Here is a 57,293-nt window from a genome sequence, read left to right as displayed (position 1 = left end):
CCCGACCATGTTCAATGCCGGCGCGCCCTGCTCCAGGCGCGCATAGGTGAGGATCTCGTCCACTAGTTTGTCCAGCTCGCTGAGATCGCCATCCATTCCCTGCATATAGCGATTCAGGTCCGCGTCGTTATCTGCGGTTTCGACCATTTCCAGGCCAAAGCGCAGGCGCGCGATCGGCGTACGCAGCTCGTGGGAAACCGCGCCGATCATCTCGCGCTGAATAGCCATTAGCCTTTGCAAGTGGCTGGCCATATCGTTGAACGCCTTGGCCAGGCGACCCACCGAGTCCGGTCCCGACGCATCCACACGTACATCCAGATTACCGCGGGTCAGTTGGGTGGCGGCGGCCTCAAGAACCATCAAGCGCTGTTCCAGTTGCCGCACCAGCAGATAAATCAGCAAACCGGACAGGGTCAACACCAGTACCCCGACTATCAGCAGCATGGGCGCTGGAAACTCCTTCATCTGGTACAGCGGCCCCAGGCTGAGCACCCATTCGGTATCCGGCACTTTCATGTACAGCATTATCGAATCGCCGTCCGGCCCCAGGGTCATCAGGGTGTCCAGCTCTTCCAGGCGCCGACGCTGGTCTGCGTCCAGATCAGCTTCGTTCATACGCGTCAGCACCAACGGGTAACCGAAACCTTTCTCGCGGCGCAGTTGCTGCAAGCGCAATGGCATATCCGCCTCGGGGGCCCGCACCAGCTCATCGGCGATCAGAAACAGCGTGGCCCGGCCAAGCTGCTCGGTGATGCGCTCAATCGTGGTGGCCAATACCATCTGGCTTTGTAACTCCACCAGGCTGTAGACCCGCACGTCCTCCACGCCGTTCTGCTTGACCAGCACCTGCCCACGGATCAGTCGCGACCAGCTGCTGGAATCCAGATCCAGATCATCCAGCTCATTCAGCTGCAGCGGCACACCAATCAGACGCGTCCAGGCCGCCAACGCGCGCAAGCGCTCGGCATCGTCCATGGGTTCGAGGTTGTCGGCCATCAGCCGGAAGGTGCCACTGGCGATGCGCTCGCGGTAGTCCTCGGCGCGCACATCGTTTATCAAGCGAATACTCAATAACGCCAACAGTGACACCGTGATCAGAATCAGCAGCATGCCGCCATAAATGCGCAGGAAAATGGAGTTCATTCAGGGTTGCACGGCGACAAACAGGTAGCCCTTGCTGCGCACGGTCTTGATGATGCGAGGCAACTCAGGATCGTCACCAATTTTCGGGCGGATCCGCGAAATGCGCACATCAATCGAGCGATCCTGACCGTCGTATTCGATGCCACGCAATGAATTGAAAATCTCCTCACGGCTGAGCACCCGCCCGGCGTTGCTGGAGAGTAACCAGAGCAGATCGAACTCGGCGCCGGTCAGATCAATCAACTCATCATGCAGCCAGGCCTCGCGACGCGCATGGTCAACTACCAGCGGTCCGAACGTCAGCCGGGTGGCCTCGCGTTCACTGGCCGAGTCCATATCCGAACTGCGGCGCAGCAACGCACGAATACGCGCCAACAGCACCTGTGGCCGAACCGGTTTGTTGACGTAATCATCCGCGCCCAGCTCCAGCCCCTGAATATGATCCTCATCATCACTGCGCGCGGTCAGCATCAGGATCGGCCGCGCATAACTGGCGGCACGCAGCCGTTTGCAGATAGACAGCCCGTCTTCGCCGGGCAGCATCAGGTCCAACACCACCAGATCGGGATTGCTGGCGAGAATGTGCTCTACCGCCCCGCTGCCGTGCGTCAACAGCTCAACGTCCAAGCCCTGGGAGATCAGAAACGCCTCGATCAAGGCCGCGAGCTTGAGGTCATCCTCAACAATCAGTATTCGCCCACCTTCCACATTTGACACAACACCAACCCCGATTTGCCGCGAGTAAGATCGGCGATTGTAGCAACCGCAAAGCAAAACACCTACCCACGGTTACCGGTAGTGAGTGGGCAACCTGATAACACAATATATTGTGTTTATTTTTCGTCTGGCTCCGCCTGTTGATAACTCGCCAGGAAGCCTGAAATAAGCGGTTTAGAGCGGCATTTTCCATACCGCTGCCAGTAGATGGCCAGCATAAAAAATTCAAGTCGCAGGCTTGCACAACAGCCATCTACACACTATCTTGTGCCTCACGGCATTTTAATCACTAGATGTTGTTTTAATCGCAACGGTCTCCGCAACAGTTCCAAGCCTGTAGCGTAGAACCACCATATATAGTACGCAGGCCCGGCCAAGGAGATTGCCCATGCAGCCCACCCCCAACCCCACCGAGACCATTGGGTCTCGCGCGCCGCAAGGTGAGCAGCACGAGCAGGATCTGAACCTGACCGCGCCCGGTCAGATTCGCGTGATCAAGCGCAATGGCACTCTGGTTGGTTACACCGATGACAAGATCAAGGTCGCCATCACCAAGGCGTTTTTGGCTGTAGAGGGTGGCCAGGCCGCTGCCTCAAGCCGCATTCATCAGACCGTGAACCAGCTCACCGAGACCATCACCAATATCTTCAAACGACGCATGCCCTCTGGCGGCACCCTGCATATCGAAGAGATTCAGGACCAGGTAGAACTGGCACTGATGCGCGCCGGCGAACAGAAAGTCGCGCGTAGCTACGTGCTCTATCGTGAAGAGCATTCCCGCCAGCGTCAGGCGCGTCAGCCGGTGGAAGCGCATCCCACGCTGAACGTCACCCAGGCCGACGGCAGCCGCGTGCCGCTGGACATGGGCCGCATGCACACCATTATCGACGAGGCCTGCGAAGGCCTGGCCGAAGTGGATGCCAAGCTGATCGAACGCGAAACCCTGAAGAACCTCTACGACGGCGTTACCCAGCACGACGTCAACACCGCCCTGGTCATGACTGCACGCACACTAGTCGAGCGTGAACCGAATTACAGCCACGTGACCGCGCGCCTGTTGATGGACACCCTGCGCGCCGAAGCCCTGGGCTTTCTTGGCGTTGCCGACAGTGCCACCCATCATGAGATGGCCGAGCTGTACGCCAAAGCCCTGCCCGCTTATATCAACAAAGGCGCCGAGCTGGAGCTGGTGGACTCACGCTTGAAGGAGTTCGATCTGCAGGCACTGGGCGCCGCACTGGATCATACCCGCGATCAGCAGTTCTCCTACCTCGGCCTGCAGACTCTGTACGACCGTTACTTCATCCACAAAGACGGCGTGCGCTTCGAGCTGCCGCAGATTTTCTTTATGCGCGTAGCCATGGGTCTGGCGATTGAAGAAGCCGATCGCAACGCCCGCGCCATCGAGTTCTACAAGCTGCTGTCCAGCTTCGACTATATGGCCTCCACGCCAACGCTGTTCAACGCCGGCACCCTGCGTCCGCAACTCTCCAGTTGCTACCTGACCACCGTGCCGGATGAGTTGTCCGGTATTTACCATGCGATCCACGACAACGCCATGCTGTCCAAATTCGCTGGCGGCCTGGGCAACGACTGGACCAACGTCCGTGCACTGGGCTCCTATATCAAAGGCACCAACGGCAAATCCCAGGGCGTCGTGCCCTTCCTGAAAGTGGTCAACGACACCGCCGTCGCGGTAAACCAGGGCGGCAAGCGCAAGGGCGCGGTCTGTGCCTATCTGGAAACCTGGCACCTGGATATCGAAGAGTTTCTCGAGCTGCGCAAGAACACCGGGGACGACCGTCGCCGCACCCACGATATGAACACCGCCAACTGGATCCCCGACCTGTTCATGAAGCGCGTGTTCGAAGACGGCAAGTGGACGCTGTTCTCCCCGTCCGACACCCCGGACCTGCACGACCTGACCGGCAAAGCTTTTGAAGAGCGCTACGAGTATTACGAAGCGCTGATCGAGTACGGCAAGCTCAAGCTGCACAAGACCATCCAGGCCCGCGATCTGTGGCGCAAGATGCTCAGCATGCTGTTCGAAACCGGCCACCCGTGGATCACCTTCAAGGACGCCTGCAACCTGCGCAGCCCGCAGCAGCACGTTGGCGTGGTGCATAGCTCCAACCTCTGTACCGAGATCACCCTGAACACCTCGGCCGATGAAATCGCCGTGTGCAATCTGGGCTCGGTCAACCTGCCCAACCATATCGTTGACGGCAAGCTGGACACCGCCAAGCTCGCGGCCACCATCAAGACTGCCGTGCGCATGCTGGATAACGTCATCGACATCAACTACTACTCGGTGCCGCAGGCGAGAAACTCCAACCTCAAGCACCGCCCGGTCGGTCTGGGCATCATGGGCTTCCAGGATGCGCTGTACCTGCAGCATATCGCCTACGGCTCCGATGCTGCTGTCAGCTTTGCCGACCAGTCCATGGAAGCGGTCAGCTATCACGCCATCCAGGCCTCCTGCGATCTGGCCGAGGAGCGCGGCAGCTACGCCACCTTTGAAGGCTCCCTGTGGAACCAGGGCATTCTGCCGCTGGACTCGCTGGACATCCTCACCGAGCAGCGTGGCGCCAAGTACATTGAAGTGGACCGCAGCCAGACCCTGGACTGGGAGCCGCTGCGCCAGCGCGCGAAGAAAGGCATGCGCAACTCCAACATCATGGCCATCGCCCCGACCGCGACCATCGCCAACATCACTGGCGTGTCCCAGTCAATCGAGCCGACGTACCAGAACCTGTACGTCAAATCGAACCTGTCCGGTGAGTTCACCGTGATCAACCCCTACCTGGTCCGCGACCTAAAGGCACGCGGCCTGTGGGATCCGGTCATGGTCAACGATCTGAAATTCTATGACGGCTCGGTACAGCAGATCGACCGCGTCCCGGCCGATCTGAAGTCCCTGTACGCCACCGCCTTTGAAGTGGAAACCAAGTGGATCGTCGAAGCCGCCAGCCGCCGTCAGAAGTGGATCGACCAGGCCCAGTCACTGAATCTCTACATTGCCGGCGCCTCCGGCAAGGCACTGGACGTGACCTACCGCATGGCCTGGTACCGCGGCCTGAAAACCACCTACTACCTCCGCGCGTTGGCGGCCACCAGCACCGAGAAATCCACCGTGGATACCGGCAAACTCAACGCCGTATCCAACGGCGCCCCCGCCGGCCTGACCGCCGCCGGCCCGGCCCCGGTGCCCAAGGCCTGTGCGATTGATGAGCCGGATTGTGAGGCGTGCCAGTGAAGCAGCCGCAAGTTTCAAGCTGCAAGCGACAGCAGCCCGGGGCTTGCCCGAGAGAGAGACGCCCAGGTAGGAGCGACGGCCTCGTCGCGAAAGCGTGGTCCGTTTGAGCGAATGGGTTGAGCTGTGGCCATGGCGCGTTGACCGCCACTCCGCCTGGATTCCCGCCTTCGCGGGAATGACGGGAAAGGGAACGAGAATGAGGATCCAGATAGTGCGTTCTTCTCGTCCCATCATTCCCGCGAAGGCGGGAATCCATTTTGACCTTGGGGGCCCTGGCATTGCGCATTACGTAAACAGCCAACCCCAAAATGGATCCCCGCGTTCGCGGGGATGACGGAGCAAGAACTGAGTACTAACAATGTCGTCATTCCCGCGAAGGCGGGAATCCAGGCGGACTACCGGCCAAAACCGGAGCAGGACAACGAACACCACAGCCGCACCGAGGCGAACCAGAACAATCGCCCGAGCCGCTACACAAAACAACTTGAAGCTTGAAGCCTGCCGCTTGAAGCTGCGACCAAAGGGAGCCAACCATGCTCAGCTGGGACGAACTAGACACACCAGAAACCACCACCCCCGCTCACCGTGCAGCGTCCAATGCAGCAACACAGGCCGATAACGCAGACACGCAACTCGACCAACAAGCCGTTGCAGCGGTCGACAGTGCACGCCACGTCGGCAACGATGACTCCGACGCCGTCGCTCGCGCCAAAGCCGCACTCGACCAACTGGACATCCAGGAAGGCCTGGACGAACTCGAGGGCTCCGCCGCCCGAGTCAACGTCGATGCCAAGCAGATGATCAACTGCCGTGCCGACCTTAACCAACTGGTGCCGTTCAAATACGAATGGGCCTGGCAGAAGTACCAGGACGGCTGCGCCAATCACTGGATGCCGCAGGAGGTCAACATGACCGCCGACATCGCCCTGTGGAAAAACCCCGAAGGCCTGACCGATGATGAGCGCCGCATCGTCAAGCGCAACCTGGGCTTCTTCTCCACCGCCGATTCCCTGGTCGCCAACAACCTGGTGCTGGCCGTCTATCGCCTGATCACCAACCCCGAGTGCCGCCAGTACATCCTGCGCCAGGCCTTCGAAGAGGCGATCCACACTCATGCGTACCAGTACTGCATCGAGTCACTGGGCATGGACGAAGGCGAGATCTTCAACATGTACCACGAGATCCCTTCGGTCGCGAAAAAGGCAGCCTGGGGCCTCAAGTACACCCGCTCGATCTCCGACCCGACCTTCAACACCGGCACCGTCGAGACCGACAAGGAACTGCTGCGCAACCTGATCGCCTACTACTGCGTACTGGAAGGCATCTTCTTCTACTGCGGTTTCACCCAGATTCTGTCCATGGGCCGGCGCAACAAGATGACCGGCGTCGCCGAGCAGTTCCAGTACATCTTGCGTGACGAGTCCATGCACCTGAACTTCGGCATCGACGTGATCAACCAGATCAAGATCGAGAACCCGCACCTGTGGGATGCCAGCATGAAGGACGAAGCCACGCAGATGATTCTGCAAGGTACCCAGCTGGAAATTGAATACGCCCGCGACACCATGCCCCGCGGCGTGCTCGGCATGAACGCCGCAATGATGGAAGACTATCTCAAATTCATCGCCAACCGCCGCCTGACTCAAGTCGGCCTGAAGGAAGAATACCCAGGCACCGTGAACCCCTTCCCGTGGATGAGCGAAATCATGGATTTGAAGAAGGAGAAGAACTTCTTTGAAACACGGGTAATCGAGTATCAGACTGGCGGGGCGTTGAGCTGGGACTGAGTGAGCAGGGGCGCGCGCATACCGTGCCCCTAGATTTTCACACAGGCAAATAACGCATTACCTGAGATGCCATCCCAGGCAGAGAGGGTCTCATAATCATGCTCAAGCATATGAACGTCAAAGTGCGGTTGTAACAGCGCCATCAATTCGCTGAAGCTCACCGCCACCATGGCATGTTCGTCGTGCCACACCTGCTTTTCACCAGCGACGCTTTTTTCGATCCGCAGCTTTAAAGCCTGCCGCTCGCCCTCACCCGAATAGTGCCAACCGGAGCTGAAACTGAACCGGGCCTGCGCCTGGCTGACGTTGTGCGACACCCATGAGCCATTATCAATCCGCTGCCGGTCAACCGCGTTAAAGCAGAACAACCCACCTTGCGCCAACGCGGCATGCACACTGGCGATACAGGCGTTCAATCTGTCGAGCCCGGCGCTGTAGTGAATCGAATAGAGAAAACAGGTAATCAGATCGACCGGTTCACCCAGCGTGAAACCGCACATATCCTGCAGGGCAAACTGCGCTTCGGGACAGCGCATCCGCGCCAGGTCCAGCATCGGCTGATTGATATCCAAACCACTGCTTTGGTAGCCCGCATCAAGCAGATGCCGCACATGCGGCCCGGTCCCACAGGCCAGATCCAGATGCGTCTTCCCGCCATTCCCGAGCAACTGCTGCAGCCGGTGAATACAGTGGCTCTGGGCGCGGTAATCGATATCCGCGCACATTAAATCGTAGTAACCCGAAAGGTCAGTATAAATAGCGTTGCTGAGCATGATGGTCTGGTGCTGAGAGGTGGGGCGCGAATCATATCCCGGCTTTATGAAAAGCGCTCGCGAATCAATAACGCAAGGGCAGAAAACCCGTCGAATTTCTTTGAAACACCTGCGATGAAGCACTCAACCGGCACTACGTTAAGCTCGGGGAAACCAACCAAGGGACAAGCATGATGGACGCGGTAATCACTTCCAGGGCGACTGCCGCCCTGCACAATCTGTTTATCGGCGATGCACTGGCCATGCCGGTGCATTGGTACTACCGCGTCAGTGACATTGATGAGGCGTTCCCGAACGGGATCAAGACTTTTGAAGCGCCGCCCACCTTCCATCCGTCCTCGATCATGTCCCTTCATTCGACCAGCGGCGGCGGCCGCAAGGCTGCCGCGGCCCAGAACCAGACCAGTATCGTCGGCGACGTGATTCTCAAGGGCAAAGCCCAGTACTGGGACCGCCCCAACGTGCATTACCATCAGGGCATGCGCGCCGGTGACAACACCCTCAACGCCCATTGCGCGCTGACGCTGATAGAGGTGATGAACGCCGCCGGCGGGCATTATGATCGCGATGGATTTCTGCGGGCCTATATTCAGCTGATGATGGCAGACGACTCGGCCCACCCGGATACCTACGCTGAATCCTATCACCGCGGCTTCTTTGCCAATCTCGCTAAAGGGTCCCCGCCTGATCAGTGCGCTGCAGTTACTCACGATACGCCATCGATTGGCGGCCTGGTGACCATCGCCCCACTCGTGATCGGCGAACGATTGCGCGGCACCTCGTTGGCAGACACCCGTCAGCTGTGCCGTGAGCATCTGGCATTGACCCACCCGGATGATTTTCTCGCCGATGTATGCGACGCCTATGTGCAGTTGATTGACGGCTTGCTGTTTCGTGAGGACGACACCCAGGTGCGGGAGTTACTGCTGAATGCAGCGCGGGGAGTGTCACGCCGGGATCTGACCAAGCTGGTAGAAGGCAGGCACGCGGAGCGTGAGGTGATCGGCAATGTGCTGTCCCCCGCCTGTTACATCAGTGACGCATGGCCTGCGGTGTTGTATCTGGCCTGCAAACACCAGCAGGATCCACTGCAGGCCTTGCAGGTCAATGCTGAAGTGGGTGGAGACAATGTACACAGGGGATCGGTATTGGGCGTACTGCTGGGCCTGATCCAGGGCGAGGCGGCCGGAGACCTGTTTGATCAGCTCAGCAAACAGGCCTCAATCAACCGGGCTATTGAGCAACTGGTCAGCCCTGATGCTGCCGGCCTGTGATGGATATGAGCGGCTAACGCTTCTCCCGGCGAATGGTAGAGGTCATAAAGAAATTGGTGTCATTCATTTCATCCACCATCTTGCACAGCCGGCGGCGTTGCAGGAATGAAATGCTCTGACGGGTTCGCCAGGAGGCGGGTGTCAAGGTCCCGCCGTACTTGCTGCTATCAATAATGAAGTCTCGTCTGGCGCTAACGGGCTTGGGCTCCGGTCCGTACAACGCGATAAGCTCAATGGTCAGACTTTCCAGCTGAATATCCTCTTCTGGGCTATTCCCCTGCATCGGTATGCCACCTTGCCTAGCCAGACGCTGGACCAGTCCGCTAAAGGTCCCGATATGCATGAATTCGCCTGAGAGCAACGGGCCTTGCCGGGTGTTTTCGCGAATGTTCGTGGGTGTCACCGCAACAGTTTGCCGCTCGCCCGCACCGTTCTCGCGTTCTTCTGTAGGGTGCTGTTCAAAATCCGTGACGTCCATCGTCACAGAGCCGAGCGAGGTTTTCAGGGTAGCAATGATATATTCCACATAAATCGCTTCCTGACTCATATTGCTGACGATGCACAGGGCATCCAGGTCTCTTTTGCTACCGCGATTGATGATTACCCGAGCCGTGCGCTGCCGCCGAAATCCGGAATACAACAACTGGGCGTATATCACCCAGACAAGCAGGGTAGCGAAGCTGACGCATACACTCAGTACCGCCTGGTTTGTTTCAATCCAGTCGATCATGGCCTTAAACGAAATCTCCTTTGTCACAAGTATGGGGGCAGTGAAGTACCGTGGGGGTGTGACAAGGAAAAGGAAATTTGATTCACAAGATGTGTCAGACCAAAGTGAATGAACCAGAAGGCCTGTAGCCGAAAACCGGCCCGGCACCCACCATCCAACAGGAACCCCTTAACATGCAGACAATCAGTTTGGGCGGAGTAAACGTACCGCGTATAGGCCAGGGCACATGGCGCATGGGCGAGGATGCCGGGCACCGGCAGGCCGAGGTTAGAGCTTTGCGTGAGGGCCTGGATCTGGGCATGACGCTGATCGACACGGCGGAGATGTATGCCGAAGGCGGTGCGGAAGAGATCGTCGGCGACGCCATTCGGGGCCGACGTGACGAGGTGTATCTGGTCAGCAAGGTCTATCCGCACAACGCCAGCGCCAAGGGCGTTCAGACCGCCTGCGAGCGCAGCCTGCAACGCCTGGGCACCGAGACTATTGACCTCTACCTGCTGCACTGGCGCGGGCAATATCCGTTGGACGAGACAGTCGCCGCCTTCGAACGTTTGCGCGAGCAGGGCAAGATCCTGCGCTGGGGTGTGTCGAACTTTGACGTGGCCGATCTGCAGGAACTCGATACTCCGGATTGCGCGACCAATCAGGTGCTCTACAATCCCGAATCGCGCGGCATTGAATACGACCTGCTGGGCTGGCATGCGCAATACAACATGCCGATTATGGCCTACTGTCCAATCGGGCAAGGCGGAGCCCTGCTTCAGGACGCTGCACTGCAAAGCATAGCCGACAAGCACGACGCCACACCCGCGCAGATAGCGCTGGCCTGGGTACTGCGTCACCCCGGGATGATCGCCATTCCCAAGGCGGTGAATCTGGTTCACCTCAAACAGAACGCAGGGGCTGACAAGCTCAGACTCGATAACGAAGACCTTGCCCGGATAGATGCTGCCTATCCACCGCCTACATGCAAACAGTCACTGGAAATGGTGTGAGCTAGGCCCGGGTGATCTTTTTCTTAGCGCTCAGGTAAACATTTTTTGAATTATTTCTGTAGAGATCAGCCTGGCTCATTGAGCATCCAACGGGCTCACACCAGCTAGACTGCGTTACAGTCAGAGATCAAAGAGTCAGGTCACGACGGCCTGGGGACAGGAGCGCTGTAATGTCACTGCCCACCCGACAACCAGCAAGCGCCTGGTTCAGCTTTCTCGCCCACGCGCTGTTTATCCTCGCCGCCTGGACGTTGTTCATCAAATACCTGTTCCCCATTGGCTATGCACTGTTCTACGGGGAGCCTTGGACGCGTTATATCTACTGGGATCTGTGGCCACTGGCGCACGTCTGGCTAGGTTGGGCGCTGCTGGTACGCCCTCGTTACACACGTGCACTGGCGGTGGGTATGTCGGTGATTGAAATCCTCATCATCTGCACTCTGTTCGGCCGTTTTCTCGCTGACCCGGAGTGGTCGATCTGGCGCACCAACTGGTTTGTTAACAAGGTCTTCGTGCTGACCTGCTTTGTTCTGGTGTTGGCCACCACGGTGCCTATTCAAAAAAATCTGAAAGAGCGACCGCTATGAACCGTCCCATCACGCGCAGACACAGCCTGAAAATCATCGGCGCCGCGCTGGCGGCCGTGATGCTGCCATCGGCCGCCCTTTTTGCCAACGCCAACGGGCTTAGGCAGAAAGCCTTTGCGGGAAGCGACAACAAGCTACCCGTCATCGGTATGGGTACCTGGCGCACCTTCAATGTCGGCAGCGATCCAAAGTTACTCGATGCCCGCACCGAGATCGTTAAAACGTTTTTCGAGCTGGGCGGAGGGCTGATTGATTCCTCGCCCATGTACGGTTCCGCGCCGGATGTCATGGGCTACGCGTTACAACAACTCGGCACCCCAGAGAACCTGTTTTCCGCAGAAAAAGTCTGGAGCCCGGCCGGGGGCTCAGCCCGCGAGCAGGTGGCTGAGCTGGAAGAACGCTGGAACCTTGAGCAGTTTGATCTGGTGCAGGTGCACAATCTGACCGACTGGCGCGAGCACCTGGCAGCCCTGCAGGAGATGAAAGCCGAGGGCACCATCCGCTACATCGGCATAACGACCTCGCACGGACGCCGCCATAGCGAGATCGAGCAGATCATGAGTTCGGAGGATATCGACTTCGTCCAGCTCACTTACAACATCACCCATCGCGACGCAGAGGACCGGCTGCTCCCACTGGCGGAAGAACGCGGCATTGGCGTGATCGCCAACCGGCCTTACGATGGCGGCAACCTGATCAAGAGCCTCAAGCGCCGTGAGGAGCCATTGCCCGAATGGGCGCAAGCGGAATGCGGTTGCAGCACCTGGGCGGACTTTCTGCTGAAATTCATCGTCAGCCATCCGGCGGTCACCTGCGCCATCCCCGCAACCAGCCAGGTCGAACACTTGCGCGAAAATATGCACGCCGGTCGAGACCCGATGCCCTCGGCCGACGCGCGGCAACGAATGGCAGCCTATATCGAGTCGCTATGAACGGTTGGGCGAGTTACCAGCTGCAGGACTTTGTTCCCTTCACGGCGGAAATTTACTTCCGCCTGTTGGAGCGCATGGGGGAGACCTTCTGGCCGCTGCATCTGATGTCCCTGGCCCTAGGCGCGGCCGCGCTTGGGCTGGCATTGACGCAGCGCACGCGGCTCGCTTGCTTGATACCCGCACCGCTCTGGATCTTTGTCGGCTTCATGTTCTTTATCCAGCGTTACGCAGAGCTCAACTGGGCAGGAGCCTACCTCGGCTACGCTTTTATCGCCCAGGCCGTGCTTCTGGTCGTGATTGCGTTTACCCGGTGTGGCCTGGACAGAGCGCCGCGCCCTACCAGCCCACCGGTCGTAATCGGGTCGGCAATTGCCCTCTTCGGTCTGATAATGTTGCCTCTGATGGCGCCACTGAGCGGCGGCTCCTGGTACCGGGCAGAAGTGGTCGGCATCCACGCCGATCCCACAGCCATCACCACGCTCGGCCTGGCACTGATTATGCTGAGAGGTTGGGCTCTCTGGGCGACCGCCATTATCCCGGCATTCTGGGTACTGATTTCCGCTCTAACTTTGCAAGTACTGGATGCGTCGGGCGCCGTCGCGCCGGGCGCCTTAGCGTTATTTGCAGTATTGCCTATCACGCTGCTCGGCCTAATTTGGAAGAGCGTCGAGTCTCGGTCCGCGAGAGCAAAATAGGCTCTTTTAACACGACTCTGTCGGCCACCGCGCAGATAACTGGTAACCTTGGCGGCTACCAAGTCAGAGCATAAGAGAGCCCCGATGTCCCAGAGTGCGATGCGCCCGAACATGGTGATTACCGTGCTGTGCGGTACCCTTACGTCCCTGGTGGTGATTGGCTTTGCGCGCCTGGCTTACGGCGTCATCCTGCCAGCGATGCGTGCTGATCTGGGGCTGTCCTACCAGCAGGCGGGGATTCTCAGCACCGTTACCGCCCTGTGTTATGTCTGCTTCGTCCTGGCCGGTGGCCTGGCGGCTGCCCGCTGGGGCGCGAAGGCGTCAATCATGTTCGGCATGCTCACGGTCACAGCTGGGTTTGTCGGTCTGGCCTTTGCCGCCAATTTTTGGCTGGTTATGGCGCTAATGGGTTTGCTGGGCTTTGGTACTGCCTTTGCATTTGCGCCCATGGTGGCGTTGCTGGCTACCTGGTTTCCCGAGAAACGCGGCTTGGTAATTGGCTGCATGACGAGTGGTGTGGGTGTCGGCGTTCTCGTGTCTGGCGTTCTCGTGCCTTTTTTGTTCGCCACATTTGGCGAGCAGGGTTGGCGAGTCAGTTGGGGTGTATTTGCTGGCGCGGCACTGCTCGTGGCAGTGATGGTCGGGTTATTCGTGCGCAATCCGCCAACCGCTAAAGCCAGCGATGCCGGACACCTGCCAGCGGATGAGAAATGGCTGATTTACCGCAATCCCCGGGTACTGATCGTGGCCACTACCTACGGCATCATTGGCATGAGCTATATCGTTCAGACGGTGTTCATGGTCAGCTTCATGGTAGAAAGCGGCCACAGCGCATCCATAGCCGGCCGCTATATGGCAATGATGGGCCTGATGTCCATTGCCGCCGGTCCGCTCTGGGGCTGGCTGTCAGACTTCTGGGGCCGCGGGAATGCACTGGCAACGTGCATCTTCCTTGTCATCATGGCCATGACATTGCCACTTATAGAGCAGAGCCTGCCCTACTTCTTCTTCCACTTCCTGGTGATGGGCGCCTCGATCAACGGCGTGTTTGCGATGATTCAGACCAGCGCGACGGATCAGGTCGCACCGCGTTACATCCCCATCGCATTCAGCTTTGCCACACTGTTCTTTGCTTTCGGCCAATTCCTCGGCCCAGCCATCGCCGGCTGGCTGATCGAAACCACCGGCGGCTTTACCGTCGCTTACAGCTTCACCGTGCTGGTGCTTTCGGTGGGCTTCGGCTTGACACTGCTGATCCGCCGTTTTCCCAAAGAGCTGGCGGTCGGTGAACCGAGCGTTGGGGCAACCCCCTCTGCGGAAGGTCCAGCGGAAGCCAAATGATCGCCAACCTTCGCTAGAAATCCTGTGACTCGCCAAGCCACAGGAGAGTGTTGCCAATGGTGTCTGCGCGTCGCCGGGGCTGCTGCTGGCATGGCATAGTGCGGGCTGACCCTGTCTAGCCAAAGGAAGCCCTGTGTCCACCAGCGTGCAAATGAGCGACATCCACCTCAGCTACCCCACAGAATCAGGAACCGTCGCAGTACTCAACAACGCATCGTTGACGATTCCACCGGGCGAGACACTGGCAATCACTGGCCCCTCCGGCAGTGGTAAGACCTCACTCCTGCTGTTGCTCTCCGGTCTCGAACGCCCGGACCAGGGCGAGATACTGGTCGGCAGCCGGCGCCTGGGCGATATGGACTCCAATGCACTAGCTGACTGGCGCAGCGAACACCTGGGCATTATCTTCCAATCCTTCCATTTGTTACCCGGCCTCAGCGCGCTGGGCAACGTCAGCCTGCCACTGGAAATCGCCGGGCAGGCGCACGCACGTGAGCGCTCGACTGCCATGCTGGAAGCCGTCGGGCTAAGCCATCGGTTGCAGCACTACCCCACTCAGCTTTCCGGTGGCGAGCAGCAGCGTGTGGCGATTGCCCGGGCGCTGGTGCACCAGCCGAGCCTGCTGCTGGGCGATGAGCCCACCGGTAACCTGGACCATAAAACCGGCGAGAAGATACTCACGCTGCTGTTCGACCTGCACAAGGAAAGCAAGTCCACGCTGGTGCTGGTGACCCACGACGAGCGTGTCGCCGAGCGCTGCCAGCACCGCGTGAGAATGGATGCGGGACGCCTGCATGCGCTCTGACACAACCGCCAGATTACCCTGGTCAGCCAGAGCCCTGTGGCTGCTGAAATTCGCCGTCACCGACCTGCGCTCACGCATCTCCGTACTCAAAGTGTTTCTCGCTTGCCTGATCCTTGGCGTCACGCTGGTCGCCGCCACGGCCAGCCTTTACCGAGTGATCGAGCAAAGCTTGCTGGAAGATACCCGCGCGCTGTTAGGCGGCGATGTCGAGCTGGATACCAACGAGCCAATGCCCGATGAAGCGCTTGAATGGATTCGCGCCAGCGGCACTATTTCGCTGGTGCGTGAGCTCGACACCATGGTCAGTGATGCCAACGGCGAGAACTTCTTCAGCGCCGAGATTCTGATTCCGGATGCCGCGTACCCGCTGTATGGCGAGCTACAGCTGACACCAGATCAACCGCGCGCAGAACTCACTGCCCAGCAGGACGGGCTCTGGGGCGCGATCATTGATCCCCTGCTGGCTGAACGTCTGGGCCAAACTGTTGGCGATCAGATACAGATTGGCGCCGCGACCTTTCGCATCAGCGCTCTTATAGAAGCGCAGCCGGATCGCAGTCTGAATGCCAACTGGCGTGGCCTGCCGATCATGATCTCCGACGAGGCCTTGCAAGCGGCTCAACTGATACAACCTGGCAGCCGCGTCGACTATGAATATCGTGTACAAACCGACCGCGATCTGACTGTTTGGCTGAACGAGCTGGAGCAGGCCTTCCCCGATGCCCGCTGGGATACCACCACCTTTGCCGAACGCAGCGAGCGGCTGGCCGAACGGCTGGACCAAATCGCCACGGCGCTGATTCTGATTGCCTTCACCACACTGTTTATTGGCGGCCTGGGTGTCGCCAACAGCATCCATGCCTACCTGGATGAAAAGCTCGGTACCATCGCCACCCTGCAGACGCTGGGGTTACGGCGCGCGCCGCTGGTGATCATCTATCTGCTGCAGATCGGCGTACTCGGCAGCCTGGCCGGAATCATCGGCGGCGCCATCGGTCTGGCGCTCTCCGCTGTGGCCCTGACGCTGGCCGGCGATGCCTTCGCGATATCCGGCTCTGGTGGAGCTGGGCATTGGATTACGTTGTGGGCCATACCTTTGCTTCTAAGCTGGCTGTTTGCGGTATTGACCGCTTACGTCTTCGCGTTACCGGCACTCGCCAGAGCACTGGCTGCATCGCCGGCAGGGCTGTTCAGAGGCAAGGTTCAAGCCGCCCGGCATGAGCCACGAAGTTGGCGCGTAGCCAGCTATCTGCTGCTGGCGGTGTATATCACCGCCACGCTGTTCTGGCTGCCCTCCTCGCAACTTGGCTTTATGTTCCTGCTCGCGGTGGTCGTACTCTGGGGGTTACTGGAAGCGCTGATCAAGGGCTTGCAGCGCGGCGCCAAAGCCCTGGAAAACGGCGGCTTTGCCGAGCGCAATTTTGCCCGACGCCTGGCATTGGCCAATCTGCACCGGCCGGATTCACCACTGCGGGCAACGCTGCTGTCGCTGGGTACCGCGCTGACGCTGGTAGTCGCCTGCACCCTGCTGGTCAGCACGCTGCTGCGCGCACTGGAATCAACCATTCCCGCCGAGGCGCCGGCGCTGATTCTCTATGAGGTGCTGCCTGATCAGATCGACACGCTCAACGCCGGCCTGGAGTCACTTGACCCCAGCGCCGAGACCGAGCTTCTGCCCCTGGTACGGGGGCGCCTGGGCGCGATTAACCAGGAGCCGATCGCCGAGATGCTCGCAGACGATTCCCGCGCCAGACGCGAAGCCATGGGTGATGAATACAAGCTCAGCTATCTGTCCGGCAACCCGGAAGACCTGGAGTTGGTCTCTGGAGAATGGTGGACATCACCAGCACCTGACGGCCAACCCGCCTTTATGGCCATGGAGGATCGGGAGGCTAACGAGCTCGGGCTGACCGTCGGCGATCGGGTCGAGTTTCTGGTCGAAGGCCAGACCATTGCCGCTGAAATAAGAGCCCTGTACCGGCAGAAAGGCCTGCAGACGCGCTTCTGGTTTGAGGGTGTGTTGCAGGATGGCGCGCTGGATGCCTTGATCGGCCGCTACGTCGGTGTGGTCTACCAGAGCGACTCGGCCGCCCAACAGTCCCAACAATGGCTGGCCAGGAACATTCCCAATGTGATCACCCTGAGCACTGCCGACTGGCTCAAGACCGCAGGCGACCTGCTTGGCAAAGCCACCGCCGGTCTTGCCGCCGTCGCCCTGATCAGCCTCACGGCGAGCTTGCTGGTGCTCTCCAGCGTGGTCAGTGTCAGCCGCCGGCGCCAGCTCTATGAGGCCAACCTGCTGCATTGTCTGGGTGCCCGGCACCGCGCCATTCGGCTGTCCATGCTGCTGGAAACCGGGTTGCTGACTTTTATCGCCACCCTGTTCGCCACCGCACTCGGCGCGCTCATCGCCCTGCCCCTGGCAACCCTACTGTTGAAACTGCCGGCAGGCGATCTCTGGTGGCTTGGCGCGCTGGTGGCAGGTGTAGTCAGCTCGCTTGCCCTGCTGGGCGGGCTGCTGCCAACACTGCAGGCCTTGAAGCAGAACCAGGCCATGTTGCTGCGCGAGGGCTGAATAGGTGACCTACGGAACCTGAGACGCGCAGCGGTCTCTACTGCTGTGTATCGGTAAACATAAGGAGTCGCACGATGAAGTTAGCCCACGCCTGCGTCGTGATTGCCTGCATGCCTGCCGTCGCCTTAGCCGCGCCACAGGTGCTGCTGGACAGCGAGCTCAACGAGTTGGACATTCGCACCCTGGTCATCGATCCGGAAGACTCGACTGGCCCGGCCCGCGCCGATAATCCCAAGCATCTGCGCCTGACCAATAACCACAGCAGTGCGGTGGAATGTTCGCTCAGGCCAGAACCGGCAGAACAGGCCTGGACCTTTTTCCCAGAAGCGACCATTCAGCCCGGCGAACAAGCCGAGCTGCGCATTGGTGGGGACTACTCCACGGAAACCATTCGCGTGAAGTTGATCTGTGAAGATACACAGCTGCTTTGACCAGCCCCTAGCTCCACCGAGTTGCCTACAATACTTACCGCAATAGGCAAACGCGTCGCAGGCACAGGCACCACTGCCTGCGCTAGGCGGCTATAACGCTCTAGTCGCGGACACTTTGCTGGTCAACACCCTTTTCTTCCTGCATGCATCCCCGCAGACCGTCTTGAAAAGACTCGCAACAAAATGCAACACACCGACTCTAACCCACCCTAACGAACTTTAATCCACGTAGAAACGCGAGATGAAATAATGGGTGCAGGTACAGCTTTTGTGGCGTTGGCGGCTCTGTTCTGGGGATTGTCGGGCGGGATTGGCGCTATCCTCATGGGCGAAGGCTGGGACGCGTCTGTCGTGTCATTCTACCGGGGCGCAATCGGACTGTTCTGCGTCCTGGTCTGGTTGGTGCTGCGCCCAGACAAAAGCGGACTTGCAAGCCGCAAGCTCTGGTTCTGGTCAGTGGTTGGCGGCCTCGGTGTAGCAGGCAACTTCTCGTTTTATTTCCTGAGCATCGAGCACGGCAGCGTTGCAGTAGCCGCTACGCTGATGTACTGCGCACCAGTTTTTGTGTATCTCGTGTCATTTGCTCTGAATCTGGAACGCCCGACGCCGTTCAAGTGGGGCGCGATCGCGGTAGTGATTGTCGGCGTCATGCTGCTTACCCAGATTTACGACATCGGTGCCAGCGATCTCACGGCAATCGGTGTGGCCGCCGGCCTGCTTGCTGGCGTGTCCTACGCCATGTTCATTTTTGCTTTCAAGTACGCGAGCCCCCACGGCCGCCCGCAAACCATTTTATCCGTAGCCTTCGCGGTACTTGTGGCCATACTCATCTGGCTGGGCGATACCGGCCAGAAGACGGCGGCCTTAGGCACATCGGATTGGCCGCTGTTCGTAGCACTCGGCGTGTTCGGTGCGGGGTTGTCGTTCACTCTTTATGTCATCGGCCTGGGTCGCACTTCTCCGACCGTGGCTTCCATTGTGGCGATGGTAGAACCGGTAACCGCCACGCTGTTCGGCTTCGCCGTGCTGAATGAAGACCTGGCGGCTACACAGATGCTGGGGATGGGGCTAATACTGGTGACAGTGACGGCATTGAGTGCCTATTCCAATTCCGCGCGGTCCGCCTCTGACAGCTCTACGCGCTGAGAGGCGGATCAGTTGAGGCAGAAACAAAAGCCGTTCTCCGCTGGTGTCCGATTTACTACTTAAAAAACCCGAACCGCCGAACACATACATCCACATCAAATGCCTCGCCAATCGCGATAACAGCCACGCTGCGGATCTTCGCCGGGTCAAGCTCGGCATCTGTGCGGTGCGGGCTCAATTGCGCATAGGGCACAACAAAGCGCGTCCATTCTGGCTCGACCGGCAAGGTGCAGCGAAAGGATTGCCAGGGCTTGTCCAGCTGCGTGGTTTTGACGTTCAGGTTGTAGTCGTGTGCTGGGCCGCAAAGCTCGATAAAGAAGCCCGCGTACTCAGCACACGGCCAAGCTGGCTCAATCTCAAGCTTCATCTGCACAAAGCCGCCGTTGTTCTCCAGGCTGGTGCGGCCTGTCAGACAGGTACAGGCCGAGCCATAGCGCCCATCCTGCATCACTTCAGCGGTGGAAACGCCGCCCATGACCTGATCGGTGATGGCGGTCCAGGGCGATGGCTCGCCCGGACGTGCCTGGTAGATATCAGTCAGTGACTCTGCTGAGGGGCCTTCAGTTTTCATGTGCTCGCTCACCAGGTGGCTACCCGTGTATTCATGGCAGGAAAATCGCCTTTACGTTGACGAACTCTTTCATGCCGAAGCCGCCGTGTTCGCGTCCGTACCCGGAATCCTTGACTCCGCCAAATGGCATATTCGGATCAGCAGCACCGAATGAGTTGATACGAATCATGCCCGTCTCGAAGTGATCACGGGCCAGCTTGATGGCGCGTTCCTCATCCTTGCAGAAGATCCCGCCACCCAGACCGTAGCGACTATCGTTCGCCAGTCGCATGGCATCCTCGTCATCTTTGGCGCGGATGACTGCCGCAACAGGCCCGAAGATTTCATCGTCATAGGCCGGCATTCCGGGAGTGACTTCCGTCAACACGGTGGCAGGATAATAAGCACCCTTGCGATCCGGCACCTCACCACCGCAGAGGACTTTCGCACCCTTTGCGACGCTGCTCTCCACTTGTTCTTTGACCGTATCGAACTGGTCCTGGCTGGAAAGCGGACCCAGCTGTGTGTCCTTGCTCGTGGGGTCGCCCATGGTAATGGCTTTCATCTGAGCCACGAATGCTTCAACAAAGGCGTCATAGACTTTTTCCGTGACGATGAACCGCTTGGCAGAGACGCAGGTCTCGCCATTGTTGTATAGCCGCCCCATCACTGAATATTTCACCGCCGTTTCAATGTCGGCATCTTCAAGTACCAGATAGGCGTCGTTGGATCCCAGTTCAAGTACCGTCTTCTTCAGCGCTTTGGCTGCCGTCGCGCCAATGTGCCGCCCTGCTCCGTCGCTGCCGGTCATCGTAACGCCACGGACCTTGGGGTGGGCGATCAGCTTGTCGCTGGTGTCATGGCCGATCACCACGACTTGAAACAGATTCTCGGGCAGTCCCGCTTCAATGCAAATTTCCCGCAGGCGCAAGCCTGATCCGGTGCAGATGCTGGCATGCTTGAGCAAACAGCCATTACCCGCCATCAGGTTGGCGGCCAGCACTCGAACCACCTGGTAGCAGGGAAAATTCCAGGGCTGAATCGAATAGATCACCCCAATGGGCTGATAGCTGACGATGCCACGCTTGCCGCTAAGCCCCTGCTTACGCTCTTCATCGGCCAGCAACTCGGGGCCGTTCTTGGCGCTGTATTCGAACAGGGCCGCACAGAGTTCGACTTCAACGCGGCCGTCCTTTAGCAGCTTACCGGTTTCACTGGTCATCAATGCAGCCAGCTCATCCGCATGCTCACGCAGCTTTTGCGCGATCTTCGCCAAGTAAGGCGCCCGGTCCTGGGGAGTCAGTTCACGCCATTCCAGAAAAGCAGCATGACAAGCTTCCAAACGCTCAGTGGCTTCCTCTTCGGACATGACATCGTAGGTGTGGAGTTGTTCTTCAGTGGCGGGGTTAACAGTAGTGATGGTCGACATGGTCGCTCCTACGGGGTCGAATAGGTTGGTACAGCGGGCGCCGTCGGCATGATTCACGCATCAGCACTCATCTGCTTGGCCGCGAAGACACCCTTGGCTGTCTGCCACAATGGACCAGCAGGCTTTTTCAGTAGTTCCTGGCCCATTGAGTCAGGAAATGTCCGTGGTGGTGGAGCTAGGTGGCAACGGCAGTCTGGCTGGCTGAACAGCATTGAAGGACTGCGGCCGCTCTTGCTTCAGGACACGCTCTTGGGCATGGGCACACTGCGAATATGAATATCCTGCTGAGGAAAGGGAATTTCCATCTCGGCTTCTTTGAACGCGCGGGTGACCGCCGAATGCAACTCATGTGACAGCGGCATGAAGTCCAGAAGGTCTTGCACGAATACCCGTACTTCGAAATTGATTCCGCGCTCCCCCAGGCCCACGCAAAAGACTGCCGGGGCCGGGTCGTTCAGAACCCTTTCGTTATTTTCCGCTACTTCCTGCAGCAGATCCCGAACCTTGTCCACATCCGAGCCGTACGCCGCCATCACTTGAATGATCACGCGGGTTATCGGATCGGTCAGTGTCCAGTTGGTCAGATCCTGGGTCACAAAGGTCTTGTTGGGAATAATCTGCTCCTTGCGATCCCAATCCACCAGAGTGGTAGCACGAATGCGGATACGGGACACAGTGCCAGTTGTTCCGCCGATAGTTACCGTGTCGCCCACACGAATGGGCCGTTCGAACAGCAGGATAATGCCGGAAACAAAGTTGGCAACAATCTCCTGCAACCCGAACCCCAAACCCACGCCCAGGGCAGCGATCAGCCACTGCAGCTCGGACCACTGCACGCCGATAACGGCCAGTGCCGTGATCACACCAATAAACACAATGACGTAGGTAACCAGTGTCGTGATCGCGTACCCAGAGCCAGGCTCCAGATTGACCCGACTCAACACCATCACCTCCAGGGTACCCGGCAGGTTGCGAACGGCCAGCAGAGTGCCAACGCCGGCCAGCAATGCCAACATCAGATCACCCAGGGTGATGGCCACTGAAGTCTCGCCCTCCGCTTCGCCACCGATGCTCCACAGCGTGATGTTATCGAATATCTGTAGAGCGGGAATGACGTCGGCCCAGAAGCCCCACAGCACATAAAGCGCAAGGGTCACGGCCAGTATGCGTATCAGTGATTTACTTTGCTGACTGATGTCTTCCAGGTCCATTTCGGGCATATCGAAAGCCACGGGGACGCCCTCGCCAGAATTCTCCGCAGCTTCACGGGCTTCAGCCATCTTGCGTTCGGCAATGCGTTGTTCCCGCAGCCGCTTGAGGGTCATGCGTCGCTCGCGCACGGACAAGCCGCGAAGACACAGGTAGTACAGCAAAATGACGAAGGCTACCCAGCAGATGCTGATGAACATCAGCCCCTGCAACTGGACCGCCGTATAGTAATAGCCCCCGAGGGCTGCTACGGCGAGCGCCAAGGGCGTAGCGACGGCAAGCACTTGTGCGCTTTTCAGGAATTTGCGGTGGAGCGCAGCGTGCAGTACAGCCCTCGTCACCCGCCAAGCGAACCAGGCCATTGCCACCGAAGTGGTTATGAACAGCAATCGCCCAAGGCTGTCATCGAAAGCGCCTCCCTCCTGCGCGTCCATTGTTGGCAGTACGATCACTACCGGAGTAAGCACCGCTAACAGTATCGGAATTTGACGCCGAATAGCCGCCAGCGACGGACCATTCCATTTGAAGTGACGCTCACCTAACCCGTCCCTACGGGCTACCGAGCGCAGCGACTCCAGGAGCAATGTGACAAAGGCGGCCGAGCTAAAACCGGAGGATAAGGCAGAGAAGAAGCTGTTGCCTTCCTTGAGCATCAGTGCTGCGAGCAAGAGTACCAGGACCCCTGGTAATGCGAGGATAAGACTCACACCCCCTGCGGTGAAAGTGGCGGCCATGCGATCACGACCCACATTGCCGACGTCTTTCCCGCAATCCACCAACTTCTGCCGCAAGACTCGGCGCCGCGCCAACAGGACTATCAGCGCGGCCAGCACCACCAGTATTCGAATGGTTCTTTCGGCAAAGGAATGACGCAGGGCGTCCGTGACGGGCTCCAGATGAAAATTCGATACAAACCAAATGCTGCCCTGATACAAATCCATGACGGTCTCAGGACCCACCCGCTCGGTGCTGGGAAGCCAGAACAGGCGTTGTTGAAGCAGCTCCTGGTAGGCGTCGAAACGTGTCCGTAGCTCGGTCACGGTGTTGTAATACTCGTTGAGAACATCGATGTGTTCTGTGACGACACCGTGAAGCTGAGTAATCAGCTCCTGGCGTACCTGTGAAGAATCCTCCTGGGCATCGTTATCGCTGAGGGCCTCATACTCCTCTAGACGCAGCTGCTCTTCACGGGCGGCTGACAATCGGCCGCTGATGCCATCGGTCAGCTCGACAGCAATGGTCTGGCTATTGAGCCGATCCAGCCGTTGGCGTAGTAGACGGGCATAGTCCACGGTCAGGTTCAGCCCTGCCTTCTCAAGCCGCAACTCGAAACTGCGGTACTCGTTATCCAGTCGTTCCAGCAGAGTTTGGGCATGAGCCAGCCGCCGGCGGCTGCCGTCCAATGCAGCCTGACGGTTACTCAGTGACTCACGCAGAATCTGAATTTGCTGGGGAGCATCACCTGACTCTGACGTCGAAAAATCACTCTCCAAAAACTGATCTGGCTCCGCCTCCAATATGGGCTGGACCGGATTGGCGGACGGCTCAGGCGGGGGTTCCTCTGCCGACTCTTCGGATTCCTTCTGGTCATCGGATGCTTCGCTGGCACTCTCCTCCTGCCCCCCGCTGGTGGCCGCATTCAACAAATCGGTAACCGACGCCATGGCGGGCGACACCAACAGACAACTCAGAATGAGACTGGTGAAAAGGAGCCAGCAAGTGGAGGGAAACCGTCGTTCAGTCATGGATAGCAGGGCCTGTTTAAATCAAACCACCGCAGTGTAACGGAAAAACAACAACCAGAAAGCCAACCGGGGTTGGCTCTGCACTTGGTTCAACAGTCGTTGCTCTAGGCTAAAGCGGGGCCGATTTGCAGGCGATCCGCCAAGACCGGACGTGCTATTACCAGGTTTCTCTGGAAATATTCAAAGCGCCTGACCCGCAAAAACAGTCACGCAGTATCAGTATCGTCCACCGGTCGCCTATCACGGACAGCAGCTCTCATCGGCTTGACAGACGCAAAAGAACTTGTAACTCTCATAATAAGAGTAACCAAGAGAATCTCAAATGAAAACCAAATCCTTTGCGGGTATGCGCTGCTCGGTAGCGGGTGCGCTGGAAATCATCGGTGATCGCTGGACGCTGCTGTTGCTGCGCGATCTGGGCCTGGGACTGTCGCGCTATGACGAGTTCAGAAAGAGCTGCGGCATCCCCACCACCACCCTGTCCAAGCGGCTGCAATCGCTGGAGGAGCACGGTGTGGTCAAGCGCACCCGCTACAACGAGCGGCCGCCACGTGATGAATACCACCTGACCGACAAAGGCCGGGATCTGTGGAAAGTCACCACCGCCCTGCGTGAATGGGGGGATCGCTGGGATGCCTCTGGCTATGGTGCGCCGACTATCGAATTGGTTGATCGCGAGACCGAAAACGAATTGCGCCTTGCTCTGGTCGATGCAAAAACCGGCAAGGTCGTTCCGCGCGAAAGAATATGGCTGCGTCCCGGACCCGGCGCCGATGCGCATGTCCACGCCATGTTGGCCCCTTTCAAGGCCAAGTCCGATACCTGAGGGACTATCCCTCAACTCTTTCTTCAGGAGCCACAGATGACAGATACAACGCTCGAATCCCTGGTCGTAGGCAAGCACAGAAGCGCGCAGAACATTGCTCGCAACGACGCGCGGCACCCGGTCGAAACGCTGAATTTCTTCGGTTTGCAGCCTGACATGACAGTACTGGAAATCCTGCCGGCCCTGGGTTGGTATACGGAAATCCTCGCGCCCTACCTGGCAGACAAGGGGCGCTTGTACGTCGCGCATTTCTCACCGGATGGACTGATGCCATACATGCCCAAAGTGCTGGAAATGTATGAAAGCCGCGTAATACGCCAGCCGGAGATTTTCGGCAAGGTCACGGTGCGGCACATCAACCCACCCAAGGAAATCAGCGTTGCGCCTCCGGGCAGCGTGGATCTGGCCCTGACCTTCCGTAATGTGCACAACTGGATCATGGCGGAACAGGAAGATGACTATTTCGCTGCGTTTTACCAGGCGCTGAAACCCGGCGGCGTGCTCGGAATAGTGGAGCACCGCGCCCGGCCCGATGCCGATATGCAGACCATGCGCACCAGCGCTTATGTCACCGAAGCCTACGTCAAGGAGATCGCCCAGCGTGCCGGTTTCGTGTTCGACGGCGCCAGCGAAATCAACGCCAACCCGCTAGACAGCAAAGATCACCCGCATGGCGCCTGGTCCCTCCCCCCTGCCCTGCGCTCGGGTGATGAAGACAAGTACAAAGCCATCGGCGAAACCGACCGGATGACGCTGAAATTCCGCAAACCCCTTGATTCCACCAGCAAGTAAACAATGGAAAGGAGCAGCAAACTCATGAACAATTCTTCCGAACAGCCTCTGGCGCTGATCACTGGCGTAGGCCAAGGAGTGGGTACATCTCTGGTTCGTCGCTTCGCCGAAGCCGGTTATCGCGTCGCAATGATCGCACGTGATGTTGACCGGCTTGCCAAGCTTGAAGCAGAGGTGCCCGGCGCTTTCGCCATGCCCTGCGATGTGACCGATACCCAGGCCCTGCAGCAGGTGATCGACAAGATCGGCGCGCCCAAGGTGGTTGTGCATAATGCCGTCGGCGGGTCTTTCGCATCCTTTCAGGAGACCGACCCGGCTGTGCTGCAGAAAAACTTCGAGATCAACACCATGACCCTGCTGCATCTGGCGCAGATGGTTGCACCCGGCATGATTGAAGCGGGTGAAGGTTCGATCATCGTCACGGGCAACACCTCGGCGTTGCGCGGCAAGCCTAATTTCGCCGGGTTCGCCCCCACCAAGGCAGCCCAGCGCATTCTCGCCGAGTCGCTGGCCAGAGACCTGGGTCCCAAGGGCGTGCATGTGGCCTATCTGGTAATTGATGCCGTCATTGATGTGCCTTGGGCGCGCAAGATGCACAGCGAAGCCGCGGATGACTTTTTCATCCAGCCCAAGAGCATTGCAGCAGAGGTCTTTCACCTGGCTCATCAACCCAAAGACGCGTGGTCTTTCCTCGCTGAGGTGCGCCCTTACCATGAAAAATGGTAGGCGGAGCTGGCAACTATTCCAGCCCCAGCTCTTCCAGTAGCCAGGGATCATCGAAATGCCTGTAACCAATAAAAGCGATAGCGTGGGTGCCGTGAATGCGCATCGCGCCTGGGCTGGGAATGCCCATGGGCCAGAATACCAGGCGCTCGGGTCGCCTGGACTCAGGCACCAATCCTTGCGCATCGAATGGACTGTAATAGTGCCCGTCCGGGCTTTCCAGCGCTCTTAATTGCGCATAGGGCTGCACAGTCAGAGGCTGCGTGGCGCGCGGCGCGTTAGCAGCCTGTACGCCAAGCAAGTGATGCGTGTTCGCTGCCAGCCATAAAGTATGCCGCTGCTCCGGGTGTAGCGTTCGCCCAATATTGAACGGCTCCTGAGTCCGGGGCAAAGCGGGCTGGGCATCAAGCCCCTCGGCCGGAAAAAACTGATACCAGCAACCGCACTGATGCATCTTGTCGTAGCCCAGAACAGCGCCTGACGGCAGCAGATGAACCCGCCAGGTAATGCCGTCGAACTCGCCAGCGAGCAAGTCCAGCGCCTGCTCCGCCTTGCGCTCGGCAAACCAGACACTGTAATTCAGCTGCAGGGTTACCTGGCCCTGATAGCGACCATGGCTGACATGGGTATAAACCGTGGGTTGGGTCGTGTCACGCTGAATGGCTCCGGAAGCGTCGGCGATCAAGTGCGCGGGTCGGTCATTGTCGGCAGCTGCGCCATGGGTGTTCTTGATCGCCAGGGCCGGCATAAAGGCGTCAAGTAACTGCTCCTCTATGGCTGAGCCCAACAGCGGTATGCCCAATTCATCCAATGGTTGCTGGCGTAATAATTCCAACGCCTCGGCAGGAGACGGCGTGGGTAGCGGTTGCAGGTAATGCGTCCACTGCCCTGCCCGTTCAGTATCATTATTGGCAAACTCGCGCTGTTGTTGTTGCAGGTTCCGGTGTTCGTTTACCACGCCCAGATAGAACGGCATGACGGCCAACGGGTAAAGACCTGCCCAACGTTTCCAGTTCTGATACTGACCGTCAGTGGTCATGCCGGTCAGGCGTGGCAACTCAGCCTGGTGCGCTACCAGCGCGCCACCGCAGTCACTGAGTGCACGTTTTACCGCTGCCTGGTCGCCAGGCCAGTAGTGGCTCAGCTGCTGCTGACTGGCCGGCGGCAGACGCAACCACTCGATGAAAAGCCCCTCCACAGCATGCGAGTTCTGATGCTTAAGCCAACGCTGATACGCAGCCTCAGACAGCGCAGCAACATCAAAACTGGCGAGAAACCGTGAGGTGCGCAAATGAGCAAGACCTTCTACGCGCTGGTATCGCGCATCCACCGTGCCGAGGTCCCGCGCCATGGCATCCAGAGCGTCATACCCGGCGTGGCAGTCATGAAGGCTCGCCTTTATCGACGCCCGGCTCTCCCTCACGGCAACCCGGTCAACCTCAGCAACATTGATTCCGGCACAGCCGGCCAGCGCAGTGAGCAACAAGGTCAGGGCCAACTGGAAGCACAATGGTCTGGCAGCATATGGCATCAGCGAAAAACCTATCGAAGCCCTGGATCGGAAGCATCATCACCGCACGTCTTGCTGCGGCTGTCGGCAGCATAGTCGCGCAGAGATTGCAGCAGCTCAGCCACCTCGGTCATACCGATACGATCAGATAACCATTGCGATACCTGCCCGCCGGGTTCGACACGCTGTACATAATCGATACGAGTGGTATCGGCCCGCTCGGCGTACAAAGTCCAGCTGCCTTCGCTGAATGGGATTCTCTGGTAGCCGTCAACGGCCGGCACGCTATCGGGCCTGGACTGCATAGTCAGTGTGACCGGCGGCCCTTCGCTGCGGGTAAAGAGTGTGACACTGTCACGGAGATTCATCGGCCAACCCAGCTCCGTCGCCATATACACCAGCGTCTGGTTTTCACCCGGCTTTGCCAGAATCGTCAAGGAGCGCAGTTTGGGTACCCACTCTAGCAGGTGGCAAGGTTTCTCAAGCAGCGTTAAAGCCCGCGTCAACGGTGCCGCAACCGAGACCGTAGCGCGGAGTTCATCTGGGCCGTCACGGGAAACACGTTCAACTTCCACCGCTAACACCCGGCCGGAAAGGCTGAGCGCCAGTGTCGTCAGCAAGAAAAGGCCCGCGCGCAGGCATAGGCCGCAATGAGATCGGCGAGATACCTGGAACAGCCGGGCCTTGATATCGCTGATAGCCACTGGTCGTCATCCCGTGCCGCTTTCAGGAAAGTGCTGAATCTGAATACCATTCAAAGTAGCACATCGAAATCCAACGCAAAGGTTACTCCGACCCACTCCCCCCTTAACGCAAACCAGCCAGAAACTCCAACAGCTTGTCCACCACCAGTTCAGGTTGCTCCTGCTGCACCCAATGCCCCGCGTCCGGCAACAGATCGCAACTGCGAAGGTCTGTGCACGCACGGCTTTGCATGGCCTCAAAGGCGCCGGGGCTTTGGTAGATACCCCAGTCTTTTTCACCGGCGATAAAGCAGGACGGCACGCTGACGGTATTGCCGGCAAACAACAACAGTTCTGCCTGGGAAGCGGCTGAGGCGAAGGCGCGATACCATTGCAGCCCGCCCTGGAATCCGGTTTCAGCAAACAGGCGGGCATAGCTTGCCAGCTCATCGTCAGGCAACCAGTCACAGGCACTCACCTGCTCCGGCGTGGGCATCGCGGAGGCGACCGTCTCCGGCATGGTCTTGCCGGCCTGCATCACGTAATACTCAGGCATTCTCGCCAGCTCCGCAGCGCTGGCCGATGCCAGCGGCGCGGGCGTGTTGCCCGGCCAATCAGCACTTTTCATATGAAAATAGGCGCGCAGAAAATCGTGCAATCCTTGCGGGCAATCGAGCATGTCGCCATTGGCCTGCGGTGCGCAGAAATACCGTTGGTAATGCAGACGCGACGGGGTGAGCGCTGCCAGATCCTCATGCAAACGGGCAGCCTGCTCAGCACTCTTACGGCCATCAAAGCGAAAGTCGGGTACGCCAGGATAAGGAGCACTCATCAACGCGACGGCGCGGAATACATCCGGCCGAGTCAGGGCGCAGGTCGCAGCAACCGGCGAGCCGATATCATGGCCCACAATCGCTGCCACAGCGCTATGGCCCAGCGCAAACACCAGCCCCAGGGCATCGCGCACCAGATTGAGTAAGTGGTATTGGCTAAGCTCGCCGTCAAAGCGCAGATCCGCCCCTTCGGTCAGCCCGTAACCGCGTTGATCCGGCGCCACCACGTGGTAACCCGCAGCCGCCAGCGGCAACATCACCTTGCGCCAGGTAAAGGCCAGCTCCGGGAAGCCGTGCAGCAGCAATACACACTCGCGGCCGGGTTGTTCAAAACCCGCCTCAAGAATATGCATATCAAGGCCATTGCCATTGTTCAGCATGCGCGAACGGATGCCAGGCGGCAGTTGTTCGGCCAGCTCGGTCACGGTCATGTGGGGCGGGGTATCGTGTTTGGGTGCGGGCATATTGGTTTTACATTTTTGGGTGGGTTTACGCAGTTTAGTCGCTGCTGGCCATGTGCAGAGCAGGCTGAAGCACAGGTGAGCTGGCTATTCATCACTAAAGCCAGGGCGTCAAGGTAATCACCATCACCGGCAGCGCGACGGCGGCAATCAGGGTCTGGGCGGCAATAATGCCGGCCATCAGCGGCGCGTCGCCGCCCAGGTGGCGCGCCAATATGTAGGACGACGAGGCAGTCGGTAACGCCTGGAACAGGATGGCGGCTATAGCCGCCTCCCCTTGCAAACCGAACAGGTGGCAGAAGCCCAGGGTGACCAGCGGCAGGATCAGGAACTTGGCGACGGACGAAAGACCTATCGGCCTTATCCAGCCGGCAGCTGCGCTCAGGTTCAAGGCGGCGCCGACGCACAGCAGACCAAGCGGCAGCGACGCCTGCCCCAGCGCTTTGAGCGCCGGTTCTATCCCCCCGGGGATGCGCAATTCCATCGCCTGCGCCGCCATACCCAGCACGCAGGCAACCAGTAACGGATTACGCACCAGTTGCCGAGCTACAGCCAGAAGTGACAATCGTCCTGCCGAGCCATAGCGCGCCAGAACCAGCACGCAGAGCACATTGACGGTGGGCACTATCGCCGCGTTGGCCAGCGCCGCGAGGGCAATGCCCTGCGCGCCGAACAGACCTGCCGCGGCAGACACGCCCACGTAATTATTGAAACGTACCCCGCCCTGAAACAGCGAGGTGAACGCTGGGCCGTCCAGCTTGAACAGCGGCCGCAGCGCAAGCAGCAGTGCCGCAACCACCAGAATGGACAACACCAGCGTCAGCATCATCGCGCGCACGGGCACATCGCCCAACTCTGCCGTGGCCAGGCTATGAAAGAACAGCGACGGCAACAGCACGTAATAGCCCAGTTTTTCAGCCTGCGGCCAGAACGTCTCCTGCACAAAGCCGGATTGACGCAGCCAGGTGCCCATGGCAATCAGAATGGCGATAGGCACTAAAGCGAGTAACAGCAAAGAGGTCATGGCGCCTCGTTACGATCAGAGGCAATGCAGTCAATCGGCATGTCAGTGGTTCCTAGTAGGTGCTGCGCTGCGCAGTACGCTCAGCATTGAGCCAATAGATAAGGGTCGCGCATTCGCCAGGCAGATGTCACCAAGATATCAAACCGAGGTTCAGCAGAAGTAGCCATTCACCCTGTGAATCAAGTCTTTTGCCCAACCAGCATGGAGCATCCGCTTTCTTGACAGCAACGCGCTATCGACTTTAGTTTGATTTTGCCGGTGCCGAAGGCACACAGAAGCGTCATCACGATAACAAGAACAAAATCGGAGACAGCTCTTATGCAGATCAGATCGCTGAAGGCGGTGTTGGCTGCCAGCTCTATGGCGGGCGCGCTGGCATTCAGCGCTATCACTTCAGCCCAGGCCAATGATGACAGCATGCCGAACCTGCTGGTGATCGGCACGCCCGGCACCTCCAGCGGCAGCTTTGCCTCCACCAACGGCTGGGGGCCAACGCTGCAGAAGGATCTGGGCATCAACGTGCGCGTGGTGCCGGAGGACAGCGAAGTCCAGCGCCATCGCCGCCTCACCGAACGTCGCGATCTGGCGCTAAGCTCGGTCTCAGCGGCGGAACTGCGCTTCCAGATCCAGGGCATCGGCCACTACGCGACCATGACGCCCGTACCCCAACGCGTAATCTGGCACCACAACGACACGCCCTGGGGCTTTGTTGTATCCGGCGACTCTGATCTGCACAGCATGGACGACCTCAAGCAAGGAGGCCTCAGGGTGGCCCAGGGGCAATTCTCGCCGCCCATGATTGCCGCCGTCCGTGATGGCCTGCCCGCCTACCTCGGCATGACGCCGGAAGAAGGCGCTGCCAATTACCAATTTGTGCCCGCCAGCAGTTATGTCGAGAACTGCCGCACCGTCGTGGAAGGCCGGGCCGATGTCGCCTACTGCGCCACGGTCAGCTCGGTAATGGCAGAAATGGAAGGCGCCCCCGGCGGCATTCGCTGGCTGCCCATGGATCTGGACAACACCGAGGCATGGGCCGGCTTTCTGGAGCACCGGCCCATGGTCGTGCCTGGCACCATCACCATGGGCGTCGCCTCCTCCAAGGGCATCGACGGCCTGGCCTCGAACTTTCTCTACGCGGCCCCGGCGGATGCAGACGAGGAATTCGCCTACCGCATGGCCAGATGGTTTCACCAGTCCTTCGATGAGTACAAAGGCTCTCACCCGCTCTCCACACGGATGAGTATGGAGGTGTTCCGGGAATATCTGGATCGCTCGCCGCTGCCAGTGCATGAAGGCACGGTGCGTTATCTCAAGGAGATCAACGTCTGGACCGAGGAAGACGAAGGCTGGAACCAGCAAGCGATTCAGAAGATGGACAGCTGGATGGCCGCGCGCGAGGCCGCCCTGGCCGAAGCCCAGGCAAGCGGTATCAAGCCGAACGCCAACGACGAACAATTCATGGCCATTGTGAAGAAGCACACACAGGGGCTGGAAGGCTTTCGTACGCGTCTTTGACCGAATAAAAAGGTATCGCCATGAAAACCGACATCATCACTGCTGAAGAAGCTGCACCAGGCAACGAGGTTACGCGGCTGGGTGACGCCTACTCATGGCAGAGCATCGCCTTTGTTGTGCTGAGCGTCTGCGGGCTGGTCAGCGGTATCGCCTATATATTCGGCTTTACCTGGGAAGGCCGGCGCCTGCTGGAAGGCGAGTACTACTGGATCTTTATCGGCTTCTTCGCCGCCGCCGCCTTTATCGCGCTACCCGCCAGAGCCGCACAGACCAAAGTGCCGATTTACGATGTACTGGCCGCCTTAAGCGTGCTGGCCGCGAGTTTCTATTTCGCCCACAACGCTTGGGACATGGTTCAGGCCGGCTGGAGCAATCTGTACCTGGGCATTCTCATCTGGCTGTTGATGATGGAGCTGGCCCGGCGCAGCGGCGGTACGCCCTTCCTGCTGGTGGTGGTGCTGATCGGGCTGTATCCGCTGGTCGCCAGCCATTTCCCCGGCCTGTTCATGGGCGTGCCCTACCAGTTCGACCACATGATCGAATCCTACGTGTTCCGTGCCGAGGGCATGATGGGCATCACCACCAAGATCGTCGCCGAGATCATTCTGGGCTTTCTGGTCTTCGCCGGCATCCTGCTGGCGACCGGCGCCGGCACCTTCTTTATTGACCTGGCCAATGCCGGTTTCGGCCGTTATCGCGGCGGCTCGGCCAAGGTTGCGGTGGTCGCCAGCGCCTTTATGGGCAGCCTGTCCGGTTCGATCTTTTCCAACATCGCCGGCACCGGCTCCATCACCATCCCGACCATGAAAAAGGCCGGCTACCCGCCCCACTACGCCGGAGCCATCGAAGCCTGCGCCTCAACCGGCGGCGTGGTGATGCCGCCAGTGATGGGTGCGATTGCCTTCGTCATGGCGATTACCATTGGCGTGGACTACGCCACCATCATGATCGCCGCCATCCTGCCGTCGCTGCTGTTCTACTTTGGCCTGATCCTGCAAGTGGATGGCTATGCCGCGCGCAACGGGATGAAAGGCATGCCGAAGGAAGATCTGCCCTCCACCCGCAAGGTGCTGATGCGCGGCTGGCCGTTTCTGTTCGTCATGGCGTTCCTGATGTGGGGGCTGCTGTACATGCGCTGGGAATACTACACGCCCTGGTATGCCTGCATCCTGATGATTGGCCTGTCGTTCCTGCGCAAGGAAACGCGCCTGACGCCCGCCCGGCTGTACAGCGCCATACGGCAGATCGGCGTACTCATCACCCAGACCGCCGCCATCATTCTGCCCATCGCCTTCGTGGTCGGCGCTCTGACCATTACCGGCGTCACCGGCTCGGTCACCTCCGGCCTGGTGGGATTAGGCGGCGACAACCTGTTTCTGGTGATCCTGTTTGGCATCGTCGCCTGTTTCGTCATGGGCATGGCCGGGTTGGCCATCGTCGCCTATATCTTCCTGGCGGTGACACTGGCCCCGGCGATCATTGAAGTGGGCGGGCTGAATACCATCGCCGTGCACTTCTTTATCGTCTACTACGCCATGCTCTCGGTGATCACCCCTCCGGTCGGCGCAGCGGCCTTTCTCGCTGGCACCATAGCCGGTGCCAAGCCGATGAGAACCTCGTTCACCGCCATGCGCCTGGGCATTGTTATTTACTTCGTGCCGCTGTTCTTCCTGTTCCAGCCTGCCCTGCTGCTGCAGGGAGACCTGACACCGCTGCTCTACGTGCTGCCCTCGATTATCGCCGGCATTATGCTGATCTCCGGCGGGCTGGAGGGCTACCTACTCGGCGCCGGTCTGGTGAAACCCTGGCAACGCTTGCCGCTGATTGCCGCAGGCTTTGCCTTTAGCTTCCCGGGGCCGATGACCACCCTGATCGGCGGCCTGGCATCAGCCGTGCTGGCAGCCATGGTGTGGCAGCAGAACCGGGGCAAGCCAGGGCTGGTATGACGATTAAGAAAAAAGTATGAGACCGAAAGCGTTCAAATCCGAACGCCATCCGCCTGTTCCTGGCTCACATGCCCGCCTGAGACGAGTTCGGCTCTTACCATGGATTCAATCGTATCTGGCTTAACCTTGTAGCCCATTGCGCCTACAAATGTTGACATCCCATCAACTAGCTCTGGCAATGCAATTGACAGCTTATCCGGCTGAGATTGATAGGTTTCCTTCATTTCCTTCGCCACAAATCGACTGCAGATATCCCGCATTTCCTTGGTTTTCTTGTCCTGACCGTTCGGGTTGAACTCGCCACCAAAGGCAGCTCTGAAACCCACTTGGGAGACCCTAATAGCGATAAACGAGCCAAAAAGAATCAACATGACTACCAAGAAAAATACACCTTCCATTTTATGTCCTTATATCCTGATGTGCAGACCGCAAGCGGTCATAATTAGGCTCCTGCAAACCGTATGGTACCTCCGGGGCTGCACTTGAAAAACCAATAAATCCTACGATAAAACCCAAACGGTAGCTCACAGCGAACCCGCCCGCACTCTACACATCAGCTCTACGCTAGCCTTTCATCTGATTTGCTCCTTTGAAGACACCGGCCAGAGAGCTGGTGACAAAATTGCCGCTTAAATAGCGCATCACCGGGATTTGGTCCAGCCAGACAACGACGCCTGTCGCTCCACAGTTATACCAATGGAGCGGCCGGAGTTTTTCCGTTTATTGACATGGAGAAATTGGATGCCGAACCGACAGAGCCCTGATTTCCTGTTGCTGCACTCGTTGAGCAGTCACGGAGTTGGCTGTTGCGCATCTGTTACTGAACGGGCTGGGAGTTGTCAGCTCCGCTAAAGGCTGGCCTCTGGTTGTTCAGATCCCTCTCTGGGATCAATAGGGCCAATGTCATTGAAAAACGCCGGTGGCTCCGCGTTAACGCAATAATTGATCGCCACTACCGAGATCGCGCTTCCATCCTGCTCTGGCCGCTCATCAGACCCAACACAGATGCTCCGCTAGGATATTGCGGCCGGTTCATGTTGACCTTGACTGTGTCGGTAATTTTATCAATTTGTAGAAATGTTCATCTGACCCTGGCCTTTCGCAGCGAGTTTCGGCGCTGCATGATGCGTCCATTGACACAACGCAAAGTCATGAAGCACTACCAGGACGATACTCACGCCTTTGCTTTCACTTACTACCCATACAAGTTGGGTCGCTGCTCTATTCACTACTCAGGGTCGGATGCCGGTTAAGCCATAGAACTGTGTCACAAGACAATGAAGCAACGATTGTCTCTGTTGATCAAAGTCCTTAGGATGCCATCGCTTAATGGCTCGCCGGCTTACCGCTTTACCACTCTAGGTACGACTCGACGCCCATCTCAGCAATCATCCGATCACTCAAGAACCAAATAACCTGGCAGAAGGGAATATAGCCTTGTTTACGCTCAGCCTGCATAGAGCCACACTTCTTTCACTTGCTGCAATCGCTTTTTCCGGCTGTGCAACGGCCCCGCCTTCAGACTTCAAAGGATTGAACCCTAGCAAAGACCACTACACCATCACTGCCACGGCGCTAGATGAACATACCATCAAAGCAACTACAGTCTATCGACCCGCGAATGGCGTATGTTCGGAGGACACCGAAGCTTTTGACTGGCGAGTAAGCCGCCAGGCAGCCGAGCTTGATAGAGAAAAGCCCACTTCTGCAAATGAGTATTCGTTTAAAAGCCCGCTGAGCATCCATATCTTGGGATGCCAATTGAATGCCGCTCACTCCCATTTAGGGTTGGAGCTTCGGGAAGGCCAAGGGGGCACACACAGAACACAGGACATGTACTTTTTCCCGAAGTCCGAGATGCCCGCACGCGAAGGACGGCATGAATCCCTGAGGAGCGTCAACCAAACCAGGCTGTGCTCCCATACTTTCTATATTCCAAGGCTCGGTTCAAAGGTGCGAAGGTTTATAAATTGCTTCAATGCAGAGAAGGACGCTGGCGGTTACTCCCCGGCCTTTGTTTTTGAAGACTTGAAGGACAAAACAATCCATTACACCTTTTCCAGAGTCGCCGAAGATACACCTTCTTCTCCACGAAGTTGGCTTAAAACACCTGATGGGTACCGCCCCTGCGTTAATAGGGAGTTTAATTCTTATTGCCAGGACCCGCCTGAATTAAAGCAGTTTGAGATGAACGGACAGCAATGTGACATCTACCCAGGTTGCACGCTGCCTGAAGGCCTTGACTGATAATTCGACGGAAATCGTACCCATGACTGAAGTAACCCTGCGCACGCTGGTATCTCTGACATTAGCCTCTATCACTTTATATGGTTGCTCTGCAGCGAATTACCGGCCGAATTTTCAAAACCTGACACCCAGCCCCGAAAGCTTCACCATCACCGTAGTAAGCCCTGCTGGATATGATCTTGAGGCGAACGCCCTTTACTTTCCTCGGGACGGAGCCTGCCCTGACTTCCTAGGCGACCTGGACCTGATCGTGGGCCTTCAGCCCAAGGACGTGACCAGTGCGGCTGAGTCAGCTGCGGTCAATTATTCCTTCGAACTCCCGCTGCATGTCGTCAACAAGGGCTGCAGGTTGTTTGCCTTCAGGCCCTCTCTGACTCTGACTGGACCAGCTGGCAAGGTCCACGAAGCAAAAGAAGAAATGTTTATATTATTGCCAGATGAAATGTATGAAACAGGCGTAAATCATGAAGCTTTCCTATCCTTGAACCAGTTCCGCCGGTGTTCATATACGTTTGAAAATCACCCAAGACGAGGCGACGTTAGCAAAACCTTCAGCTGTAAAACGCACGATGAGCAAAGAACTCGAATTGTCAGGGAATACCCCCGGTTTGCTTGGAATGAGCTACAAGGTAAAAGCATTCACTTCACCTTTGAGCTGGAGCCGGAAGACAAGCCGAAGGATTCACGCCAATGGGTGAAAACACCTGAGGGGTATCGTGCTTGTGCACAACAGGAATCTGGCTTTTTCTGCAATGAGCCCCCGCAATTAAGACAATTCAAAATGGATGGCCAGCTATGCGATGTCTACCCTGCCTGCACACTGCCAAATTGATCAGTTTGTTCGTACGTAGGGGGCTACGTTTCCCGGCAATTATCATGCGGGTAATTGGGTTCAGATGAAAACTGATCCCATTCCAGGCAACTGCCCGCCATAAATTAGGGCGCAGGTGATAGCATCCGCATCTACTAGGCATACCAAGTCCAAGGATCAGTGGAATGCCCCGGGTTTTTGGACACGTTGAAGCCTCATGCTGAAGCGGCCTCGAAAGCCTCTGGGCTTAAGCCGCCGAGATGGCTGTGGCGCCGATTTCGATTATAAAACACTTCGATGTAATCAAAGATATCTGCGCGAGCTATGTCTCTGGTTTTGTAGATGCGCTTCTTAATGCGCTCTTTTTTCAAACTACTAAAAAATGACTCCGCGACAGCATTGTCCCAACAATTGCCGCGTCGACTCATGCTTGGCTCAAGGTTGTGGTGATGACAGAATCGTCTCCAGTCGTCGCTGCCATATTGAGACCCCTGATCTGAGTGAACCAGCACTCGGCTAGTGGGTTTGCGACGCCAGACAGCCATCATGAGAGCGTCTAGAACGATCTCGCGTGCTAGCGTCGGTTTCATGGACCAGCCCACTACTCTGCGTGAGAACAGATCCAGTACGACTGCCAGGTATAGCCATCCTTGCCAGGTCCTAATGTAAGTAATATCGGTTACCCAAGCGGTGTCTGGTGTGGTCACCTTGAATTCCCGGTTAAGCGTATTGGGTGCCAGGATCGATGGTCGGCCGTTCACAACTCTTGGCTTTTTATAACCGTGTATCGCTTTGATATTATTGGTCTTCATGATGCGATGGACTCTGTGCTTACCGCACGTCTCACCAGTCTCTTTCAGGTCCATTGATATCCGCCGATAGCCATAGACGCCAAAGCTGGCACCGTAAGAAGCATGTATCAAAGGCAGCAGCCGAGCATCTTCGACAGCTCTGTCGGACAACGGCCGGAAACGCCATGCGTAGTAGCCGCTTCGCGAGATATCAAGCAGGTTGCACATGGTGCGCACCGGAAACTCGCTACTGTGGTCAGCAACAAATCGGTACTTCACTCGGGTTGGCTTGCGAAGTACCGAGCGGCCTTTTTTAAGATATCTCGCTCCTCCTCAGTTCGTCGAAGCTGGGCTCGCAGCTTAAGAATTTCCTTCTTTGCGTCGTTGAGCTCTGAGGTCTGTTCGTCGGATTTACTTGGCTTGATTGCCTTGACCCATTTGTGAAGGCTGTGGGCAGAGACACCCAGTCGCTCCGAGACCTCGGCTACTGGGTAACCCCTCTCGACGATCTGCCGGACCGCTTCGTCTTTGAATTCGGGTGAATATCGCTGGTTACTCATCACTTCCTCCTATGCTCAAATAATAGGCTAGAAGTGTCCAGGTAACCCGGGGCATTCCATATAAGGCCTGGAGGTGTCTACGAAACTAGGGGCGATTCAGAATTAGGTATTGGCCAAACATCGCGAAGACGCGCCAGGCCTGGCTGAGCATTATTCCGGAAAGGTCGTCGAGCGTTGCGCCTGCGGGAGTGGCCATAGGGCTAGTAGCAACGGGGCGCAGGATCAGCCAACTAATAACGCCAATCAGCAAACTTGCCCACCAGGGCAGTCTTGAAAGGAGGGTTACCAGATCTTCGAATGTTGAGGTACGTTTACGCGCCATCCATGGGCTCCTGAGAGTGGCGTAATGCCTTCCCTCAAAGGTAAACCTTCCGGTGGGCAAAAACCACAAACGAAATCAGGTCTTTGGTCTGATGGCCACCAACGCAGGGAACGGTGCGCCAGAGTGAGCAAAACATATGCCCTGAGGTCTTGGCCTGGGTCATGCCACCCTCTTGATTTGCAAGGTACTCAGCAACGCTGCGAATAACGTCAGAGCGGCGCCAAGCCCGAACCCAATCCGAGGTGTCGTTGCAATTTCACCGAAAGTAAAAATCACCGTCATAATCACCGCCCCTGCAGTCTGCCCAAGCAATCGAGCGGTGCCTTGCATACCTCCTGCCGCCCCGCTGCGTTCGATGGATGCCGAGAGAAACAGATTGCGATTATTTGCGGCATTAAAAAGGCTGAAACCTAACCCACACAGCATTGTGAACGGTATAAGGAGATAGACGGCTTCCTCGAGCGGCCACAACGATGTTGCTCCCAGGCCCACAGCGAGCAGCAAACCGCCTGAAAAGCAGATCAAACCTGTCGAATATTTGTCTGCAAGGCGGCGTGACAATGGTGCTGCGATAGCAACAGACAAGGGCCATGGGACCATATAGAGGCCGGTCATCAAGGCGCTTTGCTCAAGGTTGCGTTGTAAGTAAAACGGCAAGGCGACAATAGCGGCTGTCTGGCCCGCAAAACAAAACACAGACGCCAATACGGAAAGGCTGAATGATCGGGATCCCAGGAGGTCGATGGGGATCAGCGGCGCCTTTTTTGGCATTTCACGCTTTACCAGTGCAACCAGTTGTAAGCCCGATACGGCTAACAGGGCCCCTGCCAGTATCGGTCTGTCGATAAACACATCGACGGCAAAAACCAAGGTGCCGAACATCCCGACGTTCAACGCCATGCTCAATAAATCAACGCTGCTGGCAGTCCCATAATTATCGTGAAGCGAGCGTGTAATGAGCAGTACGAACAAACCCAGAGGGAGTTGCAGAGCAAACAACCAGGGCCAGGTTGTTGCCGATAGAACCAATGCGCCGATAGCCGGACCGGCAGCAGAAGACAGTGCCACTGCCATGGCATTCCAGCCAATAGCCGCACCGAGTTGGTCAGGAGCTACGGCACTGCGAAGCAGCGCAACACCAAGTGCCATGACTGCCGCGCCGCCAAGCCCTTGCATGAATCGTGCAGCAAGCAGCCAAGGCAGTGATGGCGCCAGGGAACACAAAACTGTAGCCGCCGTGAACAACATGACGCCCAGGGCAAATACCCTACGGTAGCCCAGTCTTTCGCCTAGGGCCGCGCAAGGCAGCAACGCCATCAACAATGCCATCTGGTATGCAGTGATTACCCGGACGGACATAGCGGGAGATACGTCTAACGAGACTGCAATCGCGGGCAATGCGACGTTTGCAATAGCTGTGTTCAGTACCACCATTACCATGGCGGTGAGCACGCAAGTGATCGCTAGCGTCCGCCCTCGCTCAGGCACGACGCTTTTCACTGCTGGGGCTCAAGGGTCCAGATGCCGTCGCCCCATACATACCTGGTCAAGGTGCCGGCTTTAGCCTCTTTTTTCAGATCTCGCTCGGTGAATCGGAATAGCAATGCGGGACCTGAAACGCAGCGGGTGTCATGTATGTCACCTGGCAGATACACCTGAGCCATGCCGGCACCAAGAACGGTGGTATCCCGTTTGACCAGTTCAACCTTTCCGTCAGCCCGCTCGATCCGGGCATAAGTGCCCATCTCGATTTCCCCTTGCTGAATGGCATAAATGACCCAGCCTTGGCCGTGGTCGTGGGGGGCTCGGTATAGCTCCTGGGGTTCAGAGTGCGCCAACAGCACGAATCCATTAGCGGGATCCCGGTACAGTTCTTTTTGAGCCAACTGTTCCAGGCATAGCGTCGCCAACCATTGCTCTGAAATCGGTGTTTGTAAGAGGGTTTCCAGTTGCTGTTTACAGCCTGCAACCAGCTCGGAACTGAGCGGCCCCCAGATTGAGCTGATGGCTTCGAGGGACTTTTCCAGAGAGTTCATGTCGCTTTCCTTTCAATTCGGTGCGAATGCGCCGCTGAGCAAAACTGTAAGGAACAACGCTATAAGGCGGAAGACGCACCATTTGCACTTTATAGATGCGTCTGACGCCACTTATGGCGAAAGCTGAGCTAAGATCAGTTGATGCCAAACCCTGACTTCAACTTGCTCGTCACCCTTGATGCGGTACTCGCAGAGGGCAGTGTTGCGCGCGCGGCTAAACGCTTGCGCTTGAGCCCGTCGGCAATGAGCCGGGCACTCGCTCGACTGCGCGAGACAATGGGCGACCCCCTGCTGGTCAGAGCCGGACGAGGGCTGGTGCCGACGCCAAGGGCTCTCGAGTTGCGCGACCGGGTCAGTCAGCTCGTGCGCGATGGCCAGGAAATATTGCGTCCTGCAGAAACACTCGACCTTAACAACCTGGTCAGAACCTTCACGCTGCGAACCAGCGAAGGCTTTGTGGAGTGCTTTGGACCTGAGTTGATAGCGCGCATCGCAGAGCAGGCTCCTGGGGTCCGGTTATTTTTTGTGCAGAAGCCAGATAAAGACAGCCAGTCACTGCGCGATGGCAGCGTCGACCTGGAAACTGGAGTAATCGAGGCTTCCACAGCGCCGGAGTTGAAGGTAAAAGCGCTGTTCCGGGACAACTACGTCGGCGCGGTGAGGCTAGGTCACCGGTTAAGCCAAGGGGAGATCACCCCTTCCCTTTATGCTTCCGGCAAGCATATTTTCGTGTCGCGGAGAGGGGCTGATAGCGGTCCAATCGACGACGCTCTCATCCTGCTAGGGTTGACCCGCAAGATCACCACGATCGTGGGCGGCTTTTCGACCGCTCTGGGTTTGGCTCGAGGTTCCGACCTGATAGCCAGCGTTCCTCAACGTCACACAGCCAGTTTGCGGGAAGGGATGTTCAGCTTTCCCCTCCCAGTGCCCACGGCCGAGTTCACCGTTTCACTTCTGTGGCATCCTAGATTCAGTGCCGACCCCGCCCATCGTTGGCTGCGCACTCTGGTCATGGAAATATGCGCCAACTAACCCCATCACGTGGCTGACAAATTCCTCTTTTTCACCTACTGGCGCAACGTAATGCAGCGCATCTGCTGCGGCTTCCTTGCTGATCAAACGGGCAATAATCCACGCCGCAAGATAGTTCGAAGCCAAGCAGCCACCTGCAGTCGCAACGTTGCCTGCGGCATAAAAGGGCTGATTCAGCACCTCAACGTCGGCATCCTGTAACCAGGGTTTGGTGGTCAGGTCGGTACACGCCGGCACGCCATTTAACAGACCCAGCTTGGCCAGTATCAGCGCACCTGAACATTGGGCCGCCAATAGCTGCCCATCGGGATCGAGGCGAAGCTGAGCCATAAGCGTGGCGTCGGCGGCTATTTCTCTTGTCTTGATACCGCTGCCGATGATCACAGCGTCTGCTTCGCAGGCCTCGTGCAACGACACCTGGCTTTCCAGTACCAGACCGTTCATGGATGTTACGCGCCGCTCAGGGCTCGCTATCGTCACTCGCCAGCCGGGCTGCTTTATACGATTAAGGACGCCGAAAGCAATCAACGAGTCGAGTTCGTTAAAGCCTTCAAAAGTGAGAATACTGATATGCATGGCAGGGCTCCTGAATAGGCGTTGCCAAAGAGCTTCAACCGGAAGACCATAACAATCAAATAATTGTCATGGATGCAAATAGGGATGGCTCGCAACCGTTATAAAGCACTGGTCGATTCTCTGGCGGCCGATATTCGTGCGGGCAAGCTGGCCCCTGGCACGCGTCTTCCCACCCACCGCGCCCTGGCCGCAAAGGAAGGCATCGCTTTGGTAACTGCGTCGCGGATCTATACCGAGCTGGCCGCAATTGGATTGGTCAGTGGCGAGGCAGGAAGGGGCACCTATGTGCGAGAGATTGCCATGCCGCCGGGGCATGGGATCGATCAGCACTCAACGGCGCCCGCCATGCTGGACCTCAATTTCAATTACCCCGAGCTGCCTGAGCAAACGGAGCTTTTACGCAGCACGTTGCGGCGGATAGCTTCTGGCGGTGATCTGGAGGCGCTGCTGCGTTACCAGCCCCATGCCGGTCGAACACATGAGCGTGCAACGGTTGCCAAGCACTTGGTTCGCCGCGGATTGCGGACGACGGCGGATCAGGTAGTAATAGTCAACGGAGCGCAACATGGCTTGGCCGTCACTGCCATAGCCATGCTCAATCCGGGCGACGTGGTGGCAGTCGACAGCCTGGCTTATTCCGGCTTCAAGGCCCTGGGGGAAGCCCAGCATCTGGAGTTGTTGCCTCTCCCCTCTTCTGGCCACGGCCCCGATCTGGACTCGCTGGCGCTACTTTGCAGGCAACGGAAAGTGCGCGCGGTCTATGTTATGCCGACACTGCACAACCCGCTTGGCTGGATCATGAGCCTTGCGCAACGACAACGGCTGGTGGACATAGCACGCGAGCACAGTCTGCTGATTATCGAAGATGCTGCCTACGCGTTCCTGGTGGCTAACCCCCCGCCGCCGTTGGCCACCTTGGCGCCGGAGTCCACGATCTACGTATCAGGCTTCTCCAAAAGCGCAGGTACCGGGCTGCGGGTGGGCTATGTTGTGGCGCCGATAGAATGGGTACCCAAGATAGAACGCGCCGTAAGAGCAACAACCTGGAACACGCCAGGCTTGATGACCGCAATCGTGTGCGAGTGGATAGAAGATGGGATCTTAGCCCGTTTGGAGGCAGCGAAGCGTGAGGATGCGACCAAGCGGCAGGCATTGGCGAGGCAGATACTGGAAGGCTTGCAATGCTCTGGCTATGCGGCGTCTTACTTCCTGTGGGTTCATCTTCCGGTCGACGTGCGCGCAGAGCAGGTGGTGATGGAGTTGTTGCGCTCCGATATCGCCGTGTCCTCGGCGGAGCCCTTTTGCACTTCTGAGCATGTGCCGCAGGCAATCCGTATTGCGCTCGGCTCCGTTAGCTTCCAATTGTTGGCGGTAGGGCTGAGAAAGGTGGCGCAGGTGATATATGACTGCTCATGTGGGGTGGTTAGTCCGCGCTAGTGACCAGAGCCAAATATCACAGGTTCGGTGCGCCATGCCATTGCCGAAAGACAGCGCCCTCCCGACCATCGCCAACAAGCCTGATAGGCGACGGTCGGGTCGAGCTGGCTGTAGCTATAAGCGCACGCAGGCTACTGGTTATACATGTAGTCGACAAATGCCTTCACATCCAACGAGCCCAGGCCGGTCGCGATATCGTAGCCGGGGCCTGCTGGATAAGATCCCTCGCCGGAGTATCCATCCACGACGTCGTTGAGGACGGTGGAATTGGTGGGCCCTCCGTTTGTGGACATAAGCCCGTAGAGGCTGCGCTGAAGCGGGTTGGGCGAGGTGTGAATGGTAGACAACATTGGCTTGGTACCGCCTTTCCTGACTTGATCGGCTATGGCGACCACACCCGTGAAGAATGCCGTCGATACCGCATTGCCGCCTATAACGTACCACCCTCCGAGTATTGATACATAAATCTGGGCGCCGTGCCCCGAATCAGCGTGAAAGGCTACGTCCGGGACGGACCGAAAAGCCGTGGTGTTGGCATTCTGGACGGCTGGAATCATCTGGTAACTGGGCATTCTTTGATAAATTGACATGCCAGCTGCTGAGTTGGCCACTGCGGTCTCAGACAGGAGTACCGAACTGGCTGACAAACTGGCTGACGTGCTACCCACCGCGACAACGTCTGGAGAGGTCCCCGGAAAGGTCGGCCCAGCGCCAGTGCCCGCTGCCACTATCCACGCGATTTGAGTCTTGGCAAACATGGAAGCCATGGAGTTTTCCCCAGAGAACTCGCGAGCGCCAAACGGCATCGAGACAATATCTACACCTAGATTGACCGCGGTTTGTACGGCGATCCTCATATCACTCTGAGTATTCGATTTGGCTTCAATCACATAGACAGTCGCCCCCGGGCTCACGGCGTTGACCATCTGAACAGCTATGTTACTTTGTATGGCCCAGTTGCTATTCCTGACGGTGCCGGCCTGGTTGATGATGTTCAAGCTAATCGGATTTATGGAAAACTTCCTTGCCCAGGTATTCAGATCGCTCTGCAGGTTCGAGTAGTGGTAGGCCGTGATGATGGCTATTTTGATTCCATATCCTCGGGGCTTGTTGCCCGCTGTAACAACGGAATCCACGTTATAGGCATCCAGAAACTGCTGAGGTGTCCACCCACTTGAAGAGGACGCACTGGCCGAGCTCTGCAAGTTCATGGTCTGCCGAAAGCTGGAGGTCAGCACGGGAGCATCGTCAGAAGCCAGGACAAATGCGTGCTGGAAATCGTCCGCTTCAGGCACATTCTCCGCGTCTTCCTCCGCAGGCACGTCCTGGTCGGTGCTCTCGGCCTTGCATCCGTACAACCCCACGGCCACGAGACAGACAGCCAGGCACATACCGCGCCGCATCCATGTTTTAGTGTGTTTCATTGTTATCCTTATTGGGGCAGAGGTGCCTGAAGTGCGGTGAGCATAAATGCCCATTGACTGAATAGCCACCCAGTTTTGAAGACGGCCCGAATGGCCCGCTGGTGCCTGAGCTGAAGGAGATTTTCCCGGACGCGCCCTATATTGCCCGCCCGGGCCAGATCAATGCCTGGGACAACGAAGACTTCGTCAAGGCGATTAAAGCCACTGGCAAAAAGCAGCTGATCGTGGCGAGCGTAGTCACTGAGGTTTGCGTTGCTTTCCCGGTGCTGTCAGCCCTGGAAGAAGACTATGAGGTTTTCGTGGTAGCAGACGCATCTGGGACCTTTAATCCCTTGACGCGCGATGCCGCCTGGGATCGCATGTCCGCAGCCGGAGCCCAGATGATGACCTGGTTCGGGCTAGCGTGTGAGCTGCACCGCGATTGGCGCAATGATGTTGAAGGTCTGGGGACCCTGTTCTCGAATCACATTCCTGACTATCGCAACTTGATCAACAGCTACAACACGCTGACCAGCAAGCGCTGAGCGCTATGCAGCCATATCGACGCGATCGATATGGCTGTTTTGCTTTTCTCACCTGAAAGGATTTGGCTGGCCAAATCCGAAAATCCTTAGCGCATGGTATCCGCCAGCATTTTCTGCCCACGCTCATCCAGCGCATCCACCACCCCCGCCACATCAGCAGCCGCCTTGTTCTGGCTCAGCTTGAACTTGCCCACCAAGCTTTCAATCTCGATCTCGATACCGACAATCTTTGCCAACATCTCGCTGATATAGTCCGGGCTGGAGTCGGTCATCTTCCAGGGGCGTTCGGACCCAGCCTGGGCTTCATGTTCACGGGTGAGCCGCGCTACCAGGCCGCGGACGAAGCGCTCGTCGTCACGTAGGCGAATGCGGCCATGGGCATGCACTACCTGGTAATTCCAGGTGGGTACCTGGCGGTGGGTTTCGTGCTTGCTGGGGTACCAGTTGGGCGAGATGTAGCCGTGCGGCCCCTGAAAGATCACCAGTACGGGCGCGCCATCGGTGATCTGCTGCACCAATGGATTGGCGCGGGCTATATGGCCTTGCAGCACGCCGTGAGCGCCCTGCTCTGCCAGCAACTCAAAGGGTATGTGGTTGGCATCCAGCCCCTCGTCGGTGTGCATCACCAACGCGCCCAGCGAGTAGGCGCGCATCAGGGCGTGCAGTTGCTCGGGCCGGTCTTCGGCAAAGTGCTCGGGCAGGTACAAGGCGGTTTCGCTCCGGTAACACGGGTTTTAGTCAGATTCTATAGAGTACCGCTGTTATCTGGCGGAGGTAACGTACTTCAACACCTCGACCACTTGCTCGGGGGTCTGCGCCCAGGCCATCGCCGCTGCGTCCACTTCCTTGAGCGGATGGATGATGTCTTCATCGTGCAGGGTAATGTAGGGCGTGCCCATGGCGGCGCAGTAGCCGGCATCAAAGGCCGCGTTCCACTGTTTGTACTTGTCGCCAAAGCGGATCACGGCCACATCGCACTGCTCCAGCAGCGTCTTGGTGCGTATGCCGTTGACCTTGGCAGACTGGTGGTCGCGCCAGAAGGGTACATCGGGCTTGCCCAACATATCGCCCGCAGCGTCGCTGGATTCGTGATGGGTGACTGGGGCGGTAAATTCCACCGGCAAACCGGCGGCTTCTGCGCCGGCTTGAATCTGTTCGCGCCAGTCGGTATGGATCTCACCGGATAAATAAACAGTCCAGATCATGCGGTACCTCAGCTTTTTCAAAAATGCGAAATAGGGTTACTCAAGACTGACAGGGTACCAGAGCTGGTTGGGCTGGTCAGACGCGGCTGCAGATGCATGGGTACGGCAAAGTGATCTAATGCTGTTTCACAGCGGCCGAAAGCGCTCGGCGTAGCTGCGGCTGACCACGAGTTTATCGGCGCAGCCTTTCAAACTGAGATTCAGACCCCCACGAAAGTCACGACTGATGGATTGCACATAGCGGGCATTGACGATGCAGTTGCGGTGAATGCGCCAGAAGTGCTCGCCGTCCAGCCGTGGCTCCAGCTCCTTTAGCGGCGTGCGGATGGGGTAATGGCCATCTGCGGTGTGCAGGACGGTGTATTTGTCTTCGGAGCGCAGATAAAGCACTTCAGCCGCCGCAATCAGCCGTATGCGTTCACCGACCGAAGCCTGTAACCACTGCAGCGGCGACACCGGTGCGGGTTCAAGCATCTGCGTGACTCTGGCCAACAGGGCGGCTAGATCTTCGCCCATGGGGGTTCCGCTGGCCAGGCGTTGCTGCAGACGTTCAACCGTGACTTGCAGGCGGTCTTCGCGTACCGGTTTGAGCAGGTAATCCACGGCTTCGCGCTCGAAGGCGTCGACTGCGTACTGATCGTAAGCTGTAACAAAGACGATATGGCAAGGCTGATGCAGCTGCGCGGCCACTTCAAGGCCGCTGAGGCCGGGCATGCGGATATCCAGAAAGGCGATCTGCGGTTGTGTTTGCTCCAGCAGGCGCAGGGCTTCCAACCCATCGGCGGCATGCGCAATGCTGGTCAGCCCCGGCCAGGCCTGGCGCAGCTGGCGGTCCAGCTCGCGGACCAGCTCTGGCTCGTCGTCGGCAATCAGTACCCGGATGCTCATGCGCGCGGCACCCTCAGCGTGGCGGTTACACCGCCATGGTCGTTGTCTTCCAGGGTGAGTGTAGCTCGCCCCTCATAGAGGGTGGCAAGGCGAGCGCGGATATTGGCCAGCCCGGTCCCGGCGGCGCCGCTACTGCTGAAACCAATACCGTCGTCGCCTACTTGCATCTGAATGACATCGCCCGTACTCGATACGTTAATCCACATCCGGCCAGGCCCGGTTTTTGGCTCCAGGCCGTGGCGAATAGCATTTTCCACCAGGGGTTGCAGCAGCATGGGGGCCAGCGGCTGGCTGCGCAATTCATCGGGAACCTTGATACTGAACGTCATTCGCTCGCCCATGCGAAATTGCATGATGGTGAGGTAGTTGTCCAACAACGCCAGTTCCTCGCCCAGCGTTGCGTGATCGCAGCGGCTATGGGACAGGCTGGCACGCAAATAGTCGATCAGGTGGTCCAGCAGCTGCCTGCCTGCCAGCGGATCACGGCCGATCAAACCGCGCAGAATCGCCAGCGTGTTGAACAGAAAGTGCGGTTCGACCTGTGCCTGCAGCAGGCGTAACTCGGTCTCTACCCGCGCCTTTTCACCCTGCAGAAGCTTGAGGCGCTCGGCATCAAGTGCTTGCTCTGTGCGCAGGGTGCGCTCGCGGTAGAAGGCAAGCAAGGTGATACCAGTGCCGAACACCAGGCCAATAAACACCGCCTGCCAGAACGCCCGTGAAACTGGCTCCTCGAATTGGTAAACCCCGGTGACCACCAGTGCCAGCCCGGTGCCCAGCATGGAGCCCAACACCACCGCCAGACCCAGGCCCACTGCGCGCCACGGGCGAACATGGATAAAGCCCAGGCTAAGGACCACAAAGGAGGTGATGGTCAAACCGATGCACTGGGAAAACACCCAGTTCACCATCAGGGAGCCGCCGTAGTCGATAGCCGTAAGAAACAGGGCGATAACCGTGTTGAAGACGATAGCCCCGCCCCAGCGCGCCCATGCCGGCACCTTCAACCAGAATGAAGGCTCATGCGCGTTATGCGCGTCAGAATGTTCTGATCGGATGTTCATCAGCTGCGCACAAAGTGGCCGTGAAAGCCCAACGGCAGACTGTAGGGCAGCGCCGCCTGAGCCATGGGGCCGTCCTGCAGATGCGCTGCATCAAACAATGTCAGGCGGGTGATGCCAGCTTTGGTGTCCAGCACGGTACCAAGCAACCAGGCGTCGCCGTCAGCGGCGTTGGCTGTTTTGGGTATGACCAGATGCTCCTCTACCATGATGCCCTCGTCGAAACGATAGTGTTGCTCATTTTGCCGGTCCAGATCGATTCGCCTCAGCGCATTGAATCCAGGGTGGCTTATATCGCCGGTGGCCTCGGCCAGCACCAGGAAACGCTGGCGTCGGCCAACGGCACGCGGGTCCAGTGTCGGAAACTCGCATTCACCCGGCAACAGCTGCTGCTCGGCGCGGCCGCTATCAGGGTAAAGCGTGACCTGTGCAAGCTGCGAACGGTGTCCACCGCTGTACTCGCCCGTCATCACCGCACGGAAACTCTCGGTCAACACCCGGGCATCGGCGTAACGCAGGTAGTCAAACCGAATAGTACCCCCAGCCTCTTCCCAGGCGTTACCCAGATGAAACACAAAGCCGGACGGCAGTTCATACCAGCGTTGCCGGGACCAGTCGTTCTTGTCAACGGTGAGGATTCGCATGGGCTGGTCAGCGTGCCAACGGTAGCTATCGAGCACGCTTTGCCCGGCTGTAGAACGGTCTGCGTCCAGCACCATGGGCGGCAACAGGAATATCAGATGCCGCTCGGTGATGGCAAAATCGTGCACCATCGGCAGATCCGGCACGGGGATGCCTTCGGCTTTCTTTAGCGTGCCGTCAGCGCCAATGTGATAGATCAACAGCATCTGGCGAGCCGCGCCGAAATTCCACAGGCTGCCATCGGTATCCTTGCGCGGATGGGCAGAGAACGGCACGCCTTGCAGATCGTCGCGCCAGGTCACCGGGCCGATGGTGCTGAGCGTCTGCGGATCGAGTTCCCAGGCAGAGCCTGCGTCCCACAGGGACATCAAGCGCTCGCCATGCCAGGTCACACTCACATTGGACACGTTCATGTCGTCTGGACCGGCGACTGCTTCCATACTCGCCAGCCGCGTGCCGAAAGCGGGCGTGCGTTGCCGCCCGGCGCTCTCGTCAACACGGAACTTACGCGTTTCGACAAACCTGCCGTGATGGGCAATGCTGCCCCCGTTCAACCGAAACGCCTGAAGCATGCCGTCACCGTCGAACCAGTGCTGGTAACGTTGCCCGCCGCGCTCAAAACGCGCCGGCATGTTGCGATAGAAGCTGCCTTGCAGCGCTGCAGGCCAGCGGCCGCTCAAGCGCAATGAATCGCTGCTCAGGCTGTTCTGCTGCACGCTCTGATAACCCAGCAGCCATGCCTTATGCGGCGCACTGCCGACCATGCTACCAGCCTCACCTGCAGCCCTGGCCAGACTCAGGGGCACCAGCATGGCGGCGGCGCTACCCATCAACATTTGCTGCAATAGCTCACGACGATTCATGATTAATTCCTCAGCTCAATGTTGATCACCTGGGTTTCATCGTCTGCCGACAAGCTGATCGCGGCTGCAGTAAAATCCGGTGGCCCCATAGCGCCCATAGCATTTTGGCTGAAGCCGTAAGGTTCGTTGGGTATACCGATGAGGTTGGTGTCGAGCTTGCGGTTGGCGTTTACATCCTGATAGACCGTGATTGCGTAGTCACCCGGCGGCAAACCAGTAAATACGGCAGACGGAGGCGTATCACTCTCTGTGGAAATCGCCCCTTCGCGCATTTCTCGCTCCTCGTAAGACTCTGCTGAGTCATACAGCGCGAAATAAACCAGACCATTGCTCTGCTTGGCATTGCTGATGTCGATCTGAAGATCTGCACTCAGTGCGCTACAACCGAAGGCCAGCAGACCGGTGAAGAGAGGGAGGTTTAGAGATTTAGGGTTATGTCGCATCGCTAGCTGCTCCGTGTGGTGATCGGGAAGCTCAATCTGACAGCTCTACCCGCGAGCAGAGACGGATTTGCGATGGAACGCCGTACGGTGCGATAAGACGCAGAAACAGGGCGACGAGCGAAAAGGAAGGGGCAAGCCTGTTGTTTTGTATCGATTTTCGTTCCGTTAGATAAATAACCAAGCCGATTGTTGAAATAAGGTGTCTAATGAAGAGCCAGTAATTCGTGTATGTCCGGCCCGGAAGCAGAAGATCAGGCAATGAATAACACAATGCTTGCGGCCGCTGTTCTGATCCGTCAGGCGAGATTTACATTGGAGACTGATCATGAACATGAACACTATCAAAAATCCCCTATCGCATTTCCGACTGCCCATGTTGGCGGCTGTGGCGTTGGGTGGTCTGCTGTTAGTAGGTTGCGCGGGCAACCCCCCTACTGCCCAATTCGCCCTGACCGAATCAGCCGTGAACGCTGCAGTCAGCGCCGAGGCTACCGAGTATTCAGCGGTGGAGATGCGTTCCGCACGTGACAAGTGGAAGCAGGCCGAAATGGCCATGCAGGAAAAGGACTATGACAAGGCGCGCGTACTCGCTGAGCAAGCTGAGTGGGATGCACGCGTTGCCGAGCGCAAGGCGCGGGCCGCCAAGACGCAAAATGCCCTGAAGGACGCCAGCCAGGGGATCGAGGATCTGCGCGAAGAAGGTATGCGCAGCGCCGAGTGATCAAGACGCCCCCTTCCCTATCGCCTTCACCCAAGGATTACCTGTTATGAACAAATTAATGACTATTACCACCGTGCTCGCCGCGGCCATTGGCCTGTCTGCCTGTGCTTCACAGCCCAACAGCAACCTGCAGCAGGCTCAGGCGCAATATGCCCAACTCCAAGGTGACCCCCGCGCCAGCCAGATGGCTGCGCTGGAGACCGAAGATGCTGGCAAGGCTGTCGATCAAGCCAGCAAGGCCTTTGAGAATGGTGACAAGAAGCAAGTCGACCAACTCTCTTATGTAGCCCAGCGCCGCATTGAGCTGGCCGAGCAGACCATCGCTTTGCGGTCCGCAGAAGCGGATCTGGAGCAGTCTGCTGCCAAGCGCGCCGAAGCTCAGCTTTCGTCACGTGAGCAGCAACTGAAATCAAGTGAGCAACAGCTGAAGTCAAGCGAGCAGCAGTTGGCGTCACGTGAGGCGCAGATCCGCAGACTGCAGGATGAGCTGAAGGCAAAGCAGACCGAACGCGGTACGCTGATCACTTTGGGTGACGTGCTGTTCGACGTCGACAAGTCCGAGCTCAAGCCGTCAGGCGTGCGTGACGTGCAGAAGCTGGCCAGCTTTCTGAATGACAACCCCGAGCGTCAGCTGGTGGTGGAAGGCTATACCGACAGTACCGGTGCCGATTCCTACAACCAGCAGCTGTCTCAGCGCCGCGCCGAGTCAGTGCAACGTGCGTTGACGCACGCTGGCGTTAATTCCCAGCGCGTTCAGGTGGTCGGCTATGGCGAACAGTACCCCGTCGCCAGCAACGATTCGGCCTCCAGCCGCTCGCAGAACCGTCGGGTGGAAGTGACCATTTCCGACAATGACCAGCCCGTAGCACCGCGTTCGTCTATCGAGTAAAGCGCGTCAGGGCATCGCTAGCCGGTGCCCCATGCGTTTGTACCAGAGCCCGCCTAATTGGCGGGCTTTTTTGTGTCAGGATGCCGCTTTCTTCTGCATGGATTTGAACTGCCTGCTGAGCATAAAGCCGTAACCCAGCCAGAGCATCAAGGCCGCCAGCGACGGAAAAGGTGAAACACTGAATTGAACCCATCTGGATATAGGCCCCAACTGCAACACAATTCATGACCCAGGTCACAGGCTGAACAGGGAGTGCTCGTGCGTTGCTCGACACTTGCGGTAACCTGCCCCTTTGATGCCGATCGAACAGGATTTCAGGGCATGATTTATTTGCCATTACAGCGCGTTTTACTCTCTCTGCTATTCACCTCCCTGGCACGCTTAAAGATTCGACCCCAGCCCTGCACAAAAGGCCCGGCTTAATGAGCGCCCTGGCTCCTGGCCGCTTGTTAGCGGCGGCGCTGGCCTTTGTGCTCTGGGGTGGCTGGGCGCTGTTAGCCAACTGGCCCGCCGGGCACCGAGAAGCCCTGGTTGCCGGCGTGCTGCAAGGCTGCGCCAGCGCGATCATTACCCTGCTCATGGCCGTTTGTGCCAACGCCTTGTTTGCTCGGCTACCTGGCCGTGTTCTGCGTATCGCGGCGCCGCCGCTGCTGATTGTTTCGGTCAGCTTCAGCGCACTCTGGCTGGCGCATACGGCCAATGACACCCCCGCGCTCTGGGCCACCATCCTGCCGCCCAGCTGCCTGGCTTTTGCCTATTGCCTGTATCTCACCCTTTCGCTGGCGCGCGACGCCGCGACCTCGGAGCAGTAACCCCATGACAGATCTCAGTAACCGTCGCCCCCTGAAAATCCGCGACCAGCAACTGATGCGACGCTTCGCCGCCTGGCTTAGCCGCCGCAAGGTAACGCCCAATCAGATATCGATCCTCAGTGTGGTCTTTGCCCTTGGCGGCGGCGCTGCGCTGGTGATGGCCGGGCAGACGCTGGCGGGTGAGCGCTCACTGTGGTTCCTGGCCGCCGCACTGCTGATTCAATTACGCCTGCTGTGCAATCTGTTCGATGGCATGGTCGCGATGGAAGGCGGGAAGCAGACGCCGGCAGGCGAATTGTTCAATGACGTGCCGGACCGCATCGCCGATCCGCTGCTGATCGTGGCTTGCGGCTTTGCGTTGCCGGATTTCCCCAGCGCCATGTGGCTGGCCTGGCTCGGCGCTCTGCTTGCGGTCATGACCGCCTACATTCGCGTGCTGGGCGTCTCCCTGGGGCTGGCAGCGGACTTTCGCGGCCCAATGGCCAAGCAGCAACGTATGGCGCTGATTACAGTCGCTGCCGTGATATCTGCACTGGAGATCTTCTGGGGGCACTACGGCATGGCGCTTTGGATCAGCCTGATCCTGCTGGTGGTGGGCAGCGCGATAACCGCATTGCGTCGCTTGATGAACGCCTACATGCTCCTGCAACAACGTGGAGCCAACTGACATGGATATCGGCTTGCCCTTTATGCTTGATCTCACCCCCAATGCGCTTGTGGCCATGCTGGTAGTTCTGGCAATGCTGGTGGTGGCCTCCATCACCCAATGGCGCCTACGCTCTCGTTTAAGCCCGGAAGCACATCTGGAACTCAAGCAGCGCATCAACTCCTGGTGGATCATGGTCGCGGTGGTTTTTACTGCGCTGATGATTGGCCAAACAGCCTCGCTAATCTTCTTCGCGATTTTGAGTTTTATCGCGCTGCGGGAAATCTTTTCGATACTGCCTGTACGCATCAGTGACCGCCGTCTGATTCTCGCGCTCTATCTGATGGTGCCGCTGCAGTATTACTGGATTGCCAAAGACTGGTACGGCATGTTTATCGTTTTTATTCCGGTCTACCTGTTCCTGCTGATCCCCTTCGGCTTGTTGATCCTGGGCGAAACCAAAGGCTTTATCCGTGCGGTTGGCTCATATCAATGGGCAATCATGACCACGGTGTTTGCCATCAGCCACGTGGCCTACCTGCTGATGTTGCCGGCGGATCAAAACGCCTCCGGTGGCGGCGTGGGCCTGGTGCTGTATCTGGTATTCCTCACCCAATTCAACGACGTGGCGCAGTACATCTGGGGTAAAAAGTTTGGTGAGCGCAAGATAGTGCCCACCATCAGCCCCAACAAAACCTGGGCTGGTTTTCTCGGTGGCGTAGCCACCACCACTCTGCTGGGTGGCCTGCTGGCCCCTTGGCTGACGCCAATGAGTTTCTGGCAGGGCCTGGCAGCGGGTCTGCTCATCGGCTGCGCTGGTTTTGTCGGCGATCTGACCATCTCTGCCGTCAAGCGTGACCTGCGCATCAAGGACACCAGCCAGCTGATTCCCGGTCATGGCGGTATTCTCGACCGCATTGACAGCCTGATGTACACCGCACCGCTGTTCTTCCACTTTCTTTTCTACACCAGCTACTGAGGCCACCATGTCGTTCATTCAACGTCTGCCCAAGCGGCTGTTTTTCCTACTGATCGTCAAACCGTTGGTGTACCTGCTGCTGGGGCTCAACATTTATTCCGCGCAGCGCCTGCCCGCGCGCGGTCCGGCAATCCTGGCGGCCAATCACAACAGCCACCTCGATACCCTGGTGCTGATGGCGCTCTACCCGCTCAGCCAGCTGCACCGCGTGCGCCCCGTAGCTGCCGCCGATTACTTTCTGCGCAACCGTTTTACCAGTTGGCTGTCGCTCAACGTGATCGGCATCATCCCGCTAGACCGGCAAAGCCAGGTCGACAAGGAAAAGGTATTTGAGCAGTGCCAACAGGCGCTGGCCAATGACGAGATACTGCTGCTATTCCCGGAAGGCAGCCGCGGCGAAGCCGAACAATTGCAACCGCTGCGCAAGGGCATCTACCACCTCGCCCGCGCCCACCCCGGCACCACAGTAACTCCCATCGCCATGCACGGCCTGGGCCGCGCCCTGCCAAAAGGTGAGTCCATGCTGGTGCCGTTCAACTGTGATGTAGTGATTGGTGAAGCGTTGCTGCCGGGTGAAGACAGCAACGTGTTTATGCAGCAATTGCAGACCTCGTTGGAAGAGCTATTGGCTGCATGTATTACCCGTCGTGATGAACGGTGGGAAAGTTAAGGACTTGATTGCGACGATGCGGTGGCGGTTGCGACGCAGTTGGGTCAGATGAACATCACGGCCGGCCGGATGCCGCTTTCTTTTGCATCGCTTTGAATTGCTTGTCGAGCATAAAGCCGTAGCCCAGCCAGAGCACCAGTAGATAGACCAGCGAAACCACCAGCATGACGATCAGGAAAACGACTGCGTTCTCTTGCAGCATAATCCGCATCACCGCGACGCTTTCTGGCTGCATCGCCACGATGGCCAGGACGAATAGCAGCGAGACCAGCACGGATGCCAGGAACGACATGAAAACCAGCCAGCGCTTCTCGGCGGCGGTGGGCAGGCGCTGATGGTCCTTGAGAAAGTAATGCCCGGCCGCCATCGCCGAGCCTATCAATATACCCATATTGACCCCGGCATTGCCTTCCAGGTCCAGCAGGGCAAACACCACCGCAGCGATCACCATCAGGCACAAATTGGCGCCGGCGAAGATGAACAGGTATTTTTTCAGTGGGGTGAGCTGGATCATGGTGGACTTCCTTGTGTTGTGGAGTATGTCGGCCTTACCGACTGCGGTTTGACGTATTATTCAGTCAACCTTCAAAAATAAACAGGGGGGATAAAGGGCGGGGATTTGATTTGGCAAAGCAGCAACCAGCCGACAGCTCGGCTGGCATGACCATCAAAGAAGCCAGGCTGTTGTCACTGTCAGTAATTAGCCGGTGGATCGCTCGCCGGAAATGACTCGTCCAGGGTTTCATCCAGCAGATCGTCGTCATGCTCTTTACGCTTTTTGTTCTCTTTGTCTGTTTGTTCCTGGTCTGTCTTGGGCTTGGGATCGTGTGGGGCGTTAGCGTCTCGGTTTGGCATGCAAATATCCTCGTGGGTAACTGGCAGCGAGCGAAAAAATAAAACAACGTGCTCTTAAATAACGACTGCGTCGGTTGGTTGAGGTTCAGTAAATCAGCGCAGCTGGCGTGGCCAGGACCCAGAATGCCCGCGCGGCTAACGCGGACACCCTTCCGGGCTTTGTGGATCTAGCGCTAGGCATCCTTTAACCCTAGCGACCTTTGATGAGCTTGAACGCCACCAGGCCTACCGCCACAGCTGTTGTTGCAACGCCCAGGGCCGCCTTTGGATGCAGCCGCGCCTGGGTGTAAGGGCTCAGCATCAGGCCTTGACGGCGCTGATTGAGATAGACAGCGCCGTCCTCGTCTGCCGAGTACAGATTATCGGTAGGCGACTTTGGTTTGCCGCTCGATTGCACTCTAGGCAGCGCCCAGCTGATGACCCTGTCCA

The 57,293-nt window shown here is 58.0% G+C and carries 54 protein-coding genes and 2 pseudogenes (2 of these 56 cut by a window edge); 28 read left to right on the top strand and 28 right to left on the bottom strand.

Features of this window, described 5'->3' with window-relative positions; all coding sequences use genetic code 11:
* On the bottom strand, positions 1–1,143 hold the 5' portion of the coding sequence (locus tag EAO82_RS10305) for an ATP-binding protein (protein WP_096347218.1). It extends 453 nt beyond the left edge of the window; the window shows 1,143 of its 1,596 coding nt (coding positions 1–1,143); its start codon is at positions 1,141–1,143; its stop codon lies off the left edge, out of view.
* A complete protein-coding gene (locus tag EAO82_RS10300; RefSeq protein WP_174958830.1) occupies positions 1,144–1,860 on the bottom strand; it encodes a response regulator in 717 nt (238 codons plus the stop codon).
* Between the two features lie 388 nt (positions 1,861–2,248).
* Between EAO82_RS10300 and EAO82_RS10295 the strand changes: the two genes are divergently transcribed.
* Together EAO82_RS10295 and EAO82_RS10290 are read left to right on the top strand one after the other, a co-directional pair.
* Positions 2,249–5,116 carry a ribonucleoside-diphosphate reductase subunit alpha gene (locus tag EAO82_RS10295; RefSeq protein WP_096347216.1) on the top strand — a complete coding sequence of 956 codons (2,868 nt, stop codon included), beginning with the start codon at positions 2,249–2,251 and terminating at the stop codon, positions 5,114–5,116.
* 533 nt (positions 5,117–5,649) lie between these two features.
* A complete protein-coding gene (locus tag EAO82_RS10290) occupies positions 5,650–6,903 on the top strand; it encodes a ribonucleotide-diphosphate reductase subunit beta (protein ID WP_096347215.1) in 1,254 nt (417 codons plus the stop codon).
* Positions 6,904–6,932: 29 nt separating this feature from the next.
* Here the strand turns inward: EAO82_RS10290 and EAO82_RS10285 are convergent, their stop codons facing one another.
* Positions 6,933–7,676 carry a class I SAM-dependent DNA methyltransferase gene (locus tag EAO82_RS10285; protein WP_096347214.1) on the bottom strand — a complete coding sequence of 248 codons (744 nt, stop codon included), beginning with the start codon at positions 7,674–7,676 and terminating at the stop codon, positions 6,933–6,935.
* Between the two features lie 170 nt (positions 7,677–7,846).
* Here EAO82_RS10285 and EAO82_RS10280 point away from each other — a divergent pair, with 170 nt between their 5' ends.
* Positions 7,847–8,950 (top strand): ADP-ribosylglycohydrolase family protein, encoded by a 1,104-nt coding sequence (locus tag EAO82_RS10280; protein WP_218838639.1) that lies wholly within the window; start codon positions 7,847–7,849, stop codon positions 8,948–8,950.
* Between the two features lie 13 nt (positions 8,951–8,963).
* Here EAO82_RS10280 and EAO82_RS10275 read toward each other — a convergent pair whose 3' ends face one another.
* Positions 8,964–9,680: a hypothetical protein gene (locus EAO82_RS10275; RefSeq protein WP_096347213.1), complete on the bottom strand. Its 717-nt coding sequence runs from the start codon at positions 9,678–9,680 to the stop codon at positions 8,964–8,966.
* Between the two features lie 173 nt (positions 9,681–9,853).
* Here EAO82_RS10275 and EAO82_RS10270 point away from each other — a divergent pair, with 173 nt between their 5' ends.
* From EAO82_RS10270 to EAO82_RS10230, 9 genes are all read left to right on the top strand, one after another.
* Positions 9,854–10,675 (top strand): aldo/keto reductase, encoded by an 822-nt coding sequence (locus tag EAO82_RS10270; protein WP_096347212.1) that lies wholly within the window; start codon positions 9,854–9,856, stop codon positions 10,673–10,675.
* A 170-nt stretch (positions 10,676–10,845) separates the two neighbouring features.
* A complete protein-coding gene (locus tag EAO82_RS10265; RefSeq protein ID WP_096347211.1) occupies positions 10,846–11,262 on the top strand; it encodes a hypothetical protein in 417 nt (138 codons plus the stop codon).
* The gene (locus tag EAO82_RS10260) at positions 11,259–12,194 is read left to right on the top strand and encodes an aldo/keto reductase (protein WP_096347210.1); all 936 of its coding nucleotides are present in this window, start codon (positions 11,259–11,261) and stop codon (positions 12,192–12,194) included. The genes EAO82_RS10265 and EAO82_RS10260 overlap by 4 nt, the downstream gene beginning before the upstream one ends.
* The gene (locus EAO82_RS10255) at positions 12,191–12,889 is read left to right on the top strand and encodes a DUF6064 family protein (protein ID WP_096347209.1); all 699 of its coding nucleotides are present in this window, start codon (positions 12,191–12,193) and stop codon (positions 12,887–12,889) included. Before EAO82_RS10260 ends, EAO82_RS10255 begins: the two co-directional genes overlap by 4 nt.
* A gap of 84 nt (positions 12,890–12,973) precedes the next feature.
* Positions 12,974–14,230 (top strand): MFS transporter, encoded by a 1,257-nt coding sequence (locus EAO82_RS10250; protein ID WP_096347208.1) that lies wholly within the window; start codon positions 12,974–12,976, stop codon positions 14,228–14,230.
* Positions 14,231–14,381: 151 nt separating this feature from the next.
* Entirely contained in the window at positions 14,382–15,035 is a 654-nt protein-coding gene (locus tag EAO82_RS10245; RefSeq protein ID WP_096347269.1) for an ABC transporter ATP-binding protein, read from the top strand.
* A complete protein-coding gene (locus EAO82_RS10240) occupies positions 15,025–17,610 on the top strand; it encodes an ABC transporter permease (protein WP_096347207.1) in 2,586 nt (861 codons plus the stop codon). Before EAO82_RS10245 ends, EAO82_RS10240 begins: the two co-directional genes overlap by 11 nt.
* A 74-nt stretch (positions 17,611–17,684) precedes the next feature.
* Entirely contained in the window at positions 17,685–18,041 is a 357-nt protein-coding gene (locus EAO82_RS10235; protein WP_096347206.1) for a hypothetical protein, read from the top strand.
* 249 nt (positions 18,042–18,290) lie between these two features.
* Complete coding sequence (locus EAO82_RS10230) at positions 18,291–19,187, top strand: DMT family transporter (protein ID WP_096347205.1); 897 nt, start codon at positions 18,291–18,293, stop codon at positions 19,185–19,187.
* A 55-nt stretch (positions 19,188–19,242) separates the two neighbouring features.
* Here the strand turns inward: EAO82_RS10230 and EAO82_RS10225 are convergent, their stop codons facing one another.
* The 4 genes and pseudogenes from EAO82_RS10225 to EAO82_RS21170 all read right to left on the bottom strand — a co-directional run.
* The gene (locus EAO82_RS10225; protein ID WP_096347204.1) at positions 19,243–19,758 is read right to left on the bottom strand and encodes a CIA30 family protein; all 516 of its coding nucleotides are present in this window, start codon (positions 19,756–19,758) and stop codon (positions 19,243–19,245) included.
* Between the two features lie 31 nt (positions 19,759–19,789).
* Positions 19,790–21,166, bottom strand: coding sequence for an NAD-dependent succinate-semialdehyde dehydrogenase (locus EAO82_RS10220; protein ID WP_096347203.1), 1,377 nt, complete (start codon positions 21,164–21,166; stop codon positions 19,790–19,792).
* A gap of 236 nt (positions 21,167–21,402) precedes the next feature.
* Positions 21,403–24,039, bottom strand: a complete 2,637-nt coding sequence (locus EAO82_RS10215; RefSeq protein ID WP_218838638.1) for a mechanosensitive ion channel domain-containing protein — start codon at positions 24,037–24,039, stop codon at positions 21,403–21,405.
* Between the two features lie 209 nt (positions 24,040–24,248).
* Positions 24,249–24,373: pseudogene (locus EAO82_RS21170) on the bottom strand (winged helix-turn-helix transcriptional regulator); the annotation flags it as partial.
* Positions 24,374–24,442: 69 nt separating this feature from the next.
* Here EAO82_RS21170 and EAO82_RS10210 point away from each other — a divergent pair.
* Genes EAO82_RS10210 through EAO82_RS10200 form a run of 3 tightly spaced genes read left to right on the top strand, consistent with a single transcriptional unit; the run spans position 24,443 to position 26,464 of the window.
* Complete coding sequence (locus EAO82_RS10210) at positions 24,443–24,946, top strand: winged helix-turn-helix transcriptional regulator (protein WP_096347201.1); 504 nt, start codon at positions 24,443–24,445, stop codon at positions 24,944–24,946.
* Positions 24,947–24,982: 36 nt separating this feature from the next.
* Positions 24,983–25,738, top strand: coding sequence for a class I SAM-dependent methyltransferase (locus EAO82_RS10205; protein ID WP_153274285.1), 756 nt, complete (start codon positions 24,983–24,985; stop codon positions 25,736–25,738).
* A 24-nt stretch (positions 25,739–25,762) separates the two neighbouring features.
* On the top strand, positions 25,763–26,464 hold the full coding sequence (locus EAO82_RS10200; RefSeq protein WP_096347199.1) for an SDR family NAD(P)-dependent oxidoreductase: 702 nt from the start codon (positions 25,763–25,765) through the stop codon (positions 26,462–26,464).
* A gap of 13 nt (positions 26,465–26,477) precedes the next feature.
* On the opposite strand, the gene EAO82_RS10195 is transcribed toward EAO82_RS10200, so the two are convergent.
* From EAO82_RS10195 to EAO82_RS10180, 4 genes are all read right to left on the bottom strand, one after another.
* Positions 26,478–27,992 carry a hypothetical protein gene (locus EAO82_RS10195; protein ID WP_096347198.1) on the bottom strand — a complete coding sequence of 505 codons (1,515 nt, stop codon included), beginning with the start codon at positions 27,990–27,992 and terminating at the stop codon, positions 26,478–26,480.
* An 11-nt stretch (positions 27,993–28,003) separates the two neighbouring features.
* Entirely contained in the window at positions 28,004–28,675 is a 672-nt protein-coding gene (locus EAO82_RS10190; protein WP_096347197.1) for an START domain-containing protein, read from the bottom strand.
* A 103-nt stretch (positions 28,676–28,778) separates the two neighbouring features.
* Complete coding sequence (locus EAO82_RS10185; protein WP_231703322.1) at positions 28,779–29,951, bottom strand: alpha/beta hydrolase; 1,173 nt, start codon at positions 29,949–29,951, stop codon at positions 28,779–28,781.
* Between the two features lie 94 nt (positions 29,952–30,045).
* Entirely contained in the window at positions 30,046–30,972 is a 927-nt protein-coding gene (locus EAO82_RS10180; protein WP_096347196.1) for an AEC family transporter, read from the bottom strand.
* A gap of 318 nt (positions 30,973–31,290) precedes the next feature.
* Here EAO82_RS10180 and EAO82_RS10175 point away from each other — a divergent pair, with 318 nt between their 5' ends.
* Together EAO82_RS10175 and EAO82_RS10170 are read left to right on the top strand one after the other, a co-directional pair.
* A complete protein-coding gene (locus EAO82_RS10175) occupies positions 31,291–32,487 on the top strand; it encodes a TAXI family TRAP transporter solute-binding subunit (RefSeq protein WP_096347195.1) in 1,197 nt (398 codons plus the stop codon).
* Between the two features lie 20 nt (positions 32,488–32,507).
* Positions 32,508–34,433: a TRAP transporter permease gene (locus EAO82_RS10170; RefSeq protein WP_096347194.1), complete on the top strand. Its 1,926-nt coding sequence runs from the start codon at positions 32,508–32,510 to the stop codon at positions 34,431–34,433.
* Positions 34,434–34,465: 32 nt separating this feature from the next.
* Here EAO82_RS10170 and EAO82_RS10165 read toward each other — a convergent pair whose 3' ends face one another.
* Complete coding sequence (locus EAO82_RS10165) at positions 34,466–34,831, bottom strand: hypothetical protein (RefSeq protein ID WP_096347193.1); 366 nt, start codon at positions 34,829–34,831, stop codon at positions 34,466–34,468.
* A gap of 1,039 nt (positions 34,832–35,870) precedes the next feature.
* Here EAO82_RS10165 and EAO82_RS10160 point away from each other — a divergent pair.
* Positions 35,871–36,680 carry a hypothetical protein gene (locus EAO82_RS10160; protein WP_143520343.1) on the top strand — a complete coding sequence of 270 codons (810 nt, stop codon included), beginning with the start codon at positions 35,871–35,873 and terminating at the stop codon, positions 36,678–36,680.
* A 22-nt stretch (positions 36,681–36,702) separates the two neighbouring features.
* Entirely contained in the window at positions 36,703–37,512 is an 810-nt protein-coding gene (locus EAO82_RS10155; RefSeq protein WP_096347192.1) for a hypothetical protein, read from the top strand.
* 194 nt (positions 37,513–37,706) lie between these two features.
* Here EAO82_RS10155 and EAO82_RS10150 read toward each other — a convergent pair.
* From EAO82_RS10150 to EAO82_RS10130, 4 genes are all read right to left on the bottom strand, one after another.
* A protein-coding gene (locus tag EAO82_RS10150) for an IS3 family transposase (RefSeq protein ID WP_221412495.1) occupies positions 37,707–38,842 on the bottom strand; the annotation gives its coding sequence in 2 pieces (ribosomal slippage) (positions 37,707–38,602 and positions 38,602–38,842; 1,137 coding nt in all).
* Between the two features lie 85 nt (positions 38,843–38,927).
* On the bottom strand, positions 38,928–39,164 hold the full coding sequence (locus tag EAO82_RS10140) for a hypothetical protein (RefSeq protein ID WP_096347536.1): 237 nt from the start codon (positions 39,162–39,164) through the stop codon (positions 38,928–38,930).
* A gap of 159 nt (positions 39,165–39,323) precedes the next feature.
* Positions 39,324–40,604, bottom strand: coding sequence for an MFS transporter (locus EAO82_RS10135; protein WP_096347639.1), 1,281 nt, complete (start codon positions 40,602–40,604; stop codon positions 39,324–39,326).
* Between the two features lie 56 nt (positions 40,605–40,660).
* Positions 40,661–41,200, bottom strand: a complete 540-nt coding sequence (locus tag EAO82_RS10130; protein WP_096347537.1) for a hypothetical protein — start codon at positions 41,198–41,200, stop codon at positions 40,661–40,663.
* Positions 41,201–41,341: 141 nt separating this feature from the next.
* On the opposite strand from EAO82_RS10130, the gene EAO82_RS10125 reads away from it, so the two are divergent.
* Positions 41,342–42,232 (top strand): LysR family transcriptional regulator, encoded by an 891-nt coding sequence (locus EAO82_RS10125; protein ID WP_096347538.1) that lies wholly within the window; start codon positions 41,342–41,344, stop codon positions 42,230–42,232.
* Here the strand turns inward: EAO82_RS10125 and EAO82_RS10120 are convergent.
* On the bottom strand, positions 42,149–42,808 hold the full coding sequence (locus EAO82_RS10120) for a DJ-1/PfpI family protein (protein WP_096347539.1): 660 nt from the start codon (positions 42,806–42,808) through the stop codon (positions 42,149–42,151). The two genes, EAO82_RS10125 and EAO82_RS10120, sit on opposite strands and share 84 nt — an antisense overlap.
* 84 nt (positions 42,809–42,892) lie before the next feature.
* On the opposite strand from EAO82_RS10120, the gene EAO82_RS10115 reads away from it, so the two are divergent.
* A complete protein-coding gene (locus EAO82_RS10115) occupies positions 42,893–44,245 on the top strand; it encodes a PLP-dependent aminotransferase family protein (RefSeq protein ID WP_096347540.1) in 1,353 nt (450 codons plus the stop codon).
* Positions 44,246–44,376: 131 nt separating this feature from the next.
* On the opposite strand, the gene EAO82_RS10110 is transcribed toward EAO82_RS10115, so the two are convergent.
* Positions 44,377–45,669: a hypothetical protein gene (locus EAO82_RS10110; RefSeq protein WP_096347541.1), complete on the bottom strand. Its 1,293-nt coding sequence runs from the start codon at positions 45,667–45,669 to the stop codon at positions 44,377–44,379.
* A 71-nt stretch (positions 45,670–45,740) separates the two neighbouring features.
* On the opposite strand from EAO82_RS10110, the pseudogene EAO82_RS10105 reads away from it, so the two are divergent.
* A pseudogene (locus EAO82_RS10105) lies at positions 45,741–46,193 on the top strand (isochorismatase family protein); the annotation flags it as partial.
* An 86-nt stretch (positions 46,194–46,279) separates the two neighbouring features.
* Here EAO82_RS10105 and EAO82_RS10100 read toward each other — a convergent pair.
* The 6 genes from EAO82_RS10100 to EAO82_RS10075 form a co-directional block, all read right to left on the bottom strand.
* Positions 46,280–46,900 carry an FMN-binding negative transcriptional regulator gene (locus EAO82_RS10100; protein WP_096347542.1) on the bottom strand — a complete coding sequence of 207 codons (621 nt, stop codon included), beginning with the start codon at positions 46,898–46,900 and terminating at the stop codon, positions 46,280–46,282.
* 54 nt (positions 46,901–46,954) lie between these two features.
* Positions 46,955–47,398, bottom strand: a complete 444-nt coding sequence (locus EAO82_RS10095) for a YtoQ family protein (RefSeq protein ID WP_096347543.1) — start codon at positions 47,396–47,398, stop codon at positions 46,955–46,957.
* 126 nt (positions 47,399–47,524) lie between these two features.
* Positions 47,525–48,286: a LytR/AlgR family response regulator transcription factor gene (locus EAO82_RS10090; RefSeq protein WP_096347544.1), complete on the bottom strand. Its 762-nt coding sequence runs from the start codon at positions 48,284–48,286 to the stop codon at positions 47,525–47,527.
* Positions 48,283–49,347 (bottom strand): sensor histidine kinase, encoded by a 1,065-nt coding sequence (locus EAO82_RS10085; protein ID WP_096347545.1) that lies wholly within the window; start codon positions 49,345–49,347, stop codon positions 48,283–48,285. Before EAO82_RS10085 ends, EAO82_RS10090 begins: the two co-directional genes overlap by 4 nt.
* The gene (locus EAO82_RS10080) at positions 49,347–50,849 is read right to left on the bottom strand and encodes a carotenoid oxygenase family protein (protein WP_096347546.1); all 1,503 of its coding nucleotides are present in this window, start codon (positions 50,847–50,849) and stop codon (positions 49,347–49,349) included. Before EAO82_RS10080 ends, EAO82_RS10085 begins: the two co-directional genes overlap by 1 nt.
* 2 nt (positions 50,850–50,851) lie before the next feature.
* Positions 50,852–51,292 (bottom strand): DUF2141 domain-containing protein, encoded by a 441-nt coding sequence (locus tag EAO82_RS10075; RefSeq protein ID WP_096347547.1) that lies wholly within the window; start codon positions 51,290–51,292, stop codon positions 50,852–50,854.
* A gap of 325 nt (positions 51,293–51,617) precedes the next feature.
* Between EAO82_RS10075 and EAO82_RS10070 the strand changes: the two genes are divergently transcribed.
* From EAO82_RS10070 to EAO82_RS10045, 6 genes are all read left to right on the top strand, one after another.
* Positions 51,618–52,013 carry a DUF4398 domain-containing protein gene (locus tag EAO82_RS10070; RefSeq protein ID WP_096347548.1) on the top strand — a complete coding sequence of 132 codons (396 nt, stop codon included), beginning with the start codon at positions 51,618–51,620 and terminating at the stop codon, positions 52,011–52,013.
* Between the two features lie 46 nt (positions 52,014–52,059).
* Positions 52,060–52,902: an OmpA family protein gene (locus tag EAO82_RS10065; protein ID WP_096347549.1), complete on the top strand. Its 843-nt coding sequence runs from the start codon at positions 52,060–52,062 to the stop codon at positions 52,900–52,902.
* Positions 52,903–53,324: 422 nt separating this feature from the next.
* The gene (locus EAO82_RS10060) at positions 53,325–53,714 is read left to right on the top strand and encodes a hypothetical protein (RefSeq protein WP_096347550.1); all 390 of its coding nucleotides are present in this window, start codon (positions 53,325–53,327) and stop codon (positions 53,712–53,714) included.
* 4 nt (positions 53,715–53,718) lie between these two features.
* On the top strand, positions 53,719–54,381 hold the full coding sequence (locus EAO82_RS10055; RefSeq protein WP_096347551.1) for a CDP-alcohol phosphatidyltransferase family protein: 663 nt from the start codon (positions 53,719–53,721) through the stop codon (positions 54,379–54,381).
* Between the two features lies 1 nt (position 54,382).
* Positions 54,383–55,339: a phosphatidate cytidylyltransferase gene (locus EAO82_RS10050; RefSeq protein ID WP_218838653.1), complete on the top strand. Its 957-nt coding sequence runs from the start codon at positions 54,383–54,385 to the stop codon at positions 55,337–55,339.
* Positions 55,340–55,346: 7 nt separating this feature from the next.
* Complete coding sequence (locus EAO82_RS10045; RefSeq protein WP_218838654.1) at positions 55,347–56,009, top strand: lysophospholipid acyltransferase family protein; 663 nt, start codon at positions 55,347–55,349, stop codon at positions 56,007–56,009.
* Positions 56,010–56,064: 55 nt separating this feature from the next.
* On the opposite strand, the gene EAO82_RS10040 is transcribed toward EAO82_RS10045, so the two are convergent.
* The 3 genes from EAO82_RS10040 to EAO82_RS10035 form a co-directional block, all read right to left on the bottom strand.
* Positions 56,065–56,523, bottom strand: coding sequence for an ABZJ_00895 family protein (locus EAO82_RS10040; RefSeq protein ID WP_096347552.1), 459 nt, complete (start codon positions 56,521–56,523; stop codon positions 56,065–56,067).
* A 179-nt stretch (positions 56,524–56,702) separates the two neighbouring features.
* Positions 56,703–56,864, bottom strand: coding sequence for a hypothetical protein (locus EAO82_RS20805; RefSeq protein ID WP_174958824.1), 162 nt, complete (start codon positions 56,862–56,864; stop codon positions 56,703–56,705).
* 190 nt (positions 56,865–57,054) lie between these two features.
* Positions 57,055–57,293 carry the end of an SDR family oxidoreductase gene (locus EAO82_RS10035; RefSeq protein ID WP_096347553.1) on the bottom strand. The gene runs 775 nt beyond the window's last position, so the window shows 239 of its 1,014 coding nt (coding positions 776–1,014); the start codon falls outside the window, past its right edge — the gene reads right to left on this strand; the stop codon is at positions 57,055–57,057.

Origin of the sequence: Halopseudomonas pelagia (assembly GCF_009497895.1) — a bacterium.
Lineage (GTDB): Bacteria > Pseudomonadota > Gammaproteobacteria > Pseudomonadales > Pseudomonadaceae > Halopseudomonas > Halopseudomonas pelagia_A.
Note: the sequence above shows the minus strand (reverse complement) of the source record. Positions and strands in the feature narration are given on the sequence as shown.

Coding starts and splice junctions, on each gene's coding strand:
- EAO82_RS10090 (WP_096347544.1), bottom strand. CDS start 48,286: ATGAGCATCCGGGTACTGATTGCCGACGACGAGCCAGAGCTGGTCCGC.
- EAO82_RS10170 (WP_096347194.1), top strand. CDS start 32,508: ATGAAAACCGACATCATCACTGCTGAAGAAGCTGCACCAGGCAACGAG.
- EAO82_RS10045 (WP_218838654.1), top strand. CDS start 55,347: ATGTCGTTCATTCAACGTCTGCCCAAGCGGCTGTTTTTCCTACTGATC.
- EAO82_RS10245 (WP_096347269.1), top strand. CDS start 14,382: ATGAGCGACATCCACCTCAGCTACCCCACAGAATCAGGAACCGTCGCA.
- EAO82_RS10095 (WP_096347543.1), bottom strand. CDS start 47,398: ATGATCTGGACTGTTTATTTATCCGGTGAGATCCATACCGACTGGCGC.
- EAO82_RS10260 (WP_096347210.1), top strand. CDS start 11,259: ATGAACCGTCCCATCACGCGCAGACACAGCCTGAAAATCATCGGCGCC.
- EAO82_RS10240 (WP_096347207.1), top strand. CDS start 15,025: ATGCGCTCTGACACAACCGCCAGATTACCCTGGTCAGCCAGAGCCCTG.
- EAO82_RS10185 (WP_231703322.1), bottom strand. CDS start 29,951: ATGCCCGCACCCAAACACGATACCCCGCCCCACATGACCGTGACCGAG.
- EAO82_RS10225 (WP_096347204.1), bottom strand. CDS start 19,758: ATGAAAACTGAAGGCCCCTCAGCAGAGTCACTGACTGATATCTACCAG.
- EAO82_RS10270 (WP_096347212.1), top strand. CDS start 9,854: ATGCAGACAATCAGTTTGGGCGGAGTAAACGTACCGCGTATAGGCCAG.
- EAO82_RS10295 (WP_096347216.1), top strand. CDS start 2,249: ATGCAGCCCACCCCCAACCCCACCGAGACCATTGGGTCTCGCGCGCCG.
- EAO82_RS10215 (WP_218838638.1), bottom strand. CDS start 24,039: ATGGCGTCGGTTACCGATTTGTTGAATGCGGCCACCAGCGGGGGGCAG.
- EAO82_RS10255 (WP_096347209.1), top strand. CDS start 12,191: ATGAACGGTTGGGCGAGTTACCAGCTGCAGGACTTTGTTCCCTTCACG.
- EAO82_RS10205 (WP_153274285.1), top strand. CDS start 24,983: ATGACAGATACAACGCTCGAATCCCTGGTCGTAGGCAAGCACAGAAGC.
- EAO82_RS10285 (WP_096347214.1), bottom strand. CDS start 7,676: ATGCTCAGCAACGCTATTTATACTGACCTTTCGGGTTACTACGATTTA.
- EAO82_RS10230 (WP_096347205.1), top strand. CDS start 18,291: ATGGGTGCAGGTACAGCTTTTGTGGCGTTGGCGGCTCTGTTCTGGGGA.
- EAO82_RS10055 (WP_096347551.1), top strand. CDS start 53,719: ATGACAGATCTCAGTAACCGTCGCCCCCTGAAAATCCGCGACCAGCAA.
- EAO82_RS10120 (WP_096347539.1), bottom strand. CDS start 42,808: ATGCATATCAGTATTCTCACTTTTGAAGGCTTTAACGAACTCGACTCG.
- EAO82_RS10075 (WP_096347547.1), bottom strand. CDS start 51,292: ATGCGACATAACCCTAAATCTCTAAACCTCCCTCTCTTCACCGGTCTG.
- EAO82_RS10250 (WP_096347208.1), top strand. CDS start 12,974: ATGTCCCAGAGTGCGATGCGCCCGAACATGGTGATTACCGTGCTGTGC.
- EAO82_RS10220 (WP_096347203.1), bottom strand. CDS start 21,166: ATGTCGACCATCACTACTGTTAACCCCGCCACTGAAGAACAACTCCAC.
- EAO82_RS10125 (WP_096347538.1), top strand. CDS start 41,342: ATGCCAAACCCTGACTTCAACTTGCTCGTCACCCTTGATGCGGTACTC.
- EAO82_RS10195 (WP_096347198.1), bottom strand. CDS start 27,992: ATGCCATATGCTGCCAGACCATTGTGCTTCCAGTTGGCCCTGACCTTG.
- EAO82_RS10140 (WP_096347536.1), bottom strand. CDS start 39,164: ATGGCGCGTAAACGTACCTCAACATTCGAAGATCTGGTAACCCTCCTT.
- EAO82_RS10060 (WP_096347550.1), top strand. CDS start 53,325: ATGAGCGCCCTGGCTCCTGGCCGCTTGTTAGCGGCGGCGCTGGCCTTT.
- EAO82_RS10040 (WP_096347552.1), bottom strand. CDS start 56,523: ATGATCCAGCTCACCCCACTGAAAAAATACCTGTTCATCTTCGCCGGC.
- EAO82_RS10180 (WP_096347196.1), bottom strand. CDS start 30,972: ATGACCTCTTTGCTGTTACTCGCTTTAGTGCCTATCGCCATTCTGATT.
- EAO82_RS10065 (WP_096347549.1), top strand. CDS start 52,060: ATGAACAAATTAATGACTATTACCACCGTGCTCGCCGCGGCCATTGGC.
- EAO82_RS10175 (WP_096347195.1), top strand. CDS start 31,291: ATGCAGATCAGATCGCTGAAGGCGGTGTTGGCTGCCAGCTCTATGGCG.
- EAO82_RS10155 (WP_096347192.1), top strand. CDS start 36,703: ATGACTGAAGTAACCCTGCGCACGCTGGTATCTCTGACATTAGCCTCT.
- EAO82_RS10210 (WP_096347201.1), top strand. CDS start 24,443: ATGAAAACCAAATCCTTTGCGGGTATGCGCTGCTCGGTAGCGGGTGCG.
- EAO82_RS10280 (WP_218838639.1), top strand. CDS start 7,847: ATGATGGACGCGGTAATCACTTCCAGGGCGACTGCCGCCCTGCACAAT.
- EAO82_RS10110 (WP_096347541.1), bottom strand. CDS start 45,669: ATGAAACACACTAAAACATGGATGCGGCGCGGTATGTGCCTGGCTGTC.
- EAO82_RS10290 (WP_096347215.1), top strand. CDS start 5,650: ATGCTCAGCTGGGACGAACTAGACACACCAGAAACCACCACCCCCGCT.
- EAO82_RS10070 (WP_096347548.1), top strand. CDS start 51,618: ATGAACATGAACACTATCAAAAATCCCCTATCGCATTTCCGACTGCCC.
- EAO82_RS10165 (WP_096347193.1), bottom strand. CDS start 34,831: ATGGAAGGTGTATTTTTCTTGGTAGTCATGTTGATTCTTTTTGGCTCG.
- EAO82_RS10235 (WP_096347206.1), top strand. CDS start 17,685: ATGAAGTTAGCCCACGCCTGCGTCGTGATTGCCTGCATGCCTGCCGTC.
- EAO82_RS10130 (WP_096347537.1), bottom strand. CDS start 41,200: ATGAACTCTCTGGAAAAGTCCCTCGAAGCCATCAGCTCAATCTGGGGG.
- EAO82_RS10275 (WP_096347213.1), bottom strand. CDS start 9,680: ATGATCGACTGGATTGAAACAAACCAGGCGGTACTGAGTGTATGCGTC.
- EAO82_RS20805 (WP_174958824.1), bottom strand. CDS start 56,864: ATGCCAAACCGAGACGCTAACGCCCCACACGATCCCAAGCCCAAGACA.
- EAO82_RS10200 (WP_096347199.1), top strand. CDS start 25,763: ATGAACAATTCTTCCGAACAGCCTCTGGCGCTGATCACTGGCGTAGGC.
- EAO82_RS10050 (WP_218838653.1), top strand. CDS start 54,383: ATGGATATCGGCTTGCCCTTTATGCTTGATCTCACCCCCAATGCGCTT.
- EAO82_RS10265 (WP_096347211.1), top strand. CDS start 10,846: ATGTCACTGCCCACCCGACAACCAGCAAGCGCCTGGTTCAGCTTTCTC.
- EAO82_RS10085 (WP_096347545.1), bottom strand. CDS start 49,347: ATGAACATCCGATCAGAACATTCTGACGCGCATAACGCGCATGAGCCT.
- EAO82_RS10080 (WP_096347546.1), bottom strand. CDS start 50,849: ATGAATCGTCGTGAGCTATTGCAGCAAATGTTGATGGGTAGCGCCGCC.
- EAO82_RS10115 (WP_096347540.1), top strand. CDS start 42,893: ATGGCTCGCAACCGTTATAAAGCACTGGTCGATTCTCTGGCGGCCGAT.
- EAO82_RS10135 (WP_096347639.1), bottom strand. CDS start 40,604: ATGGTAATGGTGGTACTGAACACAGCTATTGCAAACGTCGCATTGCCC.